Source organism: Parasediminibacterium sp. HNIBRBA5674 (assembly GCF_056745525.1).
On sequence record NZ_JBQWIE010000032.1, the window covers coordinates 1 to 43,952 of the forward strand.

31 protein-coding genes are annotated in these 43,952 nt (G+C 35.6%); 16 read left to right on the plus strand and 15 right to left on the minus strand.

Annotated features, from left to right (window positions below; translation table 11 throughout):
- Nucleotides 1-190: 190 nt before the first annotated feature.
- Nucleotides 191-601: a hypothetical protein gene (locus ACT9TX_RS14485; protein ID WP_481339308.1), complete on the minus strand. Its 411-nt coding sequence runs from the start codon at nt 599-601 to the stop codon at nt 191-193.
- Nucleotides 602-985: 384 nt separating this feature from the next.
- Here ACT9TX_RS14485 and ACT9TX_RS14490 point away from each other — a divergent pair, with 384 nt between their 5' ends.
- From ACT9TX_RS14490 to ACT9TX_RS14500, 3 genes are all read left to right on the plus strand, one after another.
- The gene (locus ACT9TX_RS14490; RefSeq protein WP_481339309.1) at nt 986-2,953 is read left to right on the plus strand and encodes a KUP/HAK/KT family potassium transporter; all 1,968 of its coding nucleotides are present in this window, start codon (nt 986-988) and stop codon (nt 2,951-2,953) included.
- Between the two features lie 72 nt (nt 2,954-3,025).
- On the plus strand, nt 3,026-4,708 hold the full coding sequence (locus tag ACT9TX_RS14495; protein ID WP_481339311.1) for a sensor histidine kinase: 1,683 nt from the start codon (nt 3,026-3,028) through the stop codon (nt 4,706-4,708).
- 217 nt (nt 4,709-4,925) lie between these two features.
- A complete protein-coding gene (locus ACT9TX_RS14500; RefSeq protein WP_481339312.1) occupies nt 4,926-5,423 on the plus strand; it encodes a hypothetical protein in 498 nt (165 codons plus the stop codon).
- Between the two features lie 520 nt (nt 5,424-5,943).
- On the opposite strand, the gene ACT9TX_RS14505 is transcribed toward ACT9TX_RS14500, so the two are convergent.
- Together ACT9TX_RS14505 and cobA are read right to left on the minus strand one after the other, a co-directional pair.
- Nucleotides 5,944-6,603: a Crp/Fnr family transcriptional regulator gene (locus ACT9TX_RS14505; protein WP_481339314.1), complete on the minus strand. Its 660-nt coding sequence runs from the start codon at nt 6,601-6,603 to the stop codon at nt 5,944-5,946.
- A gap of 68 nt (nt 6,604-6,671) precedes the next feature.
- On the minus strand, nt 6,672-7,445 hold the full coding sequence (gene cobA, locus ACT9TX_RS14510) for a uroporphyrinogen-III C-methyltransferase (protein ID WP_481339315.1): 774 nt from the start codon (nt 7,443-7,445) through the stop codon (nt 6,672-6,674).
- Nucleotides 7,446-7,647: 202 nt separating this feature from the next.
- On the opposite strand from cobA, the gene nirB reads away from it, so the two are divergent.
- From nirB to ACT9TX_RS14560, 10 genes are all read left to right on the plus strand, one after another.
- Nucleotides 7,648-10,152 carry a nitrite reductase large subunit NirB gene (nirB, locus tag ACT9TX_RS14515; RefSeq protein WP_481339317.1) on the plus strand — a complete coding sequence of 835 codons (2,505 nt, stop codon included), beginning with the start codon at nt 7,648-7,650 and terminating at the stop codon, nt 10,150-10,152.
- A 122-nt stretch (nt 10,153-10,274) separates the two neighbouring features.
- Entirely contained in the window at nt 10,275-10,673 is a 399-nt protein-coding gene (gene nirD, locus ACT9TX_RS14520) for a nitrite reductase small subunit NirD (protein WP_481339319.1), read from the plus strand.
- Between the two features lie 155 nt (nt 10,674-10,828).
- Nucleotides 10,829-12,421, plus strand: a complete 1,593-nt coding sequence (locus ACT9TX_RS14525; protein WP_481339321.1) for an alginate export family protein — start codon at nt 10,829-10,831, stop codon at nt 12,419-12,421.
- 135 nt (nt 12,422-12,556) lie between these two features.
- Nucleotides 12,557-13,765, plus strand: a complete 1,209-nt coding sequence (locus tag ACT9TX_RS14530; protein WP_481339323.1) for a CmpA/NrtA family ABC transporter substrate-binding protein — start codon at nt 12,557-12,559, stop codon at nt 13,763-13,765.
- A gap of 110 nt (nt 13,766-13,875) precedes the next feature.
- Nucleotides 13,876-14,658, plus strand: a complete 783-nt coding sequence (locus tag ACT9TX_RS14535; protein ID WP_481339325.1) for an ABC transporter permease — start codon at nt 13,876-13,878, stop codon at nt 14,656-14,658.
- Nucleotides 14,659-14,703: 45 nt separating this feature from the next.
- Nucleotides 14,704-15,558, plus strand: coding sequence for an ABC transporter ATP-binding protein (locus tag ACT9TX_RS14540; protein ID WP_481339327.1), 855 nt, complete (start codon nt 14,704-14,706; stop codon nt 15,556-15,558).
- Between the two features lie 52 nt (nt 15,559-15,610).
- On the plus strand, nt 15,611-16,957 hold the full coding sequence (locus tag ACT9TX_RS14545) for an MFS transporter (RefSeq protein ID WP_481339328.1): 1,347 nt from the start codon (nt 15,611-15,613) through the stop codon (nt 16,955-16,957).
- A 113-nt stretch (nt 16,958-17,070) separates the two neighbouring features.
- Nucleotides 17,071-20,658, plus strand: coding sequence for a molybdopterin-dependent oxidoreductase (locus ACT9TX_RS14550; protein ID WP_481339330.1), 3,588 nt, complete (start codon nt 17,071-17,073; stop codon nt 20,656-20,658).
- Between the two features lies 1 nt (nt 20,659).
- A complete protein-coding gene (locus tag ACT9TX_RS14555) occupies nt 20,660-21,172 on the plus strand; it encodes a nitrate reductase associated protein (protein ID WP_481339332.1) in 513 nt (170 codons plus the stop codon).
- Nucleotides 21,173-21,286: 114 nt separating this feature from the next.
- A complete protein-coding gene (locus ACT9TX_RS14560) occupies nt 21,287-22,756 on the plus strand; it encodes a rubredoxin (protein WP_481339334.1) in 1,470 nt (489 codons plus the stop codon).
- Here ACT9TX_RS14560 and mobA read toward each other — a convergent pair.
- On the minus strand, nt 22,742-23,323 hold the full coding sequence (gene mobA / locus ACT9TX_RS14565) for a molybdenum cofactor guanylyltransferase (RefSeq protein WP_481339336.1): 582 nt from the start codon (nt 23,321-23,323) through the stop codon (nt 22,742-22,744). The two genes, ACT9TX_RS14560 and mobA, sit on opposite strands and share 15 nt — an antisense overlap.
- Nucleotides 23,324-23,699: 376 nt before the next feature.
- Between mobA and ACT9TX_RS14570 the strand changes: the two genes are divergently transcribed.
- Genes ACT9TX_RS14570 through ACT9TX_RS14580 form a run of 3 tightly spaced genes read left to right on the plus strand, consistent with a single transcriptional unit; the run spans nt 23,700 to nt 24,751 of the window.
- Nucleotides 23,700-23,951: a YtxH domain-containing protein gene (locus ACT9TX_RS14570; RefSeq protein WP_481339338.1), complete on the plus strand. Its 252-nt coding sequence runs from the start codon at nt 23,700-23,702 to the stop codon at nt 23,949-23,951.
- Nucleotides 23,952-24,005: 54 nt separating this feature from the next.
- Entirely contained in the window at nt 24,006-24,347 is a 342-nt protein-coding gene (locus tag ACT9TX_RS14575) for a hypothetical protein (protein ID WP_481339340.1), read from the plus strand.
- Between the two features lie 11 nt (nt 24,348-24,358).
- Nucleotides 24,359-24,751, plus strand: coding sequence for a hypothetical protein (locus tag ACT9TX_RS14580; RefSeq protein WP_481339342.1), 393 nt, complete (start codon nt 24,359-24,361; stop codon nt 24,749-24,751).
- A 150-nt stretch (nt 24,752-24,901) separates the two neighbouring features.
- Here ACT9TX_RS14580 and ACT9TX_RS14585 read toward each other — a convergent pair whose 3' ends face one another.
- The 11 genes from ACT9TX_RS14585 to ACT9TX_RS14635 form a co-directional block, all read right to left on the minus strand.
- The gene (locus ACT9TX_RS14585) at nt 24,902-25,810 is read right to left on the minus strand and encodes an MlaD family protein (protein WP_481339344.1); all 909 of its coding nucleotides are present in this window, start codon (nt 25,808-25,810) and stop codon (nt 24,902-24,904) included.
- Nucleotides 25,811-25,888: 78 nt separating this feature from the next.
- The gene (locus ACT9TX_RS14590) at nt 25,889-26,668 is read right to left on the minus strand and encodes an ABC transporter ATP-binding protein (protein ID WP_481339345.1); all 780 of its coding nucleotides are present in this window, start codon (nt 26,666-26,668) and stop codon (nt 25,889-25,891) included.
- A gap of 6 nt (nt 26,669-26,674) precedes the next feature.
- Nucleotides 26,675-27,433 carry an MlaE family ABC transporter permease gene (locus ACT9TX_RS14595; protein WP_481339347.1) on the minus strand — a complete coding sequence of 253 codons (759 nt, stop codon included), beginning with the start codon at nt 27,431-27,433 and terminating at the stop codon, nt 26,675-26,677.
- Between the two features lie 525 nt (nt 27,434-27,958).
- The gene (gene tamL / locus ACT9TX_RS14600) at nt 27,959-30,253 is read right to left on the minus strand and encodes a translocation and assembly module lipoprotein TamL (protein WP_481339349.1); all 2,295 of its coding nucleotides are present in this window, start codon (nt 30,251-30,253) and stop codon (nt 27,959-27,961) included.
- Entirely contained in the window at nt 30,250-35,274 is a 5,025-nt protein-coding gene (locus ACT9TX_RS14605; RefSeq protein ID WP_481339350.1) for a translocation/assembly module TamB domain-containing protein, read from the minus strand. Before ACT9TX_RS14605 ends, tamL begins: the two co-directional genes overlap by 4 nt.
- Nucleotides 35,275-35,678: 404 nt before the next feature.
- Nucleotides 35,679-35,828 (minus strand): L,D-transpeptidase family protein, encoded by a 150-nt coding sequence (locus ACT9TX_RS14610; RefSeq protein WP_481339352.1) that lies wholly within the window; start codon nt 35,826-35,828, stop codon nt 35,679-35,681.
- 418 nt (nt 35,829-36,246) lie between these two features.
- Nucleotides 36,247-37,158 carry a glycerophosphodiester phosphodiesterase family protein gene (locus ACT9TX_RS14615; protein WP_481339353.1) on the minus strand — a complete coding sequence of 304 codons (912 nt, stop codon included), beginning with the start codon at nt 37,156-37,158 and terminating at the stop codon, nt 36,247-36,249.
- Between the two features lie 23 nt (nt 37,159-37,181).
- Nucleotides 37,182-38,579: a RagB/SusD family nutrient uptake outer membrane protein gene (locus ACT9TX_RS14620; protein ID WP_481339354.1), complete on the minus strand. Its 1,398-nt coding sequence runs from the start codon at nt 38,577-38,579 to the stop codon at nt 37,182-37,184.
- 17 nt (nt 38,580-38,596) lie between these two features.
- Nucleotides 38,597-41,827, minus strand: a complete 3,231-nt coding sequence (locus tag ACT9TX_RS14625) for a SusC/RagA family TonB-linked outer membrane protein (RefSeq protein WP_481339356.1) — start codon at nt 41,825-41,827, stop codon at nt 38,597-38,599.
- Between the two features lie 112 nt (nt 41,828-41,939).
- Nucleotides 41,940-43,013, minus strand: coding sequence for a FecR family protein (locus ACT9TX_RS14630; protein ID WP_481339358.1), 1,074 nt, complete (start codon nt 43,011-43,013; stop codon nt 41,940-41,942).
- A gap of 88 nt (nt 43,014-43,101) precedes the next feature.
- Nucleotides 43,102-43,704, minus strand: coding sequence for an RNA polymerase sigma factor (locus ACT9TX_RS14635; RefSeq protein WP_481339359.1), 603 nt, complete (start codon nt 43,702-43,704; stop codon nt 43,102-43,104).
- Nucleotides 43,705-43,952 lie beyond the last annotated feature (248 nt).

Sequence of the window (43,952 nt, forward strand, 5' to 3'; positions counted from 1 at the left end):
CTTAAAGCAACGGATAAATTTAATTTTATTGTATCAAAGAGCTAATTTATCTTTCGTACACCTGTGGTGAGGACACGTACCAAGGCGAAGAGTACTTCTTTGTGAAAAGTAGACTTATAATTGTGATAACTTATCAAACTCTACTTTGGCTAAGTAGTATTCAAATACAAGTTATGTTGAAAAAAGATAGCTAATCAACTAGATATGTAGAATTAAAATTGAATGTTTTGAATATTTCATCTAAATCTAGCTTGCAATCTTTAGGTAGATTTATGGTTGCAATACTGCCCATATCAACCTGCCAAGAACCACCATGTTTTACTATTTCGTCACCTAGCAATCGATATTCAGACGTATTGAATTGAGAAGTTAGAAAAAAGCGAGTAGTGATGAATTCAGAGTCCTTAATTATTCGAACAATTTCATGTTCGCCATTTTTGTTAATCCGAGTTTCGAACTCTGCACCAATTGTTAACCGACAATTGAATAAATCATTCTCAAGAACACGAAAAATATTTTCTGAAATTTTGTGAACGTATATATTAAAAGACATCTTTTGTCTCTTATCATAAATGTATATCTCAATTGGATCTTCTAGCATAGTTTTTAAATCTTTAGCTCCTATAAATAAATAATAAACCTACTTGCAATATACCTAATTTCTTCTGTAACATAATCGTCACCTTCCAGCTAATCAATGCCCAAAAGTGTTCAAGGCGTTGCAGTGAGTGACACAACGAAGTTTAATAGTAGTACCACAGCCCACCAAAACACATCTACCCTACCAAAATGATAATCACCCTTTCAAAATGAAAGGGTATTTTTTTGCGCTTGCCTTTGGCCGAAAAATATTTTTAACTTTTTTATTGAGTGTTTTTAATCATTTCACTTCTCACTTTTCCCCTTTCACCTCTACTGGCATTTTATTGGTGCTTGTGCTAGTGATTGCCTGCTAATGATAAGATTTTAGCAAACCCCTACTACTATGTACTCTAACCTTAAGAAGGTAACGGCAGCCGGTCTGTTGGTTACCCTTGGAATTATCTTTGGCGACATTGGTACTTCCCCTTTGTATGTTTTTAAAGCCATCATGGGCGAACGACCTATTACTGATGAGCTTGTTTATGGCGGTATTTCCTGCGTTTTTTGGACGCTCACTTTACAAACCACCTTCAAATATATTTTGCTGACCTTGCAGGCGGATAATAAAGGCGAGGGTGGTATCTTTTCTCTGTACGCTTTGGTGTGGCGTTATAGGCATTGGCTGTATTTTCCTGCTATTGTTGGTGCAGGTACTTTATTGGCCGATGGTATTATTACACCGCCTATTTCTGTATCATCTGCTATTGAGGGCTTAAATGGTGTTCATGGCCTTGAAAGCATTATTGTACCTGGCAACGCCCTTACGGTAGGTATTGTTATCGGTATTATTTCGCTGCTGTTCTTTTTTCAGCAGTTTGGTACTAAGGTGGTGGGCAGTGCTTTTGGGCCTATTATGTTTATCTGGTTCAGCATGATTATGTTTTGGGGCGTTATTCAAATAGCCCATTACACGCCTATTCTTGCGGCTTTTAATCCTTACTACGCTATTCGTTTGTTAGTCAATTATCCAAATGGTTTCTGGCTATTGGGTGCGGTATTTTTATGCACTACTGGTGCAGAAGCGTTGTATTCAGATCTTGGCCATTGTGGTAAAAAGAATATTCAAGTAAGTTGGATTTTTGTAAAAGTGGCTTTGATTAGCAACTATTTTGGTCAGGCTGCATGGTTGCTACACAGTGGCAAAACGCATTTAGATGGCTTGAATCCTTTTTATGAAATCATGCCACATTGGTTTTTATTGCCTGGTATTGTGATTGCCACTTTGGCTACCATTATTGCTAGTCAGGCTTTAATTAGCGGTTCGTTTACTTTAATTAGCGAAGCCGTAAGCATGAACTTTTGGCCACGTATTACCATAAAATACCCCACCAATATTCGTGGGCAAATTTATATACCAAGCATTAACTGGATATTGTGGGCAGGCTGTGTAGGTATGATGCTGTACTTTAAAGATTCGAGCAAAATGGAAGCTGCATATGGCTTTTCTATTACCGTGGCCATGTTAATGACCACTTGCTTAATGTTTTACTACATGAAGTTTGTGAAGAAATGGGCATCGGTATTACTGTTTATTATTCTAGCTGTATTCTTAGCAGTAGAAGTGTCTTTCTTTATAGCCAATGTGGCAAAAATTAAGCAACGTTGGATGTTCTTAATATTTGAAGTTACTTTGGTATTTATCATGTATATCTGGTACAGAGCAAGAAAAATTACCAATCGCTTTTTACAATTTGAAAACATACAGCCCTATGTACCTGCGTTAACAGAACTAAGTGTAAATAAAGATGAGCCAAAATATGCTACACATTTGGTGTACCTAACCAAAGCCAATAACAAAAAGGCCATTGAAAAAAGAATACTAGAATCGCTACTATGCAAGCGACCAAAACGTGCAGATGTGTACTGGCTATTGCATATAGATAGAACCGATGAGCCCTATACTATGGAATACTCGGTAGAAGAAATAGAACATGATAAAATTATTCGTGTAGACTTTAAGCTAGGCTTTAGAATTCAGCCAAGGATCAACTTATTCTTTAAGAAAGTATTGGAAGAAATGCTAGAACATCACGAGCTGCATTTAGACCCTAACAAGCCTGCACTAGCACTAAACAAACACAATATTACAGGCGATATTCGCTATGTCATTATTCAGCGTTTCTTATCGGTAGAAAATGAGTTTTCGTTAAACGAAGGCTTTATACTCAACTCGTATTTTGCTATTAATGGCTTGGCTTTATCAGATAAAAAAGCCTTTGGGCTTGATGGTAGCGATACCGACATAGAGAAAACGCCATTGGTAATTGCCACACCACAGCAAGTATCGTTAAGGCGTGTAGCGAGTTTATAATTTATAAAAGCTACAATGAACATCTTAAGTAAAGACAAGTAATTGTAGCTTTTTATACCGAAACTTGTAGTAATGAAACTAAAAACAAAACTCACAGTTGGCATCGGTTTTCTGTTCATCGTGATATTGGTGTTCGGTATTCTTGGCATTAGTTCTATCTATAAGTTAAGTAACGATACCAATAAAATATTGACCAATAATTACGAAACATTGGTGTACAATAACAATATGCTAAAGGCTTTAGAAGAACTGCCTGGCAATAAAACAGCGTACGCTGAATTTGAAAAAAATCTTGCCAATCAAGAGAGAAATATTACAGAATACGGTGAAGATGATGCCACAAAATCGCTACGCAAAAACTTTGAAGAGCTACAACTACAACCTAATGATAGTAGCAATTACAGAGAAATAAGGCAAGCCATTCAACGCATTAACAACATAAACCAAAATGCTATTTTACGCAAAAATGATACTGCTCAAAGCACCGCAAGTAATGCGATATTTTGGTTAACGGTTGTGTTTACTATTTTAACCATTATTGCATTAACACTAACGGTCAATTTTCCAGATGTAATAGCAACACCTATAAAAGCTTTGGCAGAAGGTATTACAGCCATTGCCAATAAAAACTATAGTAATCGCATACACTTAAAGCAAGATGATGAATTTGGTGATTTGGCTAATGCCTTCAATATTATGGCCGAAAAGCTAGACGAATATGAACACAGTAATTTGGCTAAAATTAAGTTTGAGAAAAGCCGTATTGAAACCATTATTAACCAAATGAAAGATGGTATTATTGGTTTGGATGAACGCAAAAACATTTTGTTTATAAATGCTGTAGCCGAAAAAATGCTTGGGTTAAAAGAGCAAGATATTGCGGGTAAATATGCTGCTGATGTTGCTATTAGTAATGATTTAATGCGTCGCTTATTGCAAGATGATAATTACACAGAATTGAAAATTTATGCCGATAATAAAGAAAGCTATTTTAATAAAGATGTGCTCAGTGTAAGTAACGATGAACAAGTAATTGGTAATGTAATTGTGCTAAGAAACATCACGCCATTTCATGAACTGAACGAGGCTAAAACCAATTTTATAGCAACCGTTTCTCATGAATTGAAAACACCGATTGCTTCTATAAAAATGAGTCTTGATTTGCTTGAGAATAAACAAATAGGCGCTATAAACGATGATCAACAACAACTGATTGACAGCATTAAAGACGATAGCAATAGACTATTAAAAATAACAGGTGAATTATTGAACTTATCTCAAGTTGAAACTGGTAATATTCAGTTGAGCTTACAGCCATGTAGCATTTTAGACATTGTAGATTATGCCACCAATGCGGTGAAAGTTTCTGCAGAGCAAAAGAAAATCACTATTCAACAAGAGCTTGCAACAACGAATGTGTTGGTAAAAGCCGACAAAGACAAAACTGCTTGGGTATTGATTAATTTATTGACCAATGCCATAAAATATTCGCATGAACACAGCATTGTTACCATTAGCATACAACATGAAAATGATTATTTAAAAATTAGTGTTGCAGATAAAGGTGTTGGCATTGCATCAAAATACTTAGACAAAATCTTTGACCGCTACTTTAAAACACCAAGTAGCATTTCTACAGGTACTGGCTTAGGGCTAGCCATCAGCAAAGAATTTATAGAAGCACAAGGCGGTAGTATTGGTGTGAAAAGTACACTTGGTGAAGGCAGTAATTTTTATTTTACATTGCCTGCTTAGTCATATTTTTATACCTGTACTGTAAAAGTGTATTTAACCAAGCTGATGCTTTAAAAAACATTTTAGTATTTTCTAAAAGAGTATTTACTGCTATGCTATATAAAGCCAATACAAAAAAATTTCGTGTTACAATTTTTCTGTTACAATTTAAAAATGTAACACAGAAAATGTAACAAGCGTGTTACAATTTTATAGTTTTGTAAAAAAGATGTAACAGATGGCAGCTATACTACCCACAAGGCAGGCATTAGGTATATCGCAAGCAGCATTTGCAACGTTGATAGATTGTGACCGTGGTATGCTTGCCATGGCAGAAACTGGTAAGCGATTTTTGCCCGCAACGGCTAGTCTTGCTATGGTGGCCATACAAAATGCCTTACTTACTACAGAACAATTAGCCAATACCACTACCCCACATGATACAGCTACCCAAAAAATGCTGAGCAAGCATATAAAAACATGCGAAGTACAATTGCAACAACTACAATTAAAATTAGCTGCCATTAAAGAAAAATTACAGCAAGCACAGCAATTGCTACATGTAGCTAACACATTGGGTACAGATAGTTCACTTACAGAAAATGCCAGCCTACAATGGGCTATACTGCAACGAAAAGCTGGTAGCAAACTAAAAAAGTATCAATTTTTAAGAGTGCAAGCGCTGATAGCCATAAGTGGTCTAGAAGCAGAAATAACTTGTGCGAAAGCCTTGTAGGTAGTTGCTCTCTCATTACATAGTTGCATAGCTATACTGATTATCGGTTACGCCAATGTGATTCGCAGTAAAACTACATCTTTCGTAATATTTATTGAATAGTAATAAATATACTAAATTTTTACTTTTGAAATGGCTGACAAAACAACAGCCATTTAGTATATGTAATACTCATTTAACCTAATGACGCAGCCTAGCGAGGCTGATAGCCTAATTAAAACCGCCGAGCTTGACCAAAGCAAATTAGTAGCCCGCAAGCAATGGTTCACTTAGTATCAATACAAATTAAGGTTATCAAGCAATAACCATAACCTACAATACTTAGTGATTAAACTGTCTTCTAAACTATTATAAAACAAAAACTACTTGCGAAATTATCTACGAATGCAATTTGATATTATGGATATATAACAATATAATTTATAAAGAAATTTTAGCAATAAAAAAGCCCTAATTAAGGAAAAGTGTAGCGAGAGATTGACCGCTGTTTACTAAAATTTGAGGAAGATTTTGCTAATTTCTATTTAACTATTATTCCAAACGTTTTACCAGAAACCTTAATCATGTTCTCTGCAACCAATTCATTCATTACCCTGAAAACTGTTTCAAAAGTAGTACCGGCAAAATTGGCTATATCTTGTTTAGTAATAGTAATATTGGCAAAACCATCGGCATTTGTACCAAATTTTTGTTGAATTTTCTGTAGTGCATTTATCACCCTATCTCTCACAGGCATATGTGCCATATTGCGCATTTTCTTCTCAGATTCTTGTAATTCCTCTGCAAAAAATAACATTAGCTGATAAGTGAGTTCGTGGTTTACTTTCAGTGATGATTTAAAAAAGTCCAAATCAATAAAGCAAGCTGTAACGGCTTCTAAAGCAGTGCCTGATACAGGATAAATAATATCATTACCCAAACCACGATGACCAATAATATCACCCTTTTGCGCAAAGCGCACAATCAACTCTTTATCGTCACCCCATTTTTTATGTACTTTGGCTATACCGTCGTATATAAAGTACATACCTTTTACTTCTTCACCTTCGGTAAATATTAATTCGCCTTTTTTAAACTGTTGCATTTGCCTGTGCGCATCTATAGCAGGCAACCATTCTTTTAAAGATAGTTTGCAAAAAAAACAGCTTTTTAAATCGCAATTATGTTTCCCCTTTTTCATCAAGTCTAATCTTCCTTTTAGCAAATAAATTGCAAGTTAATAGGTTATTAAGTACCTGTTTATATATTCTATCCAACTGATTGTTTTGCTTGAGTAATAGACGCAACTGTTGACGCTAAAAAAGAAGGATGTAAAGACACTACTTCACCTACAATAATAATGGCAGGATTACTTAAGCCAGCGTATTGCGCCCTAAAAGCAATGTCTTTCACCTTGCCTATTACACATTTCTCTCGTTCTGTAGTACCATCTTGTATGATAGCCACAGGCGTTTCTGTTTTACCGTATTTACTAAATATGTCCATAATGGCTTCAAGCTTACTCATTGCCATTAATATTACTACGGTAGCAGATGATTGCGCAGCTAATTGAATATCATTAGAAATATCACCACTTTGTGTAGTGCCAGTAGTAACCCAAAAACTCTCATTAATACCTCTACATGTTAATGGTATCATTTGCGAAGCAGGTACAGCAATAGCACTAGAAATACCAGGCACCACTTCTACCGCTATACCATTGGCTCTTGCAGCATCAATTTCTTCTTGCGCCCTACCAAATACAAATGGATCACCACCTTTTAAGCGTACAACTTTTCCATGTTGCAAAGCCATCTCTACAATTAGCAAATTAATTTCTTGCTGTGATAATGCATGACAACCAAAACGCTTACCTACAAATTGTACAATGGCATTAGGCGACGCATAGTCTAATAAAGATGTATTTGCCAGTGCATCATATAATATTACATCTGCAGCTTGTAGCGTTTTTATTGCTTTTAGTGTAATTAAATCTGGATCTCCCGGGCCAGCACCAACTAAACTGAGTAGTGATTTTTTCATTCTTTTATATTATGTTTAAATAAATGTAACTTATTTAAGATAAAAATAGTTGTTTTTTGAAAATAAACCTTTAATTTTATGACATAATTAATATTTTAATAAGAATAAACGGAAGAAACAGTTTTTATTTTATTAAATGTTATTAATAATAATACAACGATTTCTTGCCGTTTTATTTACTAACCCAATCATATAAACTAATATGAAAATTGTAGTAATTGGTAACGGTATGGTAGGTTTCAAATTTTGTGAGAAACTTATTGCTAAAGCTCAGCCACAACAATTTAACATTGTTGTTTTTGGTGAAGAAATTCGCCCTGCTTACGACCGTGTACATTTATCCGAATTCTTTTCTGGCAAAACTGCTGACGACTTGTTAATGTCGCCACTTAATTGGTATGCAGAAAATAATATTACACTGCATTTAGCAGACCCAATTACAAATATTGATAGAGAAGCGAAAACTGTTACTTCACACAAAGGCATTATAGAAAGCTACGACGCATTAATTATAGCAACAGGTTCTTCGGCGTTTGTACCACCAATACCTGGTGTAGAAAAAGATGGTGTATTTATATATAGAACCATTGAGGATTTGGAACTAATGCAGGCTTATGCTAAAAAAGCTAAAAAAGGCGCTGTAATTGGCGGTGGTTTATTAGGCTTAGAGGCTGCAAAAGCAATGCTTGATTTAGGTATTACCGATACAACGGTGATAGAATTTGCTCCCCGTTTAATGCCTCGTCAAATAGATGAAGCTTCATCCAATATCCTTACAAAAAAACTTGAAACACTTGGACTAAAGATTGCTACCAGTAAAAACACATCTACCATTCTTGGTAACAATGCAATTACTGGCATGCAGTTTACTGACGACACCAGCATAGAAGTAGATATGCTAGTAATATCTGCTGGTATTAAACCACGAGACGAAGTCGCTCGCCTTTGTGGCTTGCAAGTGGGTACTCGTGGTGGTATTGTAGTAAATGAAAAACTACAAACATCAGATGCTTCTATTTATGCAATAGGCGAATGCGCTTTGTACAATGGCATGATTTACGGTCTTGTTGCGCCAGGTTACGATATGGCAGAAGTAGTAGCTAGTCATCTTGTAAGCGTAGACAAATCTTTCCTTGGTTTTGACATGAGTACAAAACTTAAACTAATAGGTGTAGATGTTGCAAGCTTTGGCGATCCATTTGTTCAAACCAGTGAAACCAGAACAATAGTGTTTGAAGATACCATGAAAGGTATTTACAAGCGCATCAATATTAGTGGTGATGGCAAATATTTACTTGGTGGTATTTTAATAGGCGATGCAGAGGCATACAACATGCTGTTACAAACTACTAAAAATAAAATAGTACTGCCACCAAATGCAGAAGATGTAATACTTGGTAGTCGTGGTGGCGAAACAGAAGCATCAGGCGGTGGTGTTCTAGGCCTACCAAATGAAGCAATAGTTTGTAGTTGTGAAAGCATTACCAAAGGCGATATCTGCAATGCTGTTACAGAAGGCGGTTGCGAAACCATTGATGCCATAAAAAAATGCACCAAAGCGGGTACAGGTTGTGGTGGTTGTGTACCAATGGTTAAAGACCTAATGCAACATACCATGAAGGCGCAAGGCAAATATGTACGCAACATTATTTGTGAGCACTTTGATTATTCTCGTCAAGAGTTGTTGGATTTAGTGAAAATGAACCAACTTAAAACGTACGACGATGTATTAGATTCTTTTGGCAAAGGCGATGGCTGCGAAACTTGTAAACCTTTGGTGGCTTCAGTTTTAGCAAGCCTTTGGAACGATATGATTCTTGCAAAAGGCAATGCCACTGCACAAGACAGCAACGACCGCTTCTTAGCCAATATTCAAAAAGGTGGTTCTTACTCTGTAGTGCCACGCATACCAGGTGGCGAAATCACACCAGAGAAACTAATTGTTATTGGCTCTGTAGCTAAAAAATACAATCTCTACACAAAAATTACAGGTGGTCAGCGCATCGATTTATTTGGTGCACACTTATCAGACTTACCAAAAATTTGGGAAGAATTAATTGCTGCTGGTTTTGAAAGTGGTCATGCCTACGGCAAATCATTACGTACAGTAAAAAGCTGTGTAGGTAGCACTTGGTGTCGCTTTGGTCTTCACGATAGTGTAAGCTTTGCCATACAAATTGAAGAACGCTACCGAGGCCTTCGTTCACCACATAAATTAAAAGGCGGCGTTTCTGGCTGTATACGTGAATGTGCCGAGGCACAAAGCAAAGACTTTGGCGTCATTGCTACAGAAAAAGGCTGGAACTTGTACGTATGTGGCAATGGTGGCAGCAAACCACAACATGCGTTGTTATTGGCTTCTGACTTAGATAATGCAACCCTTATAAAGTATCTCGATAGAATGTTGATGTTTTACATAAAAACAGCCGATCCATTAACCCGCACAGCCACTTGGCTTAATAAAATGGAAGGCGGTATAGATTATTTACGCAATGTAGTGGTAAATGATAGTTTGGGTATAGGCGAAACACTTGAACAAGAGATGCAAGCACTAGTAGATAGTTACAAATGCGAGTGGAAAGAAGCCATAGAAAATCCAGAAATAAGAAAACGCTTTAGCCACTTTGTAAACGCACCAGAAGAAAAAGACCCGACCATGAAGTTTGAACCCATGCGAGAACAAAAAAAAGTTGCCGATTGGAAGTAAGAATCTTTGGGTAACCAGCTTTAGAGCAAGCATTAAACATCGTTGCGTCGCACACTTGTACTATTAGCGCTTTGTTCGGCTTTTATCGTAGCGTATAAAATTAAAAATTAAAAACTCAAACAATGGAAGAACTAAAAACTACAAATAATCAACTGCAAAATTCCCCTTTAGAGGCTGAAGGGCTCAACTGGTTCTATGCTTGCGATGCCATTGACGTACCAGATAATGGTGGTGTTTGTGTAAAGTACAACGAGGATCAAATTGCCTTATTTCACTTTACACGTAGAGGCGAATGGTATGCCACTCAAAACGAATGCCCACACCGTCAGCAAATGGCTTTAAGCCGTGGTATGATTGGTTCGCAAAATGATGAACCAAAAGTAGCTTGCCCATTTCACAAAAAAACATTTTCACTAGTTACAGGCAAATGCTTAAGCGGTGATGAATGTGCTATTACAACCTATCCTGTAAGCGTGGTAAACGGTAAAGTTTATATAGGCATGCCAGCAAATAACAACTAAACAACCATAATCATTAACCCATTACCAACTAACGCTTATGATATAATATCAAACACCAACAACCAAAAAAAGAGCCCAGCAGAATTGCAGTTCTTACTGGGCCAGAAAATTAAGATGGCAATAATTATTCACCTCAAAAATCGACCAAAACTAACATGAAAAAGTCTTTTGCAAAGATTCTCTGCACAATTATTTTTTGTGCGGTAATTGTACACACAAATGCTCAATTCACACTTACGGGCCAGTTAAGAACTCGTACTGAAATTCGTGATGGCCTAGGCAACCTTACTTTAAAAGGTGCATCAACAGCCGCTTTTACTTCTCAACGTACCCGTTTAAACTTTGGCTACAAATGGGACAGATTAACATTTGGCGTTGCTATTCAAGACGTTAGAGTGTGGGGGCAAGACGCATCTACCATTACCAACAACGATGGGGCAAAATTAATGCTGCATGAAGCTTGGGCTGATTTAACTCTTGCAAATAAAGCAGATACAACCATTAAATTCAAATGGTTCGATTTAATGTCTATCAAAATTGGTCGTCAAGAATTAATTTATGATGATGTAAGATTAATAGGCAACTTAGATTGGTTACAACAAGCTCGTAGGCATGATATGGCTTTATTAAAAACCGTACATCATGGCTGGCAGGTAGATTTAGGTTATGCATTTAACCAAAACAACGATGCCTTTGGTATTACCAATGCTAATTATGTACCAGGCAATACACCAGCCTATGTTCGTAATTCACTAGGTGCTTTAGTGCCAGCACCAGCAGGTTTGGTACCATTAGCAGCAGGCGGTAGTGCTGCAAACAATAGTGCTATTACCGGTACACCAGTTTATGCCAATCCACCCGGCACAAACGCTGCTACACAAGAATATAAATCGTTTACCAGCCTTTACGTAAGCAAGAAAATCAACCAAACTAAATTCTCTGCATTATTCTTTGCTGACAATTTTGGCAAGTACAAACTTGATAGCGTAGGTAATGCTACAGCAGGTTATGTATATGGCCGCAGGTTTGTACCAGCAAGTGCTACAGATGCTTTTGATTACTCAGGCACACAACATCGTTATACCTATGGCTTAATGATTAATCATACTTTTGGTAATGCTTCTGGCTTTGGTAAAATTGCTTTGCAAGCTGCTTATTACAACCAAACAGGTAGCGATAGAGATGGTAGAGATTTATTAGCTTACCATTACACAGTATCTGCTACTTACCAAAAAGGCAAATTCAGTTTTACACCAGGTATTGATGTGTTATCAGGTGATGATGCTTCTAACCCTTCTACTACTAGCAAACGCTTTGATCCATTATACGGTACACCTCATAAACACTGGGGCTACATGGATTATTTCTACGTAGGTACTGGTTCGCCAGCTGGTGGATTAGTAAATCCATATTTCAAAATTAAATACACATCTAACCTACTAACGCTTGGTGCAGACTTTCACAGTTTTGCTTTGGCAAGCGATATGAAAAAAGCTGATGGCAGCTTGGTAGATAAAGCTTTGGGTAACGAATTGGATTTACAACTGAACTATCAAATGAACAAGTTTACCAACATAGAACTTGGCTACTCTATTATGAAAGCAAGTAACAGTATGCCTTTTGCAAAAGCACAAGCAACTACTGATGCTGTGGCCGATACTTACAACAAAACGGGCAATTGGTTTTATGCCATGCTAAAGTTTACACCTGATTTCTTTTATACCAAACCAGTTGCAATAAGACCATAATACAAGGTGACTGCGTTAGGGATTGCAGTGAAAAGCCCGCAGCGTAGCGAGGACTTGCAACGGAAAGCCCGACCCACGAAAGTGGGTAACGCCCAAACATAAAAAGCAAGTAAATCAAGCAAAATATTAAACATCATGAAACAACTACAAAATATATTAAAAGCCTTATTGGCTGTAGCTTTAATACTAGTATCAACCGCTAGTTATAGTCAAAAAAAGGTAGTAAAGCTTGGCTTTATAGCCTTAACAGATTGTGCACCATTGGTAATGGCAAAAGAGCTTGGCTTATTTGCTAAATACGGTGTAGAAGTACAATTAACTAAAGAAGCATCATGGGCTGTAATAAGAGATAAAATTTTAAACGGCGAGTTGGATGGTGCACATTGCTTGTACTCAATGCCTTTCTCGGTTTACACAGGTATTGGTGGCAAAGCTGGTAGCGAAATGCGTATAGCTATGACACTTAATAACAATGGTCAGGGCATTACTTTATCAAAAGATTTTTGTGGCTTAGTAGGCTTTAAAGAAACCAAAAAAGTAGCCGCAGCTGTTAAAAATGTTCAGAGCAGAAAGGAAGTAACATTTGCTATGACATTTCCTGGTGGCACACACGATATATGGCTACGCAACTGGTTATCAGCTTGTGGTGTAAACAGTAAAAGTGTTGGCATCATTACTATACCACCACCACAAATGGTAGCTAACATGAAGGTAGATAATATGGAAGGCTATTGTGTAGGCGAACCTTGGAACGGTGTGGCTGCACAGCAAAATATCGGCTTTACACATATTGCTTCGCAAGACATTTGGAAGAACCATCCTGAAAAAGCACTAGTTGTAAATCCTGCATTTGCAGATGGCCGTAGAGAAGATTTAAAGAACGTAATGAAAGCCATACTAGAAGCTTGTAAATGGCTAGATGATATGGGCAATAGAAATAAAGCTGCATCTGTATTAACCAAACCAAACTATGTAAATGCTGCTTTACCAGTAATACAAGCAAGACTACTTGGTAGCAACGATTTAGGCTGCGACTTGGGTGTTCAAAAGTACAAAGATGACTACATGCAATTTTATAGAAATGGTAATGTAAACGCTCCTAAAGTTAGCTACGGTATTTGGTTTTTAACACAGTATGCAAGATTTGGCATGGTACCTACTTTACCAGCTAACTATAAAGACATTGCCAATAAAATAGTGATGGATGAACTATATGCAGAAGTAGCAAAAAGCATGGGTATAGCTGTACCAGCTGACGACATGAAACCATTTAAAACAAATTTAGAAACAATTGTTTTCGACCCTAATAACCCTAAAGCTTACTTAGCAGGATGCACTAAATAACAGTAATCCAGCAAAGGAGGTTTCTCATTTTCTCTTTGTTTTAGTTTTTCTAACTGATTGCTTGCCATATGAAATACTTTATTTAATCAGTTACCAATTAAACATCAATTATGAAAAATAAACTCATTCAATCGATTTTATCAATAGGCTATTTTTTAGCTGGCATGATTATTCTAGGTGGCATTTGGGCTTTGGTAGCAAAGCTTACTAAAAACGAAGTGCCATCACCTGAAATGACTTTAGAAGTGTTTAAAGAAGTAATTAAACAGCCCTTTCAAAACGATGCCGATATAAAAGGCATTGGTACTAAATTATTAAGTTCATTAGGTAGAGTTGGTATTGGTTTTACACTAGGTAGTTTATTAGCTATTCCTTTAGGCTTAATGCTTGGTTCTAGCAAAATAATGATGAACATTTTCAACCCTATTATACAAATATTACGCCCAGTATCGCCATTGGCTTGGTTTCCTTTGGGCTTAGCTATTTTTAAAGATAGCCCTCAAGCTAGCATTTTTATGATTTTCATTTGCTGCTTATGGCCTACGCTTATTAACACCTCTTTTGGTGTATCTACCATACCACAAGACCATAAAAATGTGGGTAAGGCATTTGGCTTTTCTACGTTTAAATATGTTACAAAAATCATGATACCCTATTCATTGCCACACATTTTTACAGGTTTAAAATTGTCTGTAGGTATTGCATGGATGGTAATTGTTGCTGGCGAGATGTTAAGTGGCGGTAGTGGCTTAGGAAATTTTGTATGGGAAGAAGGTTTTAACGGTGGTAGTGTAGCAAAAATTTTAGTTGCTATCGTAATTATTGGTGTGGTGGGCTTATTGCTTGACAAAGCATTTTCGGCCTTGCAAAAGAAAGTGTCATTCACTGCTTAATTTCTAACAAAAACACAAGATTCATCAACTCATTAAATAACTATTATGATACAAACCATTTCACAAAATAGTCAGCAAATAGCAGATGCTATTTTAGAACCTGTGCTTAATAGCAATGCCATAGAAATAAACAATGTTACCGTAAGTTTTAAAACGCCTAAAGGCATTTACACTGCTGTAAAAGATATAGACTTACAAGTAAAAAAAGGTGAGATAGTAGCGCTTATCGGTCACTCAGGCTGTGGAAAATCGACCCTAATGGGTACTATAAGTGGCATGGTGACACCTACACAAGGCGATGTGATTGCAAACGGCAAAACAGTAAAAGGCCCAGGCCCAGATAGAGGTATTGTTTTTCAAAATTACTCTTTGCTACCATGGCTTACAGTGTACAAAAACATTTACGAAGCAGTAGATAGCACTATGAAAAATTTAAGCGCTGCTGAGAAAAAAGAATTGGTAGAGAGCAACTTAAAAATGGTGAAGCTTTGGGATCACAAAGACAAATTACCAGGGCAATTGTCTGGCGGTATGAAGCAACGTGTAGCTATTGCAAGAGCATTTGCTATTAACCCTAAAGTATTGCTTTTAGATGAACCATTTGGTGCTTTGGATGCACTTACAAAAAGTAGTATGCATGTAGAGTTACTAAAACTTTGGAATCTTGACCATAGAGAAAAAACCATTGTAATGGTAACGCATGATATTGAAGAAGCTATTTTTTTGTGCGACCGTGTAGTGGTTATGAACAATGGCCCAGCAGCTACCATTAAAGAGATTGTAGACGTAAACTTACCAAGACCTCGTAACAAAAAAGATATTGTTCACGACCCAGAATACATGCGTATTCACGATAGGCTTTTAAACTTATTGATAGACAAGTTTTCAATTGAAGATTAATGTAGTTTTTCAAGAGTCCTCTAACGATTGCTGCCTTTAAACTAACTAAATAATGACTGAAATAAGTACAAACAAGCCACTAGATAAGCTGCCAATTTTTTCGCTAAAAAGCTTACAAATGAAAACCTTTCATATTACGTGGATCACGTTTTTCTTTTGCTTTTTTGCATGGTTTGGTATGGCGCCATTAATGAAGATTGCGAAGGAACAATTACACCTTACGAAAGACCAAATTGGCAATATTCAAATAGCTTCTGTCTCTGCAACTATTATTGCTAGATTATTAATTGGTAGATTGGTAGATAAATTTGGGCCACGCTTGGTGTACACATGGTTGTTAATTATTTGTGCCTTACCAGTTTTGTTTATTGGTACAAGTAATACCTATACCTCATTTTTATTATTCCGTTTGGCAATAGGTGTTATCGGTGCATCTTTCGTTATTACACAGTTTCACACATCGGTAATGTTTGCCCCATCTATCAAAGGCACAGCTAATGCAACAGCAGGTGGCTTTGGTAATGCAGGTGGCGGCGCAGCTAATTTTTTTATGCCAATGATTGCATCGGGCTTTGTAGGCCTTGGCTTATGTACAAAAGAAGATAGCTGGCGTTACGCAATGATAGTGCCTGGCATTATGCTATTAGTATGTGCTTACTTGTACTATCGTTTTACAAAAGATACGCCTGCTGGTAACTATAGAGACATAGAACGCAGCGAAGACGAAAAGAAGAACACATTTATGCTTGCGTTTAAAGATTACAGAACTTGGATTTTAACGATTGCTTATGCCGCTTGCTTTGGTGTAGAAATTACTATTGACAATTTTGCCCCTATATTTTTTACTGACAGCTTTGGTGCAAGCATTGCTGTGGCTGGTATGGCAGCAGGCATTTTCGGTTGGATCAATTTATTTGCAAGGCCACTTGGCGGTATTGCAGCAGATAAAGTTGGTGTTATTTGGGGCTTTAATGGCAAGTCATTAATGTTGGCTTTACTACTATTGCTAGAAGCTATTGGCATTATCTTTTTTGCAAAAGCTGGTAACCTTACTATTGCAATTACACTCATGTTCTTTTTTGGCTTAAGCTTAAAAATGGCTAATGGTGCTACTTACAGCTTAGTGCCTTTTGTAAAGCCTGAAGCTGTAGGTAGCGTAGCAGGTATTGTAGGTGCTGGTGGCAATATTGGCGCTATGCTAATTGCCTTTTTATTTAAAGCAAAAGCCTTGCATGCAAGCAAGGATATAGTAGAAAATGGTATCACTAAAACAAAAGATTTAATAGACTACACGGATGCTTTTTTATCGCTAGGCTACATTATACTTGGTATTGCAATTTTGGTTTTAGTTTTTAGAACCATTACAGCAAAGAAGCAAAACGAAAAACAAATCGCTTAGATAAAAGCTGAACAAAGTATCTACAAGTTGCAGTGTGCGACGCCTATATAGTTGAACAATGCTATAAAGCTGATAACAAAAAGAAGAAATTGAGTAATAATCAACATAACCTAATGAGCAGTACCACCCTAGCAATAGGTAACAGCACTTCGGTAAAAACGACTTGCTGTTACTGTGGTGTAGGCTGTGGTATTGTTGTGCATAAAGATAAAAAAGGCAAGCTACTGGTTGAAGGCGATAAAGACCATCCTGTAAATAAAGGCATGCTGTGCAGCAAAGGCATGAACTTACATTATACTGTGATGGATACAAGCGACAGGCTATTGTATCCTGAAGTTCGCTATAGCAAAAACGCTGAAAGAAAAAGAGTTTCATGGGATATTGCCTTGGATAGAACAGTTGCTGTATTTAAAGCATTAATAGAAAAATATGGGCCAGATAGTGTTGCATTTTACGCATCAGGCCAGTGCTTAACAGAAGAATATTATGTAGTAAATAAACTGATAAAAGGCTTTATTGGTAGTAATAATATTGATACCAATAGTCGTCTTTGTATGAGTAGTGCGGTAGTTGGTTACAAAATGAGTTTGGGTGAAGACAGCGTACCAGTTAGTTACGATGATATAGAGTTAGCCGATTGCATTTTTGTTGCTGGTGCTAATCCTGCATGGTGCCATCCTATTTTATGGCGAAGAGTTGAAGCCGCTAAAGCTGCAAATCCTAATTTAAAAATTATTGTAAGCGACCCACGAAAAACACAAACCTGCGCACTAGCTGATGTGCATTTACAGATAACGCCAGGTACTGATATTGTGTTACATCATGCCATGGGTAGATTGCTAATTGAAGCTGGTAAAATAGATAGTGACTTTATAGAAAATCATACCGAAGGCTTTGAAAAATACAAGGCTAGTGTAATGCAAAAATCTATAGAAGAAGCGGCTGTAATTTGTGGTGTAGATGCAGCAGATATAATACTTACAGCCAAATATATTGGCAAAGCCAAGGGTTTTATAACCATGTGGACGATGGGGCTAAACCAAAGTGTAATTGGTGTAAATAAAAACTTATCGCTCATAAATTTAAACCTAATAACGGGTCAAATAGGTAAGCCAGGCAGTGGACCATTTTCGTTAACTGGTCAGCCTAATGCAATGGGCGGTAGAGAAGTTGGCGGCTTAAGTAATTTATTACCTGCACATAGAGATTTAACAAAAGCAGCAGACAGAGAATTTGTAGAAAGTTTTTGGGGCAGCAAACCCATAAATCCTAAGCCTGGGCTTAGTGCTACCGAAATGTTTGAAGCATTAAATGATGGTAGACTAAAAGCCATTTGGATAATTGCAACCAACCCATTAGTAAGTTTACCAGATGTGCGCATAGCAGAAGAAGGCTTAAAGAAAGCCAAATTTGTAGTGGTTCAAGACATCAGCAATAAAGCCGAAACGCTAGCTTATGCAGATGTTGTTTTACCAGCAGCTACTTGGGCAGAGAAAGACGGCACCATGACCAATGCAGAACGACGTATCAGCTTGTTGCACAAAATAAAAGATGCACCAGGCGAAGCTTTAGCTGATGCAGACATTTTAGTACGCTTTGCTAATAAAATGGGTTACGAAGGTTTTGGCTTTAAAACCTTTGGCGATATTTATGCAGAACATTGCGCCCTTACAGAAGGTACTAACACCGATATCAGCGGCTTGAGTTACGACATACTAGAAGCAAAACAATCTGTTCAATGGCCTTACACCAAACAAGAGAAAGGTTTTGGTACAAAGCGATTGTTTGAAGACAAACAGTTTTTCACGCCTTCTAAAAAAGCGATGATACATACGGTTGATGATGCCAATTTATCTGAGCCATTGACTAAAGACTTACCACTTATTTTAACCACTGGCAGAATACGTGACCAATGGCATACGATGAGCAGAACAGGCAAAGTGAATAAGCTTAACCAACATATTGCACAAAGCTTTTTAGAGCTTCATCCTGAAGACGCAGCAGAACGAAACATTAAAGATGGTACACTTGTAGAAATAAGTAACACACGTGGTACTGTAAGGGTAAAAGCAAAACTGACTACCGACATCAAACAAGGTGTTGTGTTTTTACCAATGCATTGGGGCAAGATTTTAAACAGCGATTTAAATAGAGCCAATAACCTTACTAATAACTTGGTAGATGCGAAAAGTAAAGAACCCGATTTTAAGTTTGCAGCAGTACAAGTAGTAGCTTATAAAAAGCCCAAGCAAAAAATTGTGATTATTGGCGCAGGCTCAGGTGCGTATGGATTTATAAAAAGTTATAGAGCTGTAAATATTGAGGATGAAATAGTTGTATTTAGTAAAGAAAATTTTCCTTTTTACAACCGTGTAATGCTGCCTGATTACATAAGTGGTACTCAAAACTGGGAGCAACTTATAAAGATGAAATCAGAAGAAGAGTATGCATTTGACATTACGTTGCAAAGAGGTGTAAGTATTGACAACATTGACAAAACAAACAAAACTGTTACTGATAGTAATGGTGACACACATAATTATGATGTGCTGATTTTAGCCACAGGCAGCAGACCAACTATGCTAAAAGACACACCGAAATTGAAAGGTATTTTCAGTATGCGTAGCCGTGTTGATGCTGATAATTTTAAAGCACATATTGACCCGAAGAAAGGTAAAGTGGTAATAGTAGGTGGCGGCTTGCTAGGTATAGAATTAGCAGCATCGCTAAGAGAAATGGATGTAGCGGTAGCACTGATTCAAAGAAGCTCGAAACTAATGGATAGGCAATTGGATAAACTAGGTAGCCAATTATTAGACGAAGCTTTGGTAGAACATGGTGTTGAGATTTATTACAACGATGAAATAGAAAGATTTTTAGGTAATGAAGCATTAGATGGTGTAAGATTAAAGAGCGGTTTAACCATAAATTGTCAAGCTATTGTAATAGCTATTGGTACTACACCAAATATAGAAATAGCAAAGCTTTCAGGTATTGCTTGCAAGCGTGGTGTAATTGTAAATGACTACTTGCAAACGAGTGAACCAGACATTTACGCAATAGGCGAAATTGCAGAATTTAAGGGCATGCTTTATGGCATTACTGCTGCCGCAGAACAACAAGCTGAAATTGTAGCTAACTATTTAAACGGCGATATTTCGCAAGTGTACCAAGGTTCTTTATTGATGAATATTTTGAAAATGCACGGTACTACTTTGTGTTCACTTGGTATGGCAGATGCACCTAACGATGCAGCTTATGAAGAAGTGGTATTTATAGACAAAGCCAAACGCTATTACAAAAAGTGTATTATTCATAACGACAAGCTGGTAGGCGCTATTTTAATTGGTGACAAGAGTGAGTTTTTAGAATTTAAAGAGTTAATAGAAAAGAAGATTGAGCTGAGCGACAAACGCTTGTCTTTATTGAGAAGTGGTAACAAAGTAGAACCAGTGATTGGCAAACTTGTATGTAGCTGTGGCAGTGTAGGCGAAGGTAATATTACCAACAAAATAAAAGGTGGCTGTACCGATTTTAAACAATTATGTGAAGCATCTGGTGCAGGGCTTGGCTGTGGTAGTTGCAAGCCTGAAGTAAAGGCAATTTTGGATAAAGCATTATTATCCCCAGCCTCTAAAGAGGAGCAAGAAAAGACTCTAATTATAGCTGAGTCTATTAATTTAGTTTTAGAAAAAAATTGAGATGATTAGTGAACTTGAAAATATAACATCTGCTTATTGCTCTGCCTTAGAAACCGAGGGTGTTGTGTATTTTAATTTTGAAGCTGATTTTGTAGAAGACAATGTACGCTGTATACCAATGATAGCAAGGTTTAAGCTAGATGCTTGTGGTATAAAACTATCGTTGAAGCAATGGAGTAAAATGCAGATAGAAGAAAGAAATTTTGTAGCAGAAAGTACCTGTAACACTAGTGATGCACTAAATGATTATAGAGTAAGGTTGCAAAATATTATTGAAAACAGAACTGGTGAAACTGCTAAACATTTAGAGATTGACGACAAGCCTGCATGGTCTATATTAACCACAATACCAACGGTAGTAGAAGAACAATGTAAACTAATTGGCAGTACAATTTCTATAACACAATGGCAGTGTTTACAAGCATTACAGCGCTTTGTATTGGTAAAACTATGCAGCTCTAGCCACGAGCATAAAAACTTACCGCTGGCGCTAAAAGAGTTTGGCTTGGTATAAATGTGAGCAAGGTGAATAGCGAATAAAACGTACATACCGATAGCTATCGGTAGTGCGACGCAAATGGGCTAAATTAATAGCTGAAAGCTGGCATCATAAAAAAAGAAAAAATCAATGAGATATGCTTTTCAAATTAAAGTGAATTTTAGAGGTGGTATTGTATCACCGGGAAATTTGCTGCATATTTTAAATGCGCTTGAAGCAGCAGGCATAGAACATGTACGTTTTGGGCTAAGGCAGCAAATGCTTATAGATGCAACGCATAAAAATTACGACAAACTAATTGCATCGCTTACGCAAAGTGATATTGTGTATGAAGTGAATAAAGACGAGTATCCTAACGTTGTGAGCTCGTATGCGGCGGAAGAAATTTTTACACAAGATAGTTGGCTAAAAGAAGGTACTTATAAAGATATTTTTGATCTCCTAGACTATACACCTCAGCTTAAATTAAACTTCTCTGATAGCAACCAAACTTTCTCGCCATTCTTTACAGGGCATATCAATTGGATTGCATCAAAAAGTGCGCAGTACTGGTATTTGTGCATTCGTTTTCCTAAAACAAAAACATTGTACCACTGGCCACAATTGGTGTACACCAATGATGTAGCAAGGGTTTCAAGCATTATAGAAACATTAATACTTGGCAATAAAACTGCTTTTTACGATAACCCAAATGCAGATGGGCAATTGCTTCTTCAGAAAGTATTGCAGGTAATTACTCCAATATCAAAACTAATAGATGAGCAGTTACATTTACCATCATTTAACCTGCCCTATTACGAAGGTTTTAATAGCTACGGCAACAAAACTTGGCTAGGCATTTACAAGCGTGACGAACTATTTTTAGTGGACTTTTTAAAAGATATAGCCAATGCTTGCTTGCAAACCAAAGTGGGGCAACTGTACACGACACCTTGGAAGAGCATTATTATAAAAAATATAGAGAAGCAAGACCGCCAACTGTGGGATAGTATTTTGGGTAAGTATCGTATTAATGTTAGGCACTCTGCCAATGAACTAGCATGGCAAGTTGAAGATAACAATGAAGACGGTTTAGGAATAAAGCGGCACATCATTAGAGAATTTGACAAGCAAGATGTACGCACATTTGGTTTAAGCTTTGGGGTAAATACGCAACCTGAAAGCAACATGTTTGGATCGGTAATTATTCAAAGACAATTTGCAAACATAAGAGGCCAAGCTAAAGCACTTGATAGATTTGATATTTTATACACAAACCATTTTAACCCCAATAGTTACGACTATGTTGTGTTTAGAAACGACATACCAAAAGACTATTTAGATACCTATTTAATATCGCTAATTAAGCACTACTACGAAGTACAAAAAACAGATGAGATTAGCATTGAAAACGCATCGGCTAATAAAAAAATATCGGATGAAAAAGTGACTGAGCAAATGGTGCACCAATGTAGTGTATGCCTTACTGTATATGATGCTACTGAGGATGGTACAGCCTTTAGCGACTTAGCAGAAACTTATTATTGCCCTTTGTGTGAAGCACCAAAGTCAGTATTTAAAAGCGTAGCTGTAAGTAGTCTGTATTTACAAACTTCCTAAGTCACTTTTTGAGTTAACATTTACAAAATAATGTTGCCATGTATCTGGCACTTCAAGCGTGGTTGTTTGCAGTTGATTGAGTACAAAATGCATACTGTGCCTGCTTAAATTATTGGTAAGATATTGTTGCATAATTTTTTTTAAGCCTTTAGCAGAATAGATAGCGCACAAAGGTTCTAACTGCCCATGATTATTAAACACCATTGCTTCTGAATGGCTATTATTACTTGCCTGCTGTAAATACAAAAGTACCTCTGTAGCTATGTTTGGCATATCACAAGCTAGCAGCAAAACTGTTTCGTTTGGGTGCAACTGATGTACCGATAACAAACCTAAAAGTGGGCCACCAATGGCTAGATTTGCATCATCTAACACAAGCGTATTTAGCGTAAATAATTTTGAAAAAAAATCTACCTGCTGTGCATTAACTGATAGATAAACTGGTATTTGAAGTTGCTGTAATTTGCTGTAAGCTACCCCTGCCCATGTTTTATCATTAACGGGTAATTGGGCTTTATCAGTACCCATTCTTTTACTTTGACCGCCACATAATATCGCACCTATCATAAACTGCTCGTTTATTCTTCATGAAAATAAAAAGTGGAAATTTCGATGTATTTGCTCATTTAATGCGCAAGTTATCTCAAAAAATATGGATAAAACCCCTGAAATTATAGATAACATAGATTCAATGAAGAATATTTACTGGCTACAAGAATAAATTATTATAAGAATTGACAAAGTTTAAATATTGAGAATTAAACCGAGTTAATTTTAAAAAGGGATACAAAAATTTCATCTAACCCTAAAATTTATAAAAGTGTGAAAGATGTAATTCAATATCTTAATTGTGTAACGCTTACTACAAGCAACACACACACCTTTGAGTGTTTAAGAGAAAAATTTATCACATTTAAATTATCAACATGAAAGCAACAAATGTATGTTAGGTGTTTTGGTAGGTGCTGTAGTTGGCGCAGTGGCAGGTGTCTTATTTGCCCCACATGAAGGATCAAAAACACGACAATTATTGGTTGATAAAGGGGAAGATTATGTTGACGATTTAAAAGAGAAATTAAATGACTTGTCAGATGTGATTTCAGATAAATACAATGGTATTACAGACGATGCTAAATACATTATTGCCAAGGGAAGTGCAAAAATAGAAACAATTACCAAAGAGGTTATGGGGTAATAATATGCAAGTACTTTATTTTTTTACAGCCTTAGGTTACAGAAAATTTAAACAATGAGCAACACCATAAACGCAATAGAAGCACTTGTTGAAGACTTTGAGAGTTTTAGTAAAACAACGTTGGAATTAGCAAAACTAAAAGCAATTGCTAAATATGCCGATACTGCCTCAACTTTAGTAACACATTTGGTAATTATCGTTATAACTAGTTTATTTATCATCATATTAAGTATTGCAGTTGCATTATGGATAGGTGACATTTTGGGTAAAGCGAGTCATGGCTTTTTTTGTATAGCACTATTTTATGGTTTTGTAACAATGCTACTATATATTTTTAAGAAACAATGGCTTAAAACGCCAGTAAGTAATGCACTTATTTCACAAATAGAAAAGTAACAAGAACTAGTATGAAGCAACTAAATAAAAGTGAACTGTTACTAGCCAACATAGCTACACTTGAAGCTAGGCAAAAGCTTGAGTTACAAGCGATGAAAGGCCAGTTACAAGTTGCATATGCTAGCTTGCATCCAATAAACATAATAAAAGATTTTTTTCAAAACATGGGTGCTAAACAATCGAGCAGTCGTGGCAATCTAGGCCAAAGTGCCATTGGTGTTTTATCTAGTTTTGTATCAAAAAAACTAGTAGCAAGCGCTTCAAAGCAGCTTTATAAAAAAAGTATTGGCAGCGTTCTTCAACTAGTAGTTGCCAAATCGCTAGCCCAAAACCAAAGCATTATCAATAAAGGCATTGCTTTGCTTTTTCAATTGATAATTGACAAGAAAAAGAGCGTTAATTAAGTAGCTAATAGCCCATTAAAATAGTAGCATGTATCCATCGGTTACATGCTTTTTATTTGGTAAACTAGTTACAAATAGACTACTTAGTCATAAAAAAAGCGCAATTAAATGTACATTTAATTGCGCTTTTACTAGTTAAAAGAAATATTTTCAATCATTACTCTTACTTGCTTTTATAGAGTCTTGCGCTTGTTTAGCTGCTTTTTTTAAATCATTCTTATTTTTTAATTCTATTGCTTTTTTCTCGTCAGCTATTTTCTTTGCTTCTGCACGTTTCTTTTTATTAAAAAATCCTTTTAATAGAAAATTATGCTGCACTGCTTCCATATTGTCGCTTAATTTTTGTGTGCCAGTTTTTAAATTAGTCATTGTAGAGTCAAGTGTATTGCCAAATTCTTCGTCGCTTACTAGCTTTGATAAAGCACCTTTACCATCATTCATTTTGGTAGTAAACTTTGCAAATTCTTTAGAGCTTGTTTGTAAATTAGTTAACGTGCCTTTAAGGCTATTTGAGAATTCTTCATCGCTAATTAACTTGCTAAGTGCGCCATTACCACCGTTCATTTTAGTCGTAAACTGAGCTAGCTGTGCAGTAATAATACCTGCGTTGTCTACGCTTGTTTTTACACTGTTCATAATGTCTTCCATTTCAACCGCTTTTTTGGTAGCAATCTTATCATTGTCTTTTACAGTAATTGTGCTATTTGCACCGGGCGTAATAGTTAGTACTTTATCCCCCATCAATCCATCAGACCCAATACCAGCAGATGCATCTGTTTTTATAAATTTTTGAATATCTTTTTTAATTACCAAACTTACTAATACAGTACTATCGTTAATTAATTCTATTGCATCTACAGTGCCAATATTAATACCTGAAAAGCGCACATTGTTACCAATTTTTAACCCACTAACCGATTTAAACTGGGCTTGTAATTTAAAAGTTGAACCAAATAAATTTTGCTGCTTACCAATAAAGTAAACTGTAATTACAAAAAGTATCAAACCCAATGTTACAAACATTCCTAGCTTCCATGTAAACCCTGATTCTTTATTCATAAATGACTTTTTTAATTGTTGATTTTAATTTTCACAAAGCTTTTATGCCTTGTGCTTTAATTGTTTTTAAGTGATGGTTTATATAAAAAATGAACGTACCCATTCATCATCACTTTCTGCTAATTCATCATAAACACCTTCAGCACCTATTACACCATCTTTCAGAATAATAACCCTGTCGCCAGTTAATTTTGCGCAAGCCATATCATGTGTAATAATGATAGAACTTGTTTTATTTTTCTTTTGAATAGAAATTATTAGTTCGCTTATTTCTCTCGATGTAATGGTGTCTAAGCCAGTAGTTGGTTCATCGTACAAAATAATTTCTGGATTTAAAATAAGTGTACGTGCAAGGCCAATACGCTTTCTCATACCACCAGATAATTCTGAAGGCATTTTATCTATTGCTTCTGCTAGGCCTACGCTTTCTAAAGTCTCTAAAATTTTAGCATCTACTTCTTCTATGGATAAAGATTTATTGTGCCTTTTTAGTGGAAAAGCTAGGTTTTCTCTTACCGTCATAGAATCGTATAGCGCAGCATTTTGAAATAAAAAGCCAATCTTAATTCTTACGTTATTTAATTCCGTTTCGTTTAATGTAGTAATGTCTGTATCAAATACAGTTATCTCGCCTTTATCAGCTTTTAATAAGCCTACTAAGCATTTAATAGTAATAGATTTTCCTGAGCCTGATTTGCCCAGTATTACTAGATTTTCGCCTTTTTGTACGGTTAGGTTTACGCCTTTCAAAACCTCTTTATCAGTGCCAAATGATTTGCACAAATCCTTAATGACAATTATTGGCGAATCGTTTATTATGCTACTTGCAGGCATTGTATGTATGTTCTCTCTTATCATTATTTGTTAGTAAAAAAGGTCAGTAATTTGTACCGCAAGCATATCAATTACAAAAACAGTAATGGATGCTGCTACCACAGCAGAGTTGGCCGCTTTACCTACACTTTCTGTACCATTAGCAGCGTTAAAACCTTTGTAACAGCCAATCATGCCAATGAAGAAACCAAAGAAAAAAGTTTTGATGGTAGCTGGTATAATGTCAATAAAATCAAGTGATTCAACTACTTGAGAGCAATAGCGAGTTAAGTTTACACTGCCATGAATATTAACGCCTACAAAGCCACCCACAATACCCACTACATCAGCAAATATTACTAATAGTGGTACCATTAATGTAGCGGCTAGAATACGTGTTACTACTAAATATTTGTAAGGGTTAATGGCAGAAACTTCCATCGCATCTATTTGCTCAGTTACTTTCATAGAGCCTAATTCTGCACCAATGCCTGATGCTATTTTACCTGCACATATTAGTGCGGTAACTACAGGTGCAATTTCTCTTATTAGCGATAACGCAACCATACCTGGCAACCAAGATTCTGCACCAAACAAAGCCAATGTAGGTCTTGATTGTATAGTAAGTACTAAACCCATAATAAAACCAGTAATAGCCACAATAGGAAACGATTTGTTGCCTATTAAGTAGCACTGTTTTATAAACTCTTTGAGCTCAAAAGGTGGTTTAAAGACTTCTTTAAAAAACCTTGTTGTAAATAATACAACCGTACCAGTATCGTTAAAAATATTTTTTAAATAAGCTACCAAAGTATATTACTTTAAAATGAGATAAATGTTGTGTCAGAGGATTTTGCAATTAGCTGATGTGTTAATTATAATATAATTATCGTGCCAGAAACATTTCTCAAATTGCATGGGTGGCAATTGGCTAATAAAAAGATACAAAAGATTTGCGTCTACTTTATGTAAAAGCGTAGGTAGTATTAGGTTCAGAAAAAATCAATTACCTCTCAAAACTTACTTCTATTGCCTGCTTTGAAGGTGATAAAGGGTTAAATAGTTTTTAGAGGATACTTATTCGTTAATGAAAGAAACTTGTTTATTAATAAAGGATACTAGCACTGATATAAAAGATAAAAATTTGTATAGGAAAGATACATGTTAATAGAGGAAATATAAAAATGCGTACAAGAAAGATACTAGTACGTAAATGAAAGATAGTTATTAATTTAATAAGCATAACGTACGTTGCCTATGCAAAACATTGATAGAAAATAATAAGCAAATAATAGAAATGAGCCCAATTGTTGTGGTATGTTAATTTAAACGATGTTAAAATGGATAACCAAAGCCAATATTAAACACCAAATTCTCGCTACGCCATGCACTACTTCCAATATCAACTTTGGGAAAAACCCAACGCTCACCTTTAGCTAACCAAGGCTTTGCCAAAGGAAATGCAACATCTAAACGAATGATTAAAATACTGACATCTAAACGTAAACCAACACCAGCATCTACAGCTAATTGATTAAGAAAATCTTTGGTTAATTGCCCGGTGGCTGAATACAAAATGCTGTCTTTTGTCCACACATTACCAGCATCTAAAAATATAGCACCTTTTAAACGAGCACCTGCCACAGGAAAACGAATTTCTGAATTCATTTCTAGCTTATAATCACCACCAACTTGTGGGTAATTTAATTGCTGAAAAGCACTGGTAAGTGTAGTGCCTGGGCCAATATTTCTTGGGCTAAAACCACGCAAACTACTAGAACCACCAATAATAAACTGACGTGAAAATGGTAAAAATCTTGAGTTGCCGTAAGGCATACTAGCACCAATTATGATACGATTGGCCGAGTATAAATCCTTACCCAACTTGCGTGTGTATCTAAAATCTATATCTGCTTTAAAGTACTGTGCAAAATAGGCACTAGCAATAGTTTTAGTATAGCCAGATTTAGCACCTGTAATAGCGCCAGCAATATTACCAGAGGCTTCTACATTTGCATTGAAGTAAAAGATATTTCTGGCATTAGGATATGTAGTAGATGTTAAAAAATTGTAGAAAGAACTACTCACAATTTCAGGAAGGTTGCTTAACCGTAATACTTCGTTGTTACCAACTTGCGCTAAATACTGCTGCGAAAAGGCTGAAGTTTTGGTATAAGTAATGCTAATAGGCGCAATGGTATGCTCAACATTTATTTTACTCTTCCAATTTACTTCGTACTGAAAGCGAGAGAAATTTTTAGTGTATAATTGCTGCCTTCTAAACCACTCGTAACCTAAAGTAAATCTAGTACGTGGTGGAAACAAATTATCGTCTTTTACCTTAAATGGTATAAAAAAGCGAGGGATAATTAAGCTTAGTTCTGCACCTAAACGATAGTTATTATTGTCTTTTAATGAATCGATAGATGCGGTTTCAAAAGAAGTATAAGTTTTTACATTAAAAGATTCTGCACCGCCAAAAATATTACGGTTAAGCCAGTTGATATTTAACTGACCACCAACATAAGAGTTCGATTTTCCAAAGCTGCCAATCTCTGCTTTAATGGTCTTTTTCTTTTGCGGTGTTAGGTAATAAAACACGTTTAAACTATTTGGTGTATCGCTATTGGTTGCGGCCTCAAATCTGTTTTTTACAAACTTAAAAGCACCCAAATTGATAAAGCGATTCAGCGTTTTATTTTGTTCGCTTAACGAATAGGTGCTACCTGGTCTGTAAGTAACGGCTTTGGTAAAAACAAATGGTTTAAATTTATGTACGGTATCACGAATGTAAATACTATCAAAGCGTTTAAGATTGGCCAAAGATGTATCTGGTGCTGGTTTTAACAAGGTATAATTTGGAAAAACAACAATATTATTGATAACATATGTACGCTTTACTTTTTCTGGTGTACCAGGCTTTAAACTCATGTATATATTGGCTTTGTAGTTGTTAGAAGATGTGTCTACATAAGCAATAATATAATCTGGATTAAAGTAGTAATAGCCTTTGTTTTTCAATAGTAAGTCTACACGGTTGCGTTCAGTTTTAATATTGTTAAGCGTAATCCTTTCGCCTTTAACTAGTAAGGTTTCTTTTTTAAGATCACCTAAAATATCTGTCAATAATTTGCTGCTATCTATTTTCCAATTAATGCTATCTATGGTGTAAGGATGCGCCACTGTAACCTTATATTTTGCTGTTAATTTATAACTTTTCACAACGGTATCTGCTGTGGCTTTGGTACGATAATAACCTTCATTTTCAAGGTAGCCTTGCATGTTTTCGGTATTCAGTTTTGTTTTTACCAAACTGCCAAAAACTGGTGGTTCGCCAAATTTTTCTCTTAGCCAATGTTTAAATCCTGTTTCTTTTTTTGGCTCGCCAATAGCATACCAAAACCATACTTTATATGGCCAGCCGAATAGCATTTTATTCTTCTTAGGAAAAGTAATTGCCACCATCTGCTTGCGGATACTTTTTGTGCTTAGCTTAAAGCCACTGTCTTGTGCAACCGTTACTTTGCTACCATTGTACAATGTTTCGCCTTTTGGTAGTTTTTTACCAACACTGCAAGATGATATGATAACCATTGCAAGTAATAATATATAGAATGTTACTTGCTTCATTTGGTAGTTTTGTTCTTTCTTTTCTGAAAAATTTCTTTCAATTTTTCGTAGTTAACGGTTAATGTAAAAGCCACACCTGTTTCTGTAAAATAGCCATCCAATATTGCTTCGTATTGGTTTTTGCGATAAGCCCTCAATGCATATCTACCATCTTTAGATAGCTTGTAAGTAGTAGTAACATCTGGCAGAAACTGTAGGTTGCTATTGCCTTGTGTTTTTGCTAGTGGATCATCACCATCAATGGTGAAACTCTTGCCCACAGTTACTATTAGCCTATCGTTCAGTAATTGCTTAGAGAGTTCTACATTCAAATCTGTACGGGTAGCCGTGTTGGTAGCAGCTTCGCCTTCATAGTTTTTAAGGTCTAGATTAATATCAACACCTTTAATTAAATCGCTCGCAATTTGGTTTACTGCTTCAGCTAAAAATTTGCTGACACTCTGTTTAGCTAAATCAGTGGTAATTGTGCCGCCGCTGTTACTTGTTGCAAAAAAATCGCTGCTTCTATCGCCAATAAATCTACCCATAATTAATAGCGCAAATACCTGCTTATTCATTTCAGAAGCATCATTGCGATACTGCGCTAGTTTATTGTCGATAGTAGTGCCTAACGTCGTATTTACGCCATCTGCACCATCTTTTACCTTAATATCAAAGCTTAGTTCTGGCTTAGAGAGTGAGCCCTTAATTTTCAAAATCACATCAAAGGGTACTTTCTTGCTGTAAGCACTACCAAGTGCAGAACTGTTTTCTGTTATTTCATTGCCAAGTAACTCTTTTGGTGATGTTTCTACTTCATATTGCGCAGTAATATCAGCAACTGCTTCCATAGGGTTGCCGCTAAAAGTAATGGTGCTGCCTTCTACTAAATTGAAACGCTTTTTTACAAACTGGTATGATAAATTGTAAGCACCTTCTTTTAATTGATACACACCTGTAAGGCCTATAATGCCATTTTCATCCACACCTGCATTTAATTGCGCTTTACCTTTTATACTTAGTTCATCACCACTTGAAGGATCTACTAAAACAGTGATGTTAGCATCCTCTTTAACTTCTAAGTTTAGGTTGTATTTAAGCCCAGCGTATTTTATTTTGGCAGCAGTATCTGCGGCACTTGTAAAAATAATATTTCTATTGTTAAACGATTTTATGGTATCAATATTTATAAATTTTACCACCTGTTTTAGATCATCTTTGTAGTTGTTTTTTGCTGGCATTACATAGTGAACATCGCTTTTATTATCAAGTGTAACATTGCCAGAAACATCTGGTGCGCTTGAAGTTCCGCCAATGGCCATATTCGCATCTACAATACCTACACCGTATATTAAAGCATTGGGTGTTCGTGGTTGATTGATAGCTATAAAGTTCTTCGCATTTACAGTTAAGTCAAGCGCAAATGCTTTGTCAGCTTGGTTTTTAACCGTACCATCTAGTACTACTTTATTGTTTAAACTGTCGGTAATTGTAAAATTGTACAAACCAATATTTGGATATTCAAAGTCCAATTTTTGATTGTCTATTTTGTATAATGATCCAAACATTGCAGTTGCTAGTTGTACACTATCAAATACTAATTCGCCTTTCCACCGTGGCTCAGTCACAGTACCATTTACATAAATATCGCCATGCACATTGCCACTCGATCTGGTAATTTGTCCTTCAGAAAATGCCTCAATGGCCTTTACATTTAATTGCTGAATTTGTGTGCTAACCGCAAAACTTTGATCATTGATATTGTAGCCACCATCAATGGTTAAATTATTTGCACCGGTAATACCACCTTTTATATCAATGGATTGATTGTTGTTGATGGTTGTATTTACCGCAACATTGCCAATAGGTACTTTTTGAAATGCAAAGTCTTCAATACTAGCTGTGCCTACTACTTTTGGTAAGCCTGTAATAGGCTGGTCAATGGTTGCATCAACCGTAACAATACCACTTGCCATGCTACTATCTTGATTGGCTATTGCCAATACATCACCTACATTAAAGTTGTTTATTTTAAATACAATTGGTGAAGCTGCTGTAGCTTCTTTATTAGCAATTAGTATGGTTTGTTTGTCTTTGTCAATGGCAAAATTAGTAACGATGTAGCCCTCTTTTTTTATTTCAATAGTATTGTCTTTGGCAACGTTCCATTTCTCATAATTTAATAGTAAACTATCAGATAAATGGATTTTTGTTTCATCTCTTAATACCTCAATAATGGCACTAATGGCATAAAATTCTTTCTGTTTTGCATCATCTGTTTTTACGGTAACGCTAAGTGCTTTATTGGCTAAATTGCCTATCACACCAGCATTGTATAGTTTTTTGCCACTAGCAATTACATAGTCTGTAGCAAGTTTAAAGTTTAAAACGCTATCAAGACCATTAGCTTTTAGGCTCACGTTTTCTACTGCCAAAGCGTTGTAAAAAATACTCGGAATTTTTGCTGTGACAGTTAAGGATGTATCCTGTTTTGCATTGTTAAATGAAGCATAAATAATAGCAGGTTTTTCCATTACCAAACTTGGCAATAATTGCTTAACAATGCTATCTTGTGTAATGGTTGCATTCAACACAATTTGCTGGGCTATTACTTGTAAAGTATCAGTATTTTGTTGTAAATAATTATGTTGTACAAAGGCATTAATTGCTGCTGGTAAATGTTCATAATCGTATTTTCCAATCATGCTTGCTTGTGCAAAAGGTGCTGATACAAATAGTTTGGTAGAATCATCGGCTGCATTGCCTTTTATAGAAATGCTATCAGCAAATAAACGTTTGCCATTGTAGGTAATTACACTGCTATCAAGTAGTAAAGTTGCGTTTAGGTTTTTAGGATTAAGGTTCTGTGCATCTACAAAAATTGTTGAACGAATGTTGATGCTGTCTTTTGCAAAATGCAGTTTTTGTAAATCTGCTTTGTCTACAACAATGATTCCTTTAACAGTAGGATATTTATTGCCAATTGTACCTTTTAAATCTATGCTCGTAACTAAATTTTCATCTTTAATATTGCCCTTAGTTGTAAATGCACCTTTGTTTAAAGTAGCATTTAAATTAACGTTGTTGTAATTGTAACCCTTTACCACAAAGCTTTTTATAGCTGCTTTAGTTTGTATAGTTGCCTTTTTATAATCGGTACCAGTACCTTTTAAAATTATATTGCCTGTAAATAGGCCCAGTAAACTATCCTGATTTATCAATTTACCAGTTCGTAAATTGTTACTAGTGATGTTTACATTGTACTGTATGTTTTTAGTATCGGTAAAATTGCTTACCGTGCCATTTATGCTAGCCAATCCAAATGGTGAATTCAATTGTAGCTTGGTATTTACATTGTTAATGCCGCCTGTTGCAGTACCGTTTACTAATACATTGTTGGGTAAATTGATACTGCTTTTCTTAAGTTGCGCAAGCAATGTTGTAGATAACATATTTTTATCAACATACAATTTGTTTACTACAATATCATATTTTAACTGCTTTGTGTCTATTGCATTTTTAATCTTTCCTTTTGCATTTAACACTAACTCATTGTCATCTGTTTTTACATCAAGTTTACTAATATCTAAGTTCTTAAGAGTGCCATTCACTTTTGTTTGCACTACTATTTTTTGACCAGAACGTAATGCAAATGGAAGACTTCTTGTATGAACTGGAATAAAAAACAATAAATCATTCACCCCTAAGTAAGATGTATCAACTGCTATATCTATTGCGCTGCTTTCTGAAACAAAAGCTTGCTTATTATTGCTGTTGAATATTATTTTGCCATCAGCATTTATCAATGAATTTTTGGTAAGCAACTGCAAGTTGTTTACCGTCATTTCTTTTTCAGATAATGCTACTTTGCCTTTTATATTTTGCAATAAAACATTGTTCAGTAAAGCCGTACCGCTTACAATAGTTGCATTGATATTGTTACCGTTATAATGAACAAGATCTGACTGAAGCGATAAATTACTCACAGTAAGATGGTTATAATCTATTTGATTACTTAATGGTTTGTAAGCATTGTTGTTAATGGCTACATTGTTTTTATTTAAATGAATGGCTTCTATATCTAACTGCCAACCTTTTTTTGCAGCCAAATCAGTAACGTTAATACTAGTATCTTTTGTAGTAATGCCAGCATCATTTCTAGTAAGGAAAAACGCTGAATTATTGATGGTTACCGCTTTAGCAGAAAACTGTTCTTTCAATAAATCTAGATTGGCATTTTGCAATTGTAGCGTATCAATAAAATTGCTATAATCTAACTTTGAAGAAGCGCTGGTATAATTAACTTTTAGCTTCTCAATGTTAAAATTGCTAACAAGGAGGTTTAATGGATTTGCTTTTTGGGGTAACGTTTCTACAGTTTTTTGGGTAATAATGCTTTTATCTTGCACCCAAACGCTACTATTTTTAAGTGCAAAATCTTTTACAACAAAGCGCATTGAATCTAAATTGATTGAACCAATCTTACTTTGTAAAATACCAATAAATGCTTTACTAAATAATTGATTAAAGCCATCGTTATAATTTACTAAAACGCTGTCTAACGCAATTTTATCAATAGTAAGTGACGTTGACTTTGCTACGGTAATCGTATCCTTCTTTTTATTTGCAAATGCATCTACTATGTATTGAAAATTATAGGTGCTATCACTACCCTTTCGATTGACGTTTAATTGAATGTTTTTGACTGTAATGTTCTGTATAGCAATGTTGCCAGAAATTAGTTTTAGTAAGCTAATATTTACTTGTAACAACTCACCACTAAGTAAAGTGTCTTTTTGTTTGTCAATAAACAACACTCCATTTAATTTTATTTCGCCCGAAAAATCTAGTGTAAGTTTATCAATAGTAACAGGCGTGCCAATTTTATTTTGTAAATAGCTAAGCGTTTTTGTTTTTATAAATCTATTGCCATTAGCTGTTTGCAGCCATAGGATTATGCCAACTAAAATCAATATAAATACACCAATAATACTACCTACTACTTTTAACCATTTGTATTTGCTGGATGTTTGCAATTGCATATTTGTATTAAATAAATATCCTTGTTGTATTGTTTGCTATTATAAGCTAATAAACATTGAGAAAATTGTGCCACAAATACACAAGACCAATTTTCTAACCCTCAGAAGCTGTATTATCCTGTAATAGGTTCACAGATTTTAAGATATCCAACTTGCCACACAAAAAAAAATTTTATTTAATATTATTGACTGATTTACTTGCCGTACAATCATTTATCAGCAATTTCAAGAAAAAGCTTTTTTTCAAGAATATATATTCTAGAACTCAGTTCCTCACTGCCATCAACCCAAGAGGTGTAATAGGCAATATATACGGGCATTGTAGGCTTAAGCAGTAAGGCATATTGCATATTGACAGTTGAAATAGTATTGATTCGTCCTACTATTGTCGCAGTATCATTTCTTTATAAGTGTTGAGCTAGCCTTAGTGGATTTTTTACCCTAATGCAACCGAGGCTAAATACAGGTTCGGTTGCATCAAACAAATCTTGGGCAGGTGGATTGTGCAGGTAAATATTGTAGCTATTTGAAAATAAAAATTTCATTTTACCCAATGAATTATTAGGCCCAAGTTTTTACCTTACGTAAATCGATGTTGCAATACGACTTCACTTTTGTTATTGCGCAAATAAGTCAAGGTAAAATAGTTTCGGTGGTAGTAAAAGCGGCTCTTAAACCGTCTATCTCTGCTTGTGTAAGCGTTTTAGAGAGGCGGTTGTTGTTGGTAATAGAGACATGGTTATATTTTTTTAAAAGCTTAAATAGAATTACTTTATTATTACAATAGACGCTTATGTATAAATTTAATGTTAAGAAAAAGCGGAAGTATCCTGAATAAAACTATAGCCTACAGAACCGCATAAACAACAGCAAGTCTCCACCATCTGTTTGAAATTAAAGGGGCTGTCTCGCACTTTTGAGACAGCCCCCTTTAAATTTCGAAAAACCAAACGGATTATGAAGAAAAAATGGTTACTGATGAAGGTGTTTATTTCTTAAATAGATTAATAATTCCTTCGGTCTGTCGGTTTGTATCATATTTGCCCCCCTTTTTATTAGCCAGCCCCAAGCTTGTTCTGGTTGCCCATCATCTACTGCCAAATCATCGTCATGCCCACCATTTTGGCTAGCCCATAACGAGTTGATCCATACTTTAGAACCTGCATTTTTTATTGTCTCGGCATTTTCTCTAAGCATCGATTTTTCTGCTTTAAAGTTTAACTCAAAAGCAATGGGTTTAAGTTTTGTTTGAAAATCCCGTATTTGATCCATTGAACTTGAGGAATTATCAATATTTATTAATGGCATAAACAATATACTGTCTAACAAGTTTCCATAGTCTCTAGCTACTTTTGAAGCAGTTAAAAAATAGCTTTTAAAAATGGCTTGCTTGGTTGTACCAGTTTTAAAAAGTATTGGGTAAGCTTCTCGTAAATGGTCATAGCCTTTATCAAGATTAACCAATACTTTGCCTTTAACGGCTATTAAAGCTTCTTCTAAAGTTGGTATTTTATGTTTGGTTACTCTACCCAAACCGTTTTTCAGAAAAAGCATTTTTAATGAATCGAATGTATAGTCTTTTATAAAACCTTTTCCATTGGTAGTTCTATCTACGGTTTCATCGTGCATAATTATAAGTTGCCCGTCCTTAGTTTTTTGCACATCTATTTCCACAATATCAACACCCATAGCAATAGCGTTTTCTATCGCTTTTATAGAGTTTTCGGGTGCGTTTCGCCAATCGCCACGGTGGGCAATTACCATAATATTTTTATCCGTAGCATTTTGTAATTGCTTAGTGGTGTTACTTAGTTTATTGGGCTGAGCCAATGTATTGAAGTAACAAACTATTCCTACAATAAGTATAATGAATATTTTTTTCATGCTTTTACTTGATAAGATTGAGATTAATTATAACCGGGATTTTGAGGAAAGCCAGTTGGGTTGTTCATAATATTTATCTCATCTTGTGGCACAGGATAAATAAATTGAAATGACTGAATAGTTAATTTGGTTAAACCAGAATTTTGTAAGGCATTTATGGCTGTGTTTGTTCTAATTAAATCAAACCAACGCTGCAATTCTAACGGCAATTCTAACCTTCTCTCTTGCAATACTGCTGTTCTAAAACTAAGTTGATCTGGTAGGTTTGTACTTGTAAAAGTGGTAGCATTAGCCCTTGTTCGTACAGCGTTTAAGTAAGTAAATGCTTCACCAGTGCTATTGTAGCTCACTTCGTTCAATGCCTCGGCATACATCAATAATACATCGGCATATCTTATGATAATGTAGTCGTTGCCAAGGGTGTTGTTTGATGGATCAAAAGTATCTTGGTACTTTTTTACAGGTCTGTTAGTTCCGTTAATGGTTACAGCGGTTAGAAGGTCTTTCCTGGTATCGGTACTACCATAAGCAGCCATGAGTAAAGGATCTAATGATGGCGAATTAAAATATTGGTTTAATCCATGGCCTTGCCCTACAATGGCTTTATTGTATTTAACTGCAAATATTATCTCTTGGTTGTTTTTATTAGCCACGTTAAACACATCGGCAACATTTGGCAAAAGCCTATATCCATATATATTAGTAGTGGGCACAAGATCTTTTAACACGTTTACTGCCTGCGTATATTTTTGCTGTGTAAGCAACACCTTACCCAATAGTGCTTTGGCTGCACCTTGGGTAGCCCTGCCAGTGTTGGTGCCAGTAAATGTTGGTGGTAGTGCTGCAATTGCTGCATTTAAATCTGCTTCAATGGAGGTATAAATTTCTTGTTTGGTATTACGCACTTGCTGTTTAGCTTCAGCTGCTAAAATAGGTTTTAGTACCAACGGTGCATTGCCCCAAAGCCTTACGATATTAAAATAATGCAATGCCCTTAAAAATCTAGCTTCACCTTCATATTGTGTTTTAAGGCTGGCATTACTTACTACACTTACGTTTGCAATTACATTATTACATCTAGAAATTGCATTGTAAAGAGCAAGCCATGCATCGCCAATAGCACCATTATCTGCCTTTGCCAAAAATACGTCTATATTATAATCTCTGCCAGCATTACCACCGGGGTTTATATCTTCTATATTATCCGACCGTGTTTCCATTAATGTTATAAACCTGTCACCATACATATTAGTGGCTTGTAAGGCAGCATAAGAAGCGGTAATGGCTTGTGCAATATCATTGGTATTTTTATAAAAATCTACATCTGTTACTTGCGATTGAGGGGTAAGTATTAAAAAGTCTTTTTTGCAAGAAGTAACTATGATGCAAAGCAGAATTATTATAATTGTTGTGTGCTTCATTGTTTAAGTTTTATAAATTAAAATGTAAGGTTTAAACCAAAGAAAAATGAACGAGCTAGTGGATAAGAGCCATAATCGACACCTGGTGTTAGCGGATTCGACTCAATACTTACTTCTGGGTTATAGCTATTATACTTTGTAAAAGTGAATGGGTTTTGTGCAGTTATATAAAACCTTGCGTTGGTAATTTTAGCTTTTAAAAGCATTTTTTGTGGCATTGTGATACCTAAAGTAATATCTCTGAAACGTAGGTAAGAGCCATCTGACAAATGATAAGTGGAGATAACTGCATTTAAACCTCTTTGAGCTCTGTTTGCTCTTGCAACCCTACCATTACCTGGATCTGAGGCGGAACGCCATCTGTCTAAAATTTCGGTGGTGTTATTAGCAAATCCCTCGGCACTATTCATATGGCGTTGGTTAATGTTGGCTATTGTATTGCCAGATATGCCTTGTATTGAAACGCCTAAATCAAAAATGCTATATTGCATTTGGGTAGAAAAACCGTACGTGAATTTTGGCATGTAGTTGCCGCTAATTTCCCTGTCATTGGTATTGTCTATAACACCATCACCATTTACATCTTTGTACATAAAATCACCAGGTTTTGCACCTGCTACTTTTGCATTTTTAGGGTCAGACAATGCAGCCTGGTCTTGAAAAATGCCTGTTTGTACTAATGTGTAAAAATTGGCTATTGGCTTGCCTACCTGTGTTATAAAATCTACAACCCCTTGTGCTCTAGTTATAATAGAATTAGCACCGCCAAGATCAATTACCTTGTTTATATTTCTAGAATAATTGGCTGAACTAGTTATTTTTACACGGCCAATATTTACATTACTGCTAAGGCTTACTTCAATGCCCCTATTGTTTACCTTACCAATGTTTACTAAATTGGTACTAAAGCCAGTGCTTAATGGCACAGGTACATTTAGCAATAAGTCTTTAGTGTTGTTGTTATAAACTTCTATTGTTGCATGTAGTTTTTCTTTAAACAAACCAATTTCTAAACCTAGGTTTATGGCAGAAGTTTTTTCCCAACCGAGTTCATTATTTTTTGCGGTAGCCTGTGCCAAGCCATTATTTAGCGTACCACTATTTGCACCAAAAACATAGTTAGAGGCAGATAATAACGCGTAAGGCCCATAATTGCCTATTTGAAAATTACCTGTAACACCATAACTCGCCCTTATTTTTAAAGAACTGATGGTTTTAATGGTTTGCATAAACTGTTCGTCGCTAACAATCCAGGCGGCAGAAGCAGATGGGAAGTACCCCCACTTGTTTTGATTACCAAAACGAGATGAGCCATCTGTTCGTAAAGCAGCAGATAATAAGTATTTATTTTTAAAACTGTATTGAAGCCTAGCTAACCCTGACATTAATGACCATTCGTTAATGGTAGATGAAAATGCAGTAATTGTTGTGGCGGCATTTAATGTTTGTACAATATCGTTAGGGTAGCCAGTAGCTGTTACAGTTGATGCATCTTGGCGTTCTTTTTGGGCAGAAAAGCCTGCTATTGTTTTAATGGAATGTTCCCCTATTTTTTTATTGTAGGCAAGTGTATTTTCTATAGTCCAGTTGGTAATAGCATTGGTTCTATAATTGCCTATTGGGTTACTTGGGGTAGATTTTAAAACAAAATCGGGTAATGTTGATGGCCTAAACGCATCTCTTTTGTAGCTAGATATATCTGCACCAAAAGATATTTTGTACTTTAAATCTTTAATAATCTCATATTCAGCAAAAAGGTTTGACAATAATTTTGTCTCGAACGTTTTATCTTTTTTCTGCGTTGCTAAAGCAACAGGATTGTTAGCATTAGACTGCATATACAGCCATCTTGATTGATCAAAATTAAAACTGCCATCTGTATTATATACTGGAAAAAACGGGGCTGCTGCTAAAGCACCAGATATTACGTTTTCTGTAGCATCATTAAAGCGACCTTCGGTTGGCAAAAAATTGTAAATACCAAAATTGTAGTTTAAGCTAGCACCAAGTTTTAGTTTTTGGTAGTTGGCATCTACATTTATTCTACCGCCATATTTTTTGTAGCCAGAATTGATAACGATTCCTTTTTGATCTAAATAATTACCAGATATATAATATTTTACATTTTCGGAACCGCCAGCTACAGAAATTGTGTGGTTTTGCATGGGGGCTTTGGTAAAAATTTCGTCTTGCCAATTTGTATTAACTAACCCTTGTTGTTTATTTAAATAAGGGAATATTTCAGGTGGCATTAAATAGTTTAAATTATCATTAGTAGCTGCACCACCTAATTTTAGTTTTCGGGTAGCATTATCATCTGTTGCACTACCTGTAAGGTTTCTATCAGCTAACAAATCAAAATAAGTGGCATTACGGGCTTCATAAACTAAATCAGCGTATTGGTAGGCATCCATCATTTTAATTTTTTTGCTTGCTTCTTGTGTGCCGTAGTAGCTGTTTAAAGCAATGGTAGGTTTATCTCTTTTACCCCTTTTTGTAGTAATAATAACCACGCCATTAGAACCTCTAGAACCATAAATTGCCGAAGCGGAAGCATCTTTTAATATATCTACACTTTCTATATCGTTCACATTAATTGCGTTTAATGGGTTTACTTTAAACCCCGGCCCATCGCTACTATTATCAGATAATGGCACCCCATCTACAACATACAAGGGATCGCTACCAGCCGTAATTGTACCCCTGCCCCTTACTAGTATAGCAATGCCTGCACCAGGTGCACCGCCTGGCTGTAATACCTGTATACCTGCCAACTTACCTGTAAGCGCTTTATCTAATCCAGTTGCAGGGAAATTATTAATGTCTGTAGCTTTAAGAGATGATACAGATGTAGACACGTCTCTTTTGTTTTGTGTACCATAACCTACCACTACAACTTGGTCTAATGTAGAAGCTGTTTGTTTCAGCCTTACCAATAGCGAATTACCATTTCCTTCTTTTATCGTAAATGCTTTTACATAACCTGTTTCGTAACCAACATAGCTAAATGTAAAATTGTATACAGTACCCACTTTTAGTGTAGTAATTGTGAAAATGCCTTTCTCGTTTGTGGTGGTTTCAATAGTGGTTTTGTTATTTATTGATACAACCTTTACTGAAACCCCATTTAATAGTTCACCACTTTCTGTGGTTACTGTACCAGATACATTGGGACTAATATTTGTTTGTGCTTTTGTGGTTGCCAGTAGCAGCAAAAAGCAGCTAAATAGCAATTGCCATTTTTTCATTGTTGTACATTTTAATTGTTGCATAATTAATTATTTTGGTTTTTGGGCAATAGTTTGGCATTACGCAGTTTTGATGCGTTTGCCACTTATTGTAAAGCGGTGATTTTTATGACTATTTTTTAATGAAAATTTTGCCTCCAGCTTCTTCGTACACCAAGCCGTTCATATTGGCTATAATGTTGAGAATGGTTTTTAAACTATCTGTTTTTAATACTGAACCAGAAAAATAAAGCCCTGCTATTTGCGATTGTGTATAATTTATTTTAGTGCTGTACAGCTTATTCAATTGTTTAATTACGTTTTCCAATGGTTCGTTGTTAAATACTAAACTTACCTCGTTGTGATTAATTGTTTGTTCGGCAGCTTGCTTATTTTTTGCTATAGCATTATTATCAAACGCAGTTACCGCACAGCTTTGGGCAAGTTTTGTAGCAGTTGCCATCTGACCTGGTAGCAAGTAAACATCGTTAATAGCGTAAGTATTTTTATCAACTGATTTAACAACTACTTTCCCTTCAAACAATTTTACTTCTACCTTATTTTTAAACAAAGTGCTAACTGTAAACTGTGTACCTAATGCTGTAGTAGCAATACCACCAGCATATACTGTAAATGGCTTTGTTTTATCTTTTGCTACTTTAAAATATGCCTTACCTGATAGGCTAATATTGCGTTGTGTAGCGGCAAATGTTTCGTAATAAGAAATGCTAGTGTTAGGATAAATGGTAACAATAGATTTATCGGCTAATACTATCTGCATATTGCTTGCGGTAGTATTAGTAACCACTGTTAAATTAGTAGGTGTGTTAATGCTAGATGTTATGTTATTAGTCAGCAATTGTTTGTTACCAATCCCACCAATATTAAATAATTGAAACCCAATAACAACTGCTGCTAAAGCTACGGCAGCGTACCAAATAGTTTTGCGTTGCATAGTAACTACTTTAGCTTTTGCCTTTGCTTGTTCTTGTGCGTTAATTTTTGCCAGTAATTGTATCAGTATTTCGTTAGCTTTTTTATTAACTAGTATGTGTTTTTCACTGGTTGGCTTTGTATCAAATTGTGCTTGCAATTCGCTCTTTAGGCTCTTAGCATCGCTTTTCAATAGTTCATCTAAAGCATCTGCTTCGTGGGGTGCAATATTGCCTTTCCAAAGTTTTTGTAATAATGCTAAAATATGATTCATGGTTATTGTAAAAACGCAGAACCTAAAAAAACGGGGGGTATGATTACTGTTACCAAATCGTTATCGAAATGATAGACTTATTGGTAAATTAAACTTGCAAATAAATACTGAATATTGACAACGCACCTAAAGTTTCAGTGGTGTATTTATTTCGTGAATAAGATTTAACAAATTTCAAAGCAATTGTTAAATGCTCTTTAACCGTATCTGGTGCAATACCCATAATAGCAGCAGCTTCGGCATAGGTTTTACCTTGTAGTTTACATAACTCAAAAACAAGTTTTTTTCGGGTAGGTAATTGGTTGATAGCATCTGCAATGATGTTTTCTTTCAACTCACCCATTGCTGTAATGTCATTGGTACCCAATTGCTCATTTACAGCATCTGTTACGTTAAAAGCTAAGTATTTTTTTTCTTTAATAATATGCCTAATGTGGCTTATAGATAGGTTATAACTTACCGTGAACAACCATGCAGCTACCGATTGCTCATCTTGTAACTTATGCCTGTTTTCCCAAAGTCTGAAAAATACATCTTGTAAAATATCTTCTACTGCATGTTCTTGAGCAATCAATTTAGCAATATTATTAAATACAATTTGTTGGTATTGATTATAAATTATTGCAAAGGCATGTTTATCTCCATTTGAGAAATTGCTGAAAATGTTGGTAGAGAGTTGAGTATTTTGCACAAAATGTCTTTGAAAAATCAAAAATAGGTATTTGATGTACTGAACTTGCTTTTTGTTGGTGTTAATAAACTATTACCAAATAATTGAAAATGGTTGCTGCCAAAACAAAAAGAGGGTATAGAAATACCCTCTTTGTAAATGCGAAAAACTAAACTTGCAACAATGAATATGTAATTAACGCAAGTTGCTAGTTATAAAATAAGTGAGCATCGAAAAGAGTTTAAAAGTTACCACACTCATCAAACTCA

What these genes read in the sequence shown, in the direction of transcription:
- ACT9TX_RS14485 (WP_481339308.1), bottom strand. Translation starts at nt 601, where the DNA reads ATGCTAGAAGATCCAATTGAGATATACATTTATGATAAGAGACAAAAG.
- ACT9TX_RS14490 (WP_481339309.1), top strand. Translation starts at nt 986, where the DNA reads ATGTACTCTAACCTTAAGAAGGTAACGGCAGCCGGTCTGTTGGTTACC.
- ACT9TX_RS14495 (WP_481339311.1), top strand. Translation starts at nt 3,026, where the DNA reads ATGAAACTAAAAACAAAACTCACAGTTGGCATCGGTTTTCTGTTCATC.
- ACT9TX_RS14500 (WP_481339312.1), top strand. Translation starts at nt 4,926, where the DNA reads ATGGCAGCTATACTACCCACAAGGCAGGCATTAGGTATATCGCAAGCA.
- ACT9TX_RS14505 (WP_481339314.1), bottom strand. Translation starts at nt 6,603, where the DNA reads ATGAAAAAGGGGAAACATAATTGCGATTTAAAAAGCTGTTTTTTTTGC.
- cobA (WP_481339315.1), bottom strand. Translation starts at nt 7,445, where the DNA reads ATGAAAAAATCACTACTCAGTTTAGTTGGTGCTGGCCCGGGAGATCCA.
- nirB (WP_481339317.1), top strand. Translation starts at nt 7,648, where the DNA reads ATGAAAATTGTAGTAATTGGTAACGGTATGGTAGGTTTCAAATTTTGT.
- nirD (WP_481339319.1), top strand. Translation starts at nt 10,275, where the DNA reads ATGGAAGAACTAAAAACTACAAATAATCAACTGCAAAATTCCCCTTTA.
- ACT9TX_RS14525 (WP_481339321.1), top strand. Translation starts at nt 10,829, where the DNA reads ATGAAAAAGTCTTTTGCAAAGATTCTCTGCACAATTATTTTTTGTGCG.
- ACT9TX_RS14530 (WP_481339323.1), top strand. Translation starts at nt 12,557, where the DNA reads ATGAAACAACTACAAAATATATTAAAAGCCTTATTGGCTGTAGCTTTA.
- ACT9TX_RS14535 (WP_481339325.1), top strand. Translation starts at nt 13,876, where the DNA reads ATGAAAAATAAACTCATTCAATCGATTTTATCAATAGGCTATTTTTTA.
- ACT9TX_RS14540 (WP_481339327.1), top strand. Translation starts at nt 14,704, where the DNA reads ATGATACAAACCATTTCACAAAATAGTCAGCAAATAGCAGATGCTATT.
- ACT9TX_RS14545 (WP_481339328.1), top strand. Translation starts at nt 15,611, where the DNA reads ATGACTGAAATAAGTACAAACAAGCCACTAGATAAGCTGCCAATTTTT.
- ACT9TX_RS14550 (WP_481339330.1), top strand. Translation starts at nt 17,071, where the DNA reads ATGAGCAGTACCACCCTAGCAATAGGTAACAGCACTTCGGTAAAAACG.
- ACT9TX_RS14555 (WP_481339332.1), top strand. Translation starts at nt 20,660, where the DNA reads ATGATTAGTGAACTTGAAAATATAACATCTGCTTATTGCTCTGCCTTA.
- ACT9TX_RS14560 (WP_481339334.1), top strand. Translation starts at nt 21,287, where the DNA reads ATGAGATATGCTTTTCAAATTAAAGTGAATTTTAGAGGTGGTATTGTA.
- mobA (WP_481339336.1), bottom strand. Translation starts at nt 23,323, where the DNA reads ATGATAGGTGCGATATTATGTGGCGGTCAAAGTAAAAGAATGGGTACT.
- ACT9TX_RS14570 (WP_481339338.1), top strand. Translation starts at nt 23,700, where the DNA reads ATGTTAGGTGTTTTGGTAGGTGCTGTAGTTGGCGCAGTGGCAGGTGTC.
- ACT9TX_RS14575 (WP_481339340.1), top strand. Translation starts at nt 24,006, where the DNA reads ATGAGCAACACCATAAACGCAATAGAAGCACTTGTTGAAGACTTTGAG.
- ACT9TX_RS14580 (WP_481339342.1), top strand. Translation starts at nt 24,359, where the DNA reads ATGAAGCAACTAAATAAAAGTGAACTGTTACTAGCCAACATAGCTACA.
- ACT9TX_RS14585 (WP_481339344.1), bottom strand. Translation starts at nt 25,810, where the DNA reads ATGAATAAAGAATCAGGGTTTACATGGAAGCTAGGAATGTTTGTAACA.
- ACT9TX_RS14590 (WP_481339345.1), bottom strand. Translation starts at nt 26,668, where the DNA reads ATGATAAGAGAGAACATACATACAATGCCTGCAAGTAGCATAATAAAC.
- tamL (WP_481339349.1), bottom strand. Translation starts at nt 30,253, where the DNA reads ATGAAGCAAGTAACATTCTATATATTATTACTTGCAATGGTTATCATA.
- ACT9TX_RS14605 (WP_481339350.1), bottom strand. Translation starts at nt 35,274, where the DNA reads ATGCAATTGCAAACATCCAGCAAATACAAATGGTTAAAAGTAGTAGGT.
- ACT9TX_RS14615 (WP_481339353.1), bottom strand. Translation starts at nt 37,158, where the DNA reads ATGAAAAAAATATTCATTATACTTATTGTAGGAATAGTTTGTTACTTC.
- ACT9TX_RS14620 (WP_481339354.1), bottom strand. Translation starts at nt 38,579, where the DNA reads ATGAAGCACACAACAATTATAATAATTCTGCTTTGCATCATAGTTACT.
- ACT9TX_RS14625 (WP_481339356.1), bottom strand. Translation starts at nt 41,827, where the DNA reads ATGAAAAAATGGCAATTGCTATTTAGCTGCTTTTTGCTGCTACTGGCA.
- ACT9TX_RS14630 (WP_481339358.1), bottom strand. Translation starts at nt 43,013, where the DNA reads ATGAATCATATTTTAGCATTATTACAAAAACTTTGGAAAGGCAATATT.